41 protein-coding genes (1 of these 41 only partly in view) are annotated in these 44,154 nt (G+C 71.4%); 17 read left to right on the forward strand and 24 right to left on the reverse strand.

Annotated features, from left to right (window positions below):
• Window positions 1-309, forward strand: the final stretch of a protein-coding gene (locus DI005_RS04610; protein ID WP_112272230.1) for an ABC transporter ATP-binding protein. The gene continues 621 nt to the left of window position 1, outside the view; only the last 309 of its 930 coding nucleotides appear in the window; its start codon lies off the left edge, out of view; the stop codon is at window positions 307-309.
• Window positions 302-1,009, forward strand: coding sequence for an ABC transporter ATP-binding protein (locus DI005_RS04615; protein ID WP_323808378.1), 708 nt, complete (start codon window positions 302-304; stop codon window positions 1,007-1,009). Before DI005_RS04610 ends, DI005_RS04615 begins: the two co-directional genes overlap by 8 nt.
• Window positions 1,010-1,154: 145 nt before the next feature.
• Here the strand turns inward: DI005_RS04615 and DI005_RS04620 are convergent, their stop codons facing one another.
• Window positions 1,155-2,792 carry a hypothetical protein gene (locus DI005_RS04620; RefSeq protein ID WP_113641356.1) on the reverse strand — a complete coding sequence of 546 codons (1,638 nt, stop codon included), beginning with the start codon at window positions 2,790-2,792 and terminating at the stop codon, window positions 1,155-1,157.
• A 152-nt stretch (window positions 2,793-2,944) separates the two neighbouring features.
• Here DI005_RS04620 and DI005_RS04625 point away from each other — a divergent pair, with 152 nt between their 5' ends.
• Window positions 2,945-3,745: a S9 family peptidase gene (locus DI005_RS04625; RefSeq protein ID WP_113641357.1), complete on the forward strand. Its 801-nt coding sequence runs from the start codon at window positions 2,945-2,947 to the stop codon at window positions 3,743-3,745.
• On the opposite strand, the gene DI005_RS04630 is transcribed toward DI005_RS04625, so the two are convergent.
• Entirely contained in the window at window positions 3,740-4,699 is a 960-nt protein-coding gene (locus DI005_RS04630) for a LysR family transcriptional regulator (RefSeq protein ID WP_113641358.1), read from the reverse strand. The genes DI005_RS04625 and DI005_RS04630 overlap by 6 nt on opposite strands.
• A 156-nt stretch (window positions 4,700-4,855) precedes the next feature.
• On the opposite strand from DI005_RS04630, the gene DI005_RS04635 reads away from it, so the two are divergent.
• A complete protein-coding gene (locus tag DI005_RS04635; protein WP_112272220.1) occupies window positions 4,856-5,488 on the forward strand; it encodes a dihydrofolate reductase family protein in 633 nt (210 codons plus the stop codon).
• Window positions 5,489-5,519: 31 nt separating this feature from the next.
• Here DI005_RS04635 and DI005_RS04640 read toward each other — a convergent pair whose 3' ends face one another.
• Window positions 5,520-5,963: a PaaI family thioesterase gene (locus DI005_RS04640; RefSeq protein ID WP_113641359.1), complete on the reverse strand. Its 444-nt coding sequence runs from the start codon at window positions 5,961-5,963 to the stop codon at window positions 5,520-5,522.
• 60 nt (window positions 5,964-6,023) lie between these two features.
• Between DI005_RS04640 and polA the strand changes: the two genes are divergently transcribed.
• Window positions 6,024-8,744 (forward strand): DNA polymerase I, encoded by a 2,721-nt coding sequence (gene polA / locus DI005_RS04645; protein ID WP_112272216.1) that lies wholly within the window; start codon window positions 6,024-6,026, stop codon window positions 8,742-8,744.
• 101 nt (window positions 8,745-8,845) lie between these two features.
• A complete protein-coding gene (locus DI005_RS04650) occupies window positions 8,846-9,451 on the forward strand; it encodes a hypothetical protein (RefSeq protein ID WP_228714153.1) in 606 nt (201 codons plus the stop codon).
• Here the strand turns inward: DI005_RS04650 and DI005_RS04655 are convergent.
• From DI005_RS04655 to DI005_RS04680, 6 genes are all read right to left on the reverse strand, one after another.
• A complete protein-coding gene (locus DI005_RS04655; RefSeq protein WP_113641360.1) occupies window positions 9,445-10,023 on the reverse strand; it encodes a TetR/AcrR family transcriptional regulator in 579 nt (192 codons plus the stop codon). The two genes, DI005_RS04650 and DI005_RS04655, sit on opposite strands and share 7 nt — an antisense overlap.
• Entirely contained in the window at window positions 10,020-11,915 is a 1,896-nt protein-coding gene (locus DI005_RS04660) for a YhgE/Pip family protein (protein ID WP_113641361.1), read from the reverse strand. Before DI005_RS04660 ends, DI005_RS04655 begins: the two co-directional genes overlap by 4 nt.
• Window positions 11,912-12,568 (reverse strand): ABC transporter ATP-binding protein, encoded by a 657-nt coding sequence (locus DI005_RS04665; protein WP_113641362.1) that lies wholly within the window; start codon window positions 12,566-12,568, stop codon window positions 11,912-11,914. The genes DI005_RS04660 and DI005_RS04665 overlap by 4 nt, the downstream gene beginning before the upstream one ends.
• Window positions 12,569-12,639: 71 nt before the next feature.
• Window positions 12,640-13,566: a GNAT family N-acetyltransferase gene (locus tag DI005_RS04670; protein WP_113641363.1), complete on the reverse strand. Its 927-nt coding sequence runs from the start codon at window positions 13,564-13,566 to the stop codon at window positions 12,640-12,642.
• Window positions 13,567-13,587: 21 nt separating this feature from the next.
• On the reverse strand, window positions 13,588-14,460 hold the full coding sequence (locus tag DI005_RS04675) for a GNAT family N-acetyltransferase (protein WP_112272207.1): 873 nt from the start codon (window positions 14,458-14,460) through the stop codon (window positions 13,588-13,590).
• Entirely contained in the window at window positions 14,457-15,305 is an 849-nt protein-coding gene (locus DI005_RS04680) for a class I SAM-dependent methyltransferase (protein ID WP_113641364.1), read from the reverse strand. The genes DI005_RS04675 and DI005_RS04680 overlap by 4 nt, the downstream gene beginning before the upstream one ends.
• Window positions 15,306-15,577: 272 nt before the next feature.
• Here DI005_RS04680 and rpsA point away from each other — a divergent pair, with 272 nt between their 5' ends.
• Window positions 15,578-17,080 carry a 30S ribosomal protein S1 gene (gene rpsA / locus DI005_RS04685; protein WP_112272203.1) on the forward strand — a complete coding sequence of 501 codons (1,503 nt, stop codon included), beginning with the start codon at window positions 15,578-15,580 and terminating at the stop codon, window positions 17,078-17,080.
• Between the two features lie 222 nt (window positions 17,081-17,302).
• On the opposite strand, the gene DI005_RS04690 is transcribed toward rpsA, so the two are convergent.
• Window positions 17,303-17,515 (reverse strand): hypothetical protein, encoded by a 213-nt coding sequence (locus tag DI005_RS04690; protein ID WP_110339826.1) that lies wholly within the window; start codon window positions 17,513-17,515, stop codon window positions 17,303-17,305.
• Window positions 17,516-17,671: 156 nt separating this feature from the next.
• Here DI005_RS04690 and coaE point away from each other — a divergent pair, with 156 nt between their 5' ends.
• Window positions 17,672-18,877 (forward strand): dephospho-CoA kinase, encoded by a 1,206-nt coding sequence (coaE, locus tag DI005_RS04695; RefSeq protein WP_113641365.1) that lies wholly within the window; start codon window positions 17,672-17,674, stop codon window positions 18,875-18,877.
• Window positions 18,878-19,065: 188 nt separating this feature from the next.
• Here the strand turns inward: coaE and DI005_RS38140 are convergent, their stop codons facing one another.
• Entirely contained in the window at window positions 19,066-19,422 is a 357-nt protein-coding gene (locus DI005_RS38140; protein ID WP_158303186.1) for a hypothetical protein, read from the reverse strand.
• 99 nt (window positions 19,423-19,521) lie between these two features.
• Between DI005_RS38140 and DI005_RS38145 the strand changes: the two genes are divergently transcribed.
• Window positions 19,522-20,052, forward strand: coding sequence for a helix-turn-helix domain-containing protein (locus DI005_RS38145; protein WP_158559776.1), 531 nt, complete (start codon window positions 19,522-19,524; stop codon window positions 20,050-20,052).
• Between the two features lie 5 nt (window positions 20,053-20,057).
• On the opposite strand, the gene DI005_RS04705 is transcribed toward DI005_RS38145, so the two are convergent.
• The 5 genes from DI005_RS04705 to DI005_RS04725 all read right to left on the reverse strand — a co-directional run bounded on the left by DI005_RS04705 (window position 20,058) and on the right by DI005_RS04725 (window position 24,281).
• Window positions 20,058-20,675 (reverse strand): response regulator transcription factor, encoded by a 618-nt coding sequence (locus DI005_RS04705; protein WP_112273164.1) that lies wholly within the window; start codon window positions 20,673-20,675, stop codon window positions 20,058-20,060.
• Window positions 20,676-20,680: 5 nt separating this feature from the next.
• Window positions 20,681-22,006, reverse strand: coding sequence for a sensor histidine kinase (locus tag DI005_RS04710; protein ID WP_113641367.1), 1,326 nt, complete (start codon window positions 22,004-22,006; stop codon window positions 20,681-20,683).
• 12 nt (window positions 22,007-22,018) lie between these two features.
• A complete protein-coding gene (locus DI005_RS04715) occupies window positions 22,019-22,762 on the reverse strand; it encodes an ABC transporter permease (RefSeq protein WP_228714152.1) in 744 nt (247 codons plus the stop codon).
• 13 nt (window positions 22,763-22,775) lie between these two features.
• Window positions 22,776-23,681 (reverse strand): ABC transporter ATP-binding protein, encoded by a 906-nt coding sequence (locus tag DI005_RS04720; RefSeq protein WP_112272197.1) that lies wholly within the window; start codon window positions 23,679-23,681, stop codon window positions 22,776-22,778.
• A gap of 81 nt (window positions 23,682-23,762) precedes the next feature.
• Window positions 23,763-24,281, reverse strand: coding sequence for a DUF402 domain-containing protein (locus DI005_RS04725; RefSeq protein WP_113641368.1), 519 nt, complete (start codon window positions 24,279-24,281; stop codon window positions 23,763-23,765).
• A 57-nt stretch (window positions 24,282-24,338) separates the two neighbouring features.
• On the opposite strand from DI005_RS04725, the gene DI005_RS04730 reads away from it, so the two are divergent.
• The 3 genes from DI005_RS04730 (at window position 24,339) to uvrB (ending at window position 28,339) form a co-directional block, all read left to right on the forward strand.
• Window positions 24,339-25,598, forward strand: coding sequence for a CdaR family transcriptional regulator (locus DI005_RS04730; RefSeq protein WP_112272195.1), 1,260 nt, complete (start codon window positions 24,339-24,341; stop codon window positions 25,596-25,598).
• Window positions 25,599-25,890: 292 nt separating this feature from the next.
• Complete coding sequence (locus tag DI005_RS04735; RefSeq protein ID WP_228714157.1) at window positions 25,891-26,124, forward strand: hypothetical protein; 234 nt, start codon at window positions 25,891-25,893, stop codon at window positions 26,122-26,124.
• Window positions 26,125-26,179: 55 nt separating this feature from the next.
• On the forward strand, window positions 26,180-28,339 hold the full coding sequence (gene uvrB / locus DI005_RS04740; RefSeq protein ID WP_112272193.1) for an excinuclease ABC subunit UvrB: 2,160 nt from the start codon (window positions 26,180-26,182) through the stop codon (window positions 28,337-28,339).
• Window positions 28,340-28,348: 9 nt separating this feature from the next.
• Here the strand turns inward: uvrB and DI005_RS04745 are convergent, their stop codons facing one another.
• Window positions 28,349-28,729, reverse strand: coding sequence for a VOC family protein (locus tag DI005_RS04745; RefSeq protein WP_112272192.1), 381 nt, complete (start codon window positions 28,727-28,729; stop codon window positions 28,349-28,351).
• Between the two features lie 95 nt (window positions 28,730-28,824).
• Here DI005_RS04745 and DI005_RS04750 point away from each other — a divergent pair, with 95 nt between their 5' ends.
• Window positions 28,825-29,208 (forward strand): VOC family protein, encoded by a 384-nt coding sequence (locus tag DI005_RS04750; RefSeq protein WP_112272191.1) that lies wholly within the window; start codon window positions 28,825-28,827, stop codon window positions 29,206-29,208.
• 199 nt (window positions 29,209-29,407) lie between these two features.
• On the opposite strand, the gene DI005_RS04755 is transcribed toward DI005_RS04750, so the two are convergent.
• Genes DI005_RS04755 through DI005_RS04765 form a run of 3 tightly spaced genes read right to left on the reverse strand, consistent with a single transcriptional unit; the run spans window position 29,408 to window position 34,071 of the window.
• Window positions 29,408-30,166 (reverse strand): enoyl-CoA hydratase/isomerase family protein, encoded by a 759-nt coding sequence (locus DI005_RS04755; RefSeq protein ID WP_112272190.1) that lies wholly within the window; start codon window positions 30,164-30,166, stop codon window positions 29,408-29,410.
• Window positions 30,167-30,175: 9 nt separating this feature from the next.
• Window positions 30,176-31,138 (reverse strand): ABC transporter permease, encoded by a 963-nt coding sequence (locus DI005_RS04760; protein WP_113641369.1) that lies wholly within the window; start codon window positions 31,136-31,138, stop codon window positions 30,176-30,178.
• Entirely contained in the window at window positions 31,135-34,071 is a 2,937-nt protein-coding gene (locus DI005_RS04765; RefSeq protein ID WP_199542507.1) for an alpha/beta fold hydrolase, read from the reverse strand. The genes DI005_RS04760 and DI005_RS04765 overlap by 4 nt, the downstream gene beginning before the upstream one ends.
• Window positions 34,072-34,322: 251 nt before the next feature.
• Between DI005_RS04765 and DI005_RS04770 the strand changes: the two genes are divergently transcribed.
• Both DI005_RS04770 and DI005_RS04775 read left to right on the forward strand, forming a co-directional pair.
• Window positions 34,323-35,390 (forward strand): TerC family protein, encoded by a 1,068-nt coding sequence (locus DI005_RS04770; protein ID WP_112272186.1) that lies wholly within the window; start codon window positions 34,323-34,325, stop codon window positions 35,388-35,390.
• Window positions 35,391-35,427: 37 nt separating this feature from the next.
• A complete protein-coding gene (locus DI005_RS04775) occupies window positions 35,428-37,365 on the forward strand; it encodes a S9 family peptidase (protein ID WP_113641370.1) in 1,938 nt (645 codons plus the stop codon).
• Here DI005_RS04775 and DI005_RS04780 read toward each other — a convergent pair.
• The 4 genes from DI005_RS04780 to DI005_RS04795 form a co-directional block, all read right to left on the reverse strand.
• Window positions 37,358-38,011 carry an RES family NAD+ phosphorylase gene (locus DI005_RS04780; RefSeq protein WP_112272182.1) on the reverse strand — a complete coding sequence of 218 codons (654 nt, stop codon included), beginning with the start codon at window positions 38,009-38,011 and terminating at the stop codon, window positions 37,358-37,360. The two genes, DI005_RS04775 and DI005_RS04780, sit on opposite strands and share 8 nt — an antisense overlap.
• Before the next feature lie 40 nt (window positions 38,012-38,051).
• On the reverse strand, window positions 38,052-38,636 hold the full coding sequence (locus tag DI005_RS04785; RefSeq protein WP_112273160.1) for a DNA-binding protein: 585 nt from the start codon (window positions 38,634-38,636) through the stop codon (window positions 38,052-38,054).
• A gap of 159 nt (window positions 38,637-38,795) precedes the next feature.
• Complete coding sequence (locus DI005_RS04790) at window positions 38,796-39,692, reverse strand: hypothetical protein (RefSeq protein ID WP_113641371.1); 897 nt, start codon at window positions 39,690-39,692, stop codon at window positions 38,796-38,798.
• Between the two features lie 47 nt (window positions 39,693-39,739).
• Window positions 39,740-40,435, reverse strand: a complete 696-nt coding sequence (locus DI005_RS04795) for a helix-turn-helix domain-containing protein (protein WP_113641372.1) — start codon at window positions 40,433-40,435, stop codon at window positions 39,740-39,742.
• 164 nt (window positions 40,436-40,599) lie between these two features.
• Between DI005_RS04795 and DI005_RS04800 the strand changes: the two genes are divergently transcribed.
• Both DI005_RS04800 and DI005_RS04805 read left to right on the forward strand, forming a co-directional pair.
• A complete protein-coding gene (locus DI005_RS04800; protein ID WP_113641373.1) occupies window positions 40,600-42,777 on the forward strand; it encodes a thiamine pyrophosphate-dependent enzyme in 2,178 nt (725 codons plus the stop codon).
• A gap of 36 nt (window positions 42,778-42,813) precedes the next feature.
• Entirely contained in the window at window positions 42,814-44,070 is a 1,257-nt protein-coding gene (locus DI005_RS04805) for a dihydrolipoamide acetyltransferase family protein (protein WP_113641374.1), read from the forward strand.
• Window positions 44,071-44,154 lie beyond the last annotated feature (84 nt).

Raw genomic sequence — 44,154 nt, forward strand, 5'->3', positions numbered from 1 at the left:
TACCAGCGGCGGCTGGAGATCGCCCGCGCGCTCGCGACCGAGCCCAAGCTGCTGTGCCTCGACGAGCCCGCCGCCGGGTTCAACCCCATCGAGAAGGAAGAGCTGATGGGGCTGATCCGCAAGATCCGCGACGACGGGTACACGGTGCTGCTCATCGAGCACGACATGAAGCTCGTGATGGGCGTGACCGACCGGATCGTGGTGCTGGAGTTCGGCAAGAAGATCGCCGAGGGCGTGCCAGCCGAGATCAGGGAGAACCCCGCCGTGATCGCCGCCTACCTGGGAGTTCCCGACGATGACATTGCTTGAGCTTTCCGGCGTGTCCGTCCACTACGGACGGATCAAGGCGGTTTCGGAACTGACGATCACCGTCAACGAGGGCGAGATCGTCACCCTCATCGGGGCCAACGGGGCCGGCAAGTCCACCACGATGCGCGCGATCTCCGGGATCCGGCCCGTCTCCGCGGGCACGATCACGTTCGCGGGTGAGGACATCACGCGGCTGCGAGCCGACCTGCGGGTGGTGCGAGGGATCTCGCAGGCACCCGAGGGCCGGGGCATCTTCCCCGGGATGACGGTTCACGAGAACCTCGACATGGGCGCCTACGCGCGCAAGGACCGCAAGAATCTGGCCGCGGAGATGGACCACGTCTTCGAGCTGTTCCCCCGGCTCGCGGAGCGGCGCACGCAGGCGGGCGGCACGCTCTCGGGCGGTGAGCAGCAGATGCTCGCCATCGGGCGCGCGCTGATGTCGAAGCCGAAGCTGCTGCTGCTCGACGAGCCCTCGATGGGGCTGGCGCCGCAGTTCATCCAGCAGATCTTCCGGATCATCACGGAGATCAACAAGGAAGGCACCACGGTGCTGCTCGTGGAGCAGAACGCGCAGCAGGCGCTGTCGCGGGCCCACCGCGCCTACGTGCTGGAGACCGGCTCGATCGTCAAGTCGGGCACGGGCAGGGAGCTGCTCGCCGACGAGTCGATCAAGGAGGCCTACCTCGGCGTCGCCTGAGCCGAGCGCCCTACTGCAGTGAAGGCCACCTTCACTGCGTTGATCAAACACAGCGGCGCGTCAGCGTCTCCGTTTGGGCGGTGGTGGGAGACGGGTGGGCGCAGGCATGGTGGCCTTCACTGCAGTAGGTGCAGTAGGGGCAAGGTCAGGAGCGGGCTCGGTCGGCTGCCTTGTAGGCGGCCCTCCGGGCCTGTTTCGCGACGGCCTTGTCCGGGTGGTGCTCGCCGAGCAGCGTGAGCACCCGGTGCGTGTCGGGATGGTCGAGCCGCCACATCGTGTCGAACAGCGCCGCGTACTCGGCCGGCACCGTCGCGCCGAGCAGGACGGGCAGGTCCTCGTCGGCGATGCCGTGCGCGCTGCCTGCGATCTCGTCGACGAGCAGCCACGCGCCGTCCTCCTCGGTGGCCGCGAAGTCAGGGTGCGGGCCGAGCAGCAGCTCCAGCGACGCCTTGGCGTGCCGCCGGAGCATGGGCACGTCGAGTGCCTTGCGCAGCTGCGCCTGCGCCTCGGCGCCGATCCACTCCCGGATGAGCCCTGCCGCGATCGTCCGCTCGGGCGCCCCGCCCTCGGCGGCGGCCGCGAGCAGCTCCGCGGCCGCAGCGTCGCCGGAGCGCCGCCCGAGCCACGCCTCCATCTCGGCCTCCAGCTCACCGTCCATTCCAGACAGAGCGAGCTCGAGCAGGTCGGCCGCCGACAGCTCCTCGGCCGGCGGCAGCAGGGGCACCTCGACGCCGGACTCGATCAGCTCGTCGCGCATGGCCCACACCGCGAGCGGCGTGGCGCGCGCGACGCCGTCGGAGATCTCCACGGCGCCGAGCTCGGTGAGGCGGCGGAGCAGGACCTCCGCCGGCTCGCCGTGCTCGGCGACCCAGGCCTCCCAGCGGGCGCGGGCGTCGTCGGCGACCAGCTCCGTGGTGGCGAGCTCGAAGATCATCTCGCTGATCGCGGCCACCGGCAGACCGCGGTAGCGGGAGAGGAAGAGCGGCATGAACCACGCGCCCGCGCCCTCGAAGTCCAGCCCGTCCTCACCGGCGCGGTCGGCGTCGGTGAGCAGGCTCCACGCGAGCACGGCCGCCAGCGCCCGGTCCCAGGTGTCCAGCACGTCCTCGTCACTGCCCTCCGGCCAGGCGTCGACGGCCTCGCCGACCTGTGTGCCCTCGGGGCCGGGGATGATGAAGTCGACGTCCTCGGCCAGCAGGTACAGCTGGATGATGTCCTCTTCGGACTCCCCGAGCTCGCTCGCGGCGGCGGCGCGGTCCTCGGCGCCGAGGCCGACGGACTCGAAGGTCGCGCGGCCCTCGCCGCACCACAGCGCGAGCCGCTTGGCGCGGTCGAGCACCCTTGTCCGCCGCGCGGCCTCGGCGAGCTCCGGTTCGGTGGGCAGTCGCAGGGGGCCGATGCGGTCGGGAAGGCCGTACGCCTCCCTGAGGTCCACGTCCGCGACGGCGCCCAGTTCCGGTTCGATGTAGTCCAGTTCCTCCCGCAGCGCGGTCACGTCCTCGGCGGTGAGCCGCCCGGTGTCGCCCGCGAACGTGAGCAGGTGGTGGAGCGCAACGACGGCGTCCGCCTCGTGCCCGGGTTCGACGGCCTCCTGGTACACGCCGAGCAGCAGCTCGGCCAGGTGTCCTGGCCGCAGCTGTGCGAGGTCGTGAACGCCCAGCTCCTCGGAGAGCAGCCGCAACGCCAGCTCCGCGTGGCCGGTGTCGACGGGAGGCTCCCGCAGCGCCTTGTCCGCCCATTGCACCAGTTCGTCGAGTGTCGCTCCGACGTTGTCCTGCTCCATCTGGCCAGGCTATCGGTGACCGGTGCGGCCGCGGGCGGGCGGCCGGTCCCGATCACAACCGCAGGTTGTCACGGGCACCGCGAAAGCTGTTGGACGGCGCGTTGAGCAGGCGGTTTGCTTGTTCTCACACGGGAAAGACAACAGGAGGAACCATGGATACCTCGGCCATGATCAAGGGTGTCGCCGCCGGAGTGCCGTACGTGGCGCTGCGCCCCGAGGGCACCGGTGGCCCGGCCCCGGCCGTCGTGACGTGGCACCTGATGGACGCGCCGCGCAGCGAGCGGGCCATGGCCTCGGCGCTGCCGATGTCGGGGGTGCCGGCGTGGCGCGTCTACTTCGGACTGCCGATGTCCGGGGAACGGCCGCTCCCCGGCGGGCCCGACGAGTTCTTCCGGCTGGCGGGCGAGGACTACGTGCTCAACATCGCGGAGCCGGTGACCGACCAGGCCGCGGCCGAGCTGCCGGCCGCGCTGGAGGCGCTGCGCGAGCAGTTGCCGATCACGGAGGCGCCGATCGGTGTCGCGGGCGGTTCGGCGGGGTCGGCCGTCGCGCTGGAGGTGCTCGCGAGGGCAGAGGTTCCCGTCGCGGCGGCGGCGCTGGTCAGCCCGGTGATCCAGCTGGCGCCGGTGGTCGCGGCGAACGCGCGGCGGTTCGGCGTGACCTACCACTGGAGCGAGCGCTCGCGGGCGGTGGCCGAGCGGTTCGACTTCGTCCGCAGGGCGGGGGAGCTCGGCACGGACGTGCTGCTGGTGGTCGGCGAGCAGGACGACGTCGCCTTCCGCGAGCCCGCCGAGGCGCTGTACCGCGAGCTGGGCGAGCGCGGCAGGCTCGTCGTGGTGCCCGGCATGGAGCACGCGCTCGCCGAGGAGCCGGGGCTGGAGCCCGCGCCGCAGACGCCGCACGCGGCGGTGGCCGACGCCGAGTTCACCGAGTGGTTCCAGCGGCGGCTATGACGACCGCCTCGCCGAGGCGGGGGCGTCGGGGAGCCACGTTCGCGCCGGGTCGTGGTCGCACCAGCCCTCGGCCCGGCTCGTGTGACCCGCGAGGGCGAGCAGCTTGCTGACGGCGGGGCGCTGCCTGCCCTTGCGCCACACGACCGACCAGGGGAACAGCGGTGAGGGCTCGAACGGCAGCACCCGCAGGTTCAGGTCTGGAGCCAGCTCCATGTCGGCACCGGCCAGCGTCACGCGCGGCGGGCCGTAGCGGGTCTGCTCCAGCGTGTGCCGCAGGTCGAAGCTGACCCCGGAGTCGTCGAGCGGCACGCCGAGGCTCTCGCTCATCCGGCGCAGGAACGCCAGCCACTCGACGGGCCCGGCGAGCGAAGGCAGCCAGATGCCCTCGGACCGGAGATCGGCCATGCGGACCACGTCGCCGTCCGCGAGCGGGTGCTCCGGCGGCAGCAGCGCGACGAGCGGTTCCAGCCGGACCAGCCGGTGGTCCAGCTCGGCTGGCAGCTCGCGGCCGAGGTCGTGGACGCGGCCGAACGCCACGTCGACCTCGCCGCGCAGCAGGGGATCGAGCGTGTTCGCCAGCCCTCGCCGCCAGCTGCGCTCCACCCGCAGCCCTGGGTCCCGAGCGGCGAGGCGGCGCAGCATGAACATCGGCGAGAGCCGGTTGTCGAGCAGGTCGAGGCGCACGGGCGCGTCGGCGGTGCCGAGCACGGCGACGGCGGCGTCGGCGGCGCGCAGCAGGTCCTGGGCGCGGGGCAGGAACCGCTGGGCGTCGGCGGTGAGCTCAACCGAGCGGTTGGTCCGGACGAACAGCCGGACGCCGAGCGTGTCCTCGAGCCTGCCGATGCGCTTGGAAAGGGCCTGCTGCGACAGGAACAACCGCTCGGCCGCCCTGCTGAAGTTCAGCAGTTCGGCGGTGAGGACGAAGGCGCGGACCTGCGCCAGGTCGAGGTCCATGGGGTGCGGTGCCTGCCTGCCCTGTCGGTATGGGTGCCGAGCTAGACGTTACCCGCAGGTCAGGGCGATCGAGACGGCAACCGATGAGTTTCCGGCTCGCCGGTGGTCCATCCAGGCGAGCGGAAACCAGCACCTCCGGCCACAGAAGGAGCAGCCATGTCACTCGCCCGCGTCCACAACTTCGCCATCTCCCTCGACGGCTTCGGCACCGGTGAGGGGCAGAGTCACGACGCACACTTCGGTCACGCCGGGGACCGGCTGCACCAATGGATGTTCACCACCCGGTGGTGGCAGCCCGGCGGTAGCCGCGGCGTCGACAACGCCTTCGTCGAACAGCACGATCCGGGAATCGGCGCGGAGATCATGGGCGCAGGCAAGTGGGGCCACCCCGGCTGGCACGAGGACCCGGACTGGAAGGGCGCGTGGGGCCCCAACCCGCCCTTCCACACACCGGTCTTCGTCCTCACCCATCACCCTCGCCCCTCGATCGAGATGGAGGGCGGCACGACGTTCCACTTCCTCGACGCGTCGCCGGTCAAGGCGCTCGAAACGGCCCGCGAGGCCGCGGGCGGCAAGGACGTGCGCATCGGTGGTGGTCCAACCGTGGTTCGCGACTTCCTCGCTGCCGGGCTCATCGACCACCTGCACATCGTGGTGGTCCCGATCGTGCTCGGCCGAGGCGTGCGCCTCTGGGACGGGCTGGAGGCCGTCGAGAAGGACTACCAGGTCGAGGCCACGTCCTCGCCGAGTGGAGTCACGCATGTGACGTTCACGCGTGCCGGTGCCTGAACCCGTCTCGACGCCAGGCCCGCCGGTTCTCTCAGGAGGCCGGCGGCCGGTCCCGGACGATGCACGTCAGCCGGGCGGTGCAGGTGCGGCGGCCCGACTCGTCGGTGATGGTGATCTCCGATGTGATGGTGCTGCGGCCGACGTGTAGGGGCACCGCCACACCGGTCACCAGTCCCTTGATCGCCGCCCGGTGGTGCGTGCAGGACAGCTCCAGCCCCATCGCGGCCCGCCCGGCCCCGGCGTTGAGGGCCGCGAGCGTGGAGCCCAACGCCTCGGCGAGCACGGCGTTGGCGCCGCCGTGGAGCAGACCGTAGGGCTGGAGGTTGCCCGCGACGGGCATCGTGCCGACGACCCGCTCTGGGCTCAGCTCCGTGAAGGTGAGACCGACCTTGTCGTTGAGTTGCTGCTCCGCGATCTCCGGGCTGATGCCCGCGAGCTGCTCGCGGATCTCCTCTTCTGACACGTGCTCGGTCACTCAAAGCTCCTAGTTCGACACAAGGCGGGGCTGTCAGAGGCTCACCCTAGACTCACGGTCGTGAGCCCGAAGCAAAACACCTCAGTAGCGAACGACACACCCCGGCTGTTGCTAATCGACGGTCACTCGATGGCGTACCGGGCGTTCTTCGCCGTGCCCGCGGACCGGTTCCGAACGTCGACCGGTCAGGTCACCAACGCGGTGTTCGGGTTCACCTCGATGCTCATCAACCTGTTGCGGGACGAGACGCCGACGCACCTGGCGGTGGCGTTCGACGTCTCGCGCCAGACGTTCCGGTCGGAGACCTTCGCCGACTACAAGGCCAACCGGCAGACCACACCCGACGACTTCAAGGGCCAGGTCGAGCTGATCAAGGAGATCCTCGCCGCGCTCGCCATCCCGGTGCTGGAGAAGCAGGGCTACGAGGCCGACGACATCATCGCCACGCTCACCACCCAGGCGGCGGCCGACGACTACGAGGTCCTCATCTGTACGGGTGACCGCGACGCGCTGCAGCTCGTCACCGACTCCGTGACCGTGCTGTACCCGCGCAAGGGCGTCTCCGACCTCGTGCGCTACGACCCCGGGGCCGTGGAGGAGAAGTACGGGCTCACGCCGGCGCAGTACCCCGACTTCGCCGCCCTGCGCGGCGACCCGTCGGACAACCTGCCCGGCATCCCCGGCGTGGGGGAGAAGACCGCGGCCAAGTGGGTCAAGCAGTTCGGCACGCTCGGCGACCTCGTCGACCGCATCGACGAGGTGAAGGGCAAGGTGGGCGACGCGCTGCGCTCGCACGTCGATTCCGTGCTGCTCAACCGGCAGCTCACCGAGCTGGTCCGGGACGTGCCGCTCGAGACGGTGCCCGAGGGCCTGCGGGTGCAGCAGTGGGACCGCGACGCGGTGCACCGGCTGTTCGACGAGCTGGAGTTCCGGGTGCTGCGCGACCGGCTGTTCGCGTCGCTGTCGGCGGCGGAGCCGGAGGCCGACGAGGGTTTCGAGATCCGCGGCGGGGCGCTGCAGCCCGGTGCGCTGGCCGACTGGCTCTCCCGGCACGCCGGCGACACGGGCCCCACGGGACTGGCCTTCCGCACCACCGGCGCGTCGGTGTCGGCGGACCTGCGCTCGATCGCGCTGTCCGCGCCCGACGGCGAGGGCGTCTACCTCGACGTGACGAAGCTGGACGAGGCCGACGAGAAGACGCTCACCGCGTGGCTGGCCGACCCGGCCGCCCGCAAGGTGGGGCACGCTCTGAAGGTGCCGCTGCACGCGCTGCTCGCGAGGGGCTGGCGCGTCGAGGGGCTGACGATGGACACCGAGCTCGCGGCCTACCTGGTGCGGCCGGGCCAGCGCTCGTTCGAGCTGGACGACCTCGTGCTGCGTTACCTGCACCGCGAGCTGCGCTCGGAGGGCTCCGCCGACGACGGGCAGCTGTCGCTGCTCGACACGGCGGAGGACCCGGACGGCGAGACCAAGATCGTGCACGGTGAGCTGGTCCGTGCCCGCGCGGTGGCCGAGCTGGCCGGCGCGCTCACCGACGAGCTCACCGCCATCGGCGGCGCGCCCCTGCTCGCGGAGATCGAGCTGCCGCTGCTCGGGGTGATCACGAACCTGGAGGCTGCGGGCATCGCCGTCGATCTCGAGCAGCTCACCACCCTGGAGGCGCACTACGCCAACCGCGTCCGGCAGGCCACGGAGGAGGCCTACGCCGTCATCGGCAAGCAGATCAACCTCGGCTCGCCCAAGCAGCTGCAGGTGGTGCTCTTCGACGAGCTGGGCATGCCGAAGACCAAGCGCACCAAGACCGGCTACACCACCGATGCGGATGCGTTGCAGACGCTGTTCGAGAAGACCGAGCACCCGTTCCTGCAGCACCTGCTCGAGCACCGGGACGCGACGCGGCTGCGGACCACGGTCGAGGGCCTGATCAAGTCGGTCGCCGACGACGGCCGCATCCACACCACGCTGCACCAGACCATCGCCGCAACCGGCAGGCTGTCCTCAGTGGATCCGAACCTGCAGAACATTCCGATCAGGACGGACGAGGGCCGCCGCATCCGCGAGGCGTTCGTCGTGGGGCCCGGCTACACCCAGCTCATGACGGCCGACTACAGCCAGATCGAGATGCGCATCATGGCGCACCTTTCCGGCGACGCGGAGCTGATCGAGGCGTTCCAGTCCGGGTTCGACTTCCACGCCGCCACGGCCGCGCGTGTGTTCTCGGTGGAGCCCACCGAGGTCACCGGCGCGCAGCGCGCCAAGATCAAGGCGATGAACTACGGCCTCGCCTACGGCCTTTCCGCCTACGGGCTCTCCCAGCAGCTGCGCATCTCCACCGAGGAGGCGCGCGGGCTGATGGACGACTACTTCGCCCGGTTCGGCGGCGTGCGGGACTACCTGCACAGCGTGGTCGACAAGGCGGCCAAGGTCGGGTACACGGAGACGATCTTCGGCCGCCGCCGCTACCTGCCCGACCTCACGAGCGACAACCGGCAGCGCCGTGAGATGGCCGAGCGGATGGCGCTCAACGCGCCGATCCAGGGCAGCGCGGCCGACATCATCAAGGTCGCCATGCTGGGCGTCCACCGCGCGCTCGCCGAGTCGGACCTCCGCAGCCGGATGCTGCTGCAGGTGCACGACGAGCTCGTGCTGGAGGTCGCCGACAGTGAGCACGAGGGCGTGGAAGCCTTGGTGCGCAAGGAGATGGGTGCCGCCTACGAGCTGGCGGTCCCGCTGGAGGTGTCGGTGGGCTTCGGCCAGTCCTGGAACGACGCGGCGCACTGACGCGGTTTCTCGTTTGCAGGGGGCCAAGAACTGGGAATTGCACGCCTTTTCCGGTGATCGGCACCGGTTGAAATCCGTGGAAAAGGGGTAGGTTTGCGGGTATGACAGCCCGCAACGCGCTGGTCCTCGCCGGCAGCGGCATGCTCAGCGTCGTGGTGCAGGAGCTCGCTCTCGACGGCTGGCGAGTGGTCTCACCAAGCAGGCGCTACGTCCCGCTGCCTGCCACCGACGACGCCGCGGACGGGGCGGCCCGCCCGCCGAGGTGGTCCCGCGGCCTGAGGAAGGACCGCGTCGGCGCGGGCAAGGCGATCTGGGTCGAGGCCCACTGGGACCGCCCGCGCGAGCTCGCCCACAAGGCGGAGAAGGCGTTGACGGCGCCTGCCGAGCTGCTGGTGGTGTGGGTACACGAGTCGTACCGGCGCTCGGTACTCGGCGCGGTCGAACCACTGCTGACCGCCACGGCGCCCTTCGTCGAGGTGCGCTCGCTCGCGGACCTCGCCGTGGTGCCCGACGATCCGGAGCCGGTGCTGTTCGGCCATCCGACGCAGCAGGTGCTGCTCGGCTCTGTCTCCGAGCTCGCCGCCCCCCGGCCGCTCGGTCACGACGAGATCGGGCGTGGCGTGCTCTACGCCGTCGAGCGCGCGCTGGAGGGCCGGCCATCCTCGCTGCACCAGCTCGGCGAGCGCAGGCCCGTGCACGGTCACTGAGCGCGGGCCGCGAGCAGCGCCAGCACGGCGTCGCGCACCTCCTCGCGGCTGCGCCCCGGCTCGAACACGAGCCAGTCGAGGGCCACCACCAGCAGCGTGCCGAACAGCGCCGCGGCCGCCGTCCGGAGCGGCACCCCCTGAGGGAACCGTCCGGCCCCCGCCACCCGCCGCAGCTGGTCCTCGAGAACCAAGACGATGTTCTCCCGCAGGGGCAGCAGGGTGGCCTGCCACCGCCCCGGCGCTCGCCACAGCTCGCTCACCAGGATCTGCGAGAAGCCCGGATACTCGCTCATGAACACCAGCGCGGCGTCGACCATCGCCGCGAGCCCGGCCATCGGGTCCGGGTCGGACGCCGGGGCGCGCAACCGCTCGGCCAGCAGGTCCACCCCGTACCGCAGCAGCGCCTCGACGAGACCGTCCTTGCTGCCGAAGTTGTAGTACACGGTGCCCTTGGCGACCCCGGCCTCGGCGGCGATCTCGTCCACCGTCACCGCCGCGAGGCCACGGCTGCGCGCGAGCCGCATCGTGGCCTCGAACAGCCTGCGCCGAGTGGCCTCCGCGCGCGGGCTCACAGCGCGAGCTCCGGTCTCAGCTGCCGGACCGTCCACACGCGACGCTTTTGCGCGGCGAACACCGACACCGCCAGCGCACCCGCCAGCCACGCGAGCAGCACGGCGATGTCGGGCCAGAGCCGTGTCGCGGCGCCGGTGTAGAGCAGGTGCCGCAGCCCGTCGATCACGTAGCCCATGGGAAGCACGACGTGCAGCGGGTGCAGCGCGTCGGGGATGGTCTGCCACGGGAACGTGCCCCCGGCGGTGACCAGCTGGAGCACCAGCAGCACGAGCCCGAGGAACTTGCCCACCGCGCCGAAGAGCGCGTTGAGCGCGTGCAGGATCGCCGTGAACGTCAGCGACCCCAGCAGCAGGAAGCCGATGGCCGCGACCGGCTTCGCGACGTCGATGCCGACGAGCCACGTCACCGCGGCGAACAGCACGAGCACCTGCGCCATGCCGAGCACCGCCGCCGGCAGCCACCCGCCGAGCGCCACCCTCAGTGGCGAGGCGCCCGCCGTGAGCGCGCGCGTGGACAACGGCCGCAGTAGCAGGAACAGTACGAACGCGCCGATCCACGTGGCGAGCGCGAGGAAGAACGGGGCGAGTCCGGCGCCGTAGGTGGCCGCCGAGGCGAGGCCGACCGAGTTGATCGTGACCGGGTCGGAGATCGTGGCCGCGGTGGCCCGCTGGGTGTCCTTGTCGGCGTTCGGGATCTGCTCGAGGCCCTCGATGAGCCCGTCGCGCAGCTGCCCGGCGCCGTCGGCCAGCTCTCGCGTGCCGGCGAGCGCGGTCGATTCGCCGTCGGTGAGGCTCGCCGCCCCGCCCGCGAGCTGGTTCGCGCCGTCGGACGCGCTCGCGATGCCCGTGGCCAGCTGGGGCGCGGCGGCGGCGAGCTGCTCGGCGCCCGTGGCGACCTGCCGCGAGCCGTCGGCGAGCGTGTTCAGCTGGCCCGCGGCCTGCTGGATCTGGGTGTTGGCGTTGTCGAGCGGGGTGCGCAGCTCGCCGACGACGCCGAGCACGTGCCGCACCTCGGGCTCCGACAGCCCGCCGTCCCGCAGCCGCTGCGCCAGCCGGCCGGTGGCGCCGTCGAGGTCGCTGCGCAGGTTCGCCGAGGTGGTCGCGAGCGCGGAGCCGAGCGCGGCGATCTGAGCGTTGCCCGTCGCGACCTGGGTGGCTCCGTCCGCGAGCCGGCGGGTCTGCTGCGGCAGCTGCTCGGTGCTGCCGCGCAACGTGGTGAGGCCCGTCGCGAGCTGGGTGCTGCCCGTGGCGAGTCGCTGAGCCCCGTTCGCCAGCTCCTGCTGGCCGTCGAGCAACCGGTTCGCGCCGTCGGCCAGCCGGGACGCGCCGCCCGCGGCCTCCTGCGTCCGGCCGTGGATGGTGGAGAAGCCGACCAGGAACCGGTTCGCGGCCTCCTCTCCGACCTGCTTCGCGATCGTGTCGCGGATCTGCTCGGCCACCTGGTCGGCGATCGTGCGCGAGAGGTAGTTGTTGGCGTCGTTGGTGGTCAGCGTGATCGCGGCCCGGCGGGGGTCGAGCTCGCCGCTGGAGAGCAGCGCCGAGGAGAAGCCTTCCGGGATCGTGATCGCGAACGCGTAGTCGTCGTCGCGCACGCCGTCGCGGGCGTCCCTCGCGGAGACCTGGTGCCACTGGAAACTGCCCGAGGAGACCAGCTCGTCGGTGACCTGCTTGCCGAGGTCACGCTGTTGCCCGTCGGCGTCCTTGGCGCCGGTGTCGGCGTTGACGACGGCCGCGGTCAGCTTGTCGAGCCTGCCGTAGGGGTCGTAGTTCGCGTAGAGGTAGAGCGAGGCGTAGAGCAGGGGGACCAGCACGAGCGCGGCGACCGCCAGCTTGGGCAGTGTCCCGCGGGTCAGCCTGCGCAGCTCTCCCGACGCGATGCGCAGTGGGTTCACGGGACCGGCTCCTCCTGGCAGCGTTGCGGGGCGGGCTGGTCGAGCCTGCCGATGCGGGCGGGTGTGGTGAGCAGTGCGGAGACGGGCAGGGTCGCGGTGAGCACCACGACGGCGCGGCCGCGCTCGGCGTGCTCGTGGGCGAGCATCCACCAGGAGTCCACGTCGCTCGTGTGCCGGTCGGGGCGGTCGAGCACGAGCATGCCGACGTTCGGCCTGCTCGCGGCCAGGTCGGTCAGCAGGCGGGTGCGCGGCTCGGCCGACAGGTTCTCGAAGCGGGTGCGGGCGTAGGCGGCGAGGTCGCGCCCGGCCAGCCAGTCCGTGACGGCGGCCGGGCTGGCGGGCTTGCCCGCCAGCGCCAGTTCCTCGGCCACCACAACGCGCAGTGGCAGCATCTCATCCGGCTCGCTGACGCCGGGGGAGTCCACCACGGCGACCAGCTCACGCAGGCGGCCGGGATCGGCAGCGCCGTCCACGGTGACCGTGCCGGTCGTCGGGTGGAGCCTGCCAGCCAGCGCCAGGCCGAACGCCGTGATCCCGGTGCCGGGGTCGCCGTGGACCACCGCGAACTCACCGCTCGACACCGTGAGCGACGTTTCCGGCAAGAGCGTGCCGTGCGGGCCGTCGAGTGAGACCCGATCGGCGACCACCTGCATGAGGCCTCCTTTTGAACTGACTCGTCAGTGCAAAATTAGGCCATTCAGCCCAATGCGACCACGCCGGGTGCTCAGCGCAACAGCGAGGCCGGACGAACCTCCCAGACCGTCCACAGCGGGCGGTAGCCCTGCCGGTGCCAGAACACCGACGACAGCGGGTTCAGCGGGTTGTAGTAGAGGTACGTGCCGCGCACCCCGGCCTCGCCCAGCCGGGCGTGCGCCGCGGCCATGAGCGTCCGGCCGACGCCGAGCCCCCGCGCCCGCGGCCCCACGCCAAGGCTGCGCACGAACGCCCACCGCCCCTCGGGCAGCACCGTGCCGAGCCACGTGCCGCGCTCGACGTCGGCCCAGCCGCCGTCGACCGCGCCCACCGGCTCGCCGTCCAGCTCGGCCAGCCAGACCGGTGCCCCCTCGGCCAGCTGTTCGGCCAGCGCGGCACGCCGTCGTTCGGCCGTGCCCTGCCGCACACGCAGGTTGCCGACGCGGCTCGAGTAGTCCACCGCCGAGCACTCGAGCCGCACGATCGCCTCGACGTCGCCCGGTTCCGCCGTGCGCACGGCGACGTCCGGGTTCCCCGCGGCGGGCGGCTGCTCCCCGGTCCGCACGGCGAGCGCCGACAGCGGCACGAGCCCGTGGTCGAGCAGCGCCCGCGTCGCCTCCGCGTCCCGGCTCGGCCAGGCCACCAGGCACGACGAGTCCTCGCCAGGCGACTCCTTGTCCAGCCGCGCCCTGCACGCGCGCAGCACGGCGTCCATCCCCTCGACGCCGCGCGTGCCGATCAGCGGTGTCAGCTCCCACGCCTCCAGCGCCGACCACACCGCCTCCGGCGCACCCGGCTTCGTGAACGTCACGCGCAGGACGCCGGTGACGCGGCCGCCGTCGGGCAGCGTGGCGACGAGCGTCTCGCCATCGGGTGGCTCGGTGATCACCGGCAGCAGTGGATCGATCGCGGCGAATCTCGCGGCCTGGTCGGCGACCAGGTCCGTTCCCTCCCTCATCTGCTCCCCCTCTTTCGTTCGCTAGCTCAACGCCGAAGCCGGTCTGACCTCCCATATCGTCCACAGTGGACGGTATCCCTGCCGGTGCCAGAAGACCGACGACAACGCGTTGTGCGGACTGTAGAACAGGTAGGTGCCGTGTGCGCCCCGCGCGAGCAGCTCGCGGTGCGCGGTCGCCATGAGCGTGCGGCCGACGCCGGTGCCGCGGGCCTCCGGCGCGACCGACACCGTGCCGACGCGGGCCCACAGGCCGTTCGCGATCCGGTCCGGCGCCGGGGCAGGCCAAGCGCACACGGCGAGCCCGACGGGCACGCCCTCGGCCTCGGCGAGCCACACCGGCTCGCCCCGCGCGAGCGTCCTGCGCAGCTCGGCCAGCAGCCGTCGGGCCGCGTCGGGTCGCTCCACGGCGGGGCCCACGAGCGCGGCGTAGCGCAGCTCGTCGAGCCACAGCCCGGCGAGGTCCTCCGCGTCGGCCCCGGTCGCGGCCCGCACGTCGACGCCGCCCGCCCGCACCTCGGGGACGGGTGCCCGCTCGCGGACCGCGAGTACCGCGCTCGGCGTGAGCCCGTGCCGCAGCAGCGCGGGCACCACACCGGTGTCGAGGCTCGGCCAGGTCACCGTGCACGCCGAGTCCGGGCCCGGCGACTCCCTGGCCAGGCGCTGGCGCAGCGCGCCGAGCAGCGCCGACATCGCCTCGCCGCCGAGCCCGGCGTCCAGCGGCGCCAGCTCCCACGTCCGCCTGCTGTGCCACAGGCTCGCCCAGCCCTCGTAGCGGGCCCGGTAGAGCACGCCTTCGACCTCGCGGCCGTCCGGCAGCGACGCCGTGAGCCGCTCGCCCGCGCCGGGATCGACGGTCTCGGGCAGCAGCGGGTCGAGCGCCGCGAAGCCGGTCATGGATCGAGCACCGCGCTGAAGATCGCCGTGCCGGGGAAGAGCTTGCCGCGCAGCGGGCTCCACTGCCCCCACGTGCGTGTGTGCCCGGCTGGCCACTCCGGCTCCACGAGGTCCACCAGCCGGAATCCGGCTGCCGCGAGCGCGCGCACGAAGTCGCCGACCGTGCGGTGGTACTCGACGTAGGTCGCCGCGCCGTCCTCGTCCACCTCGACGTACGGCGTGCGGTCGAAGTACGGCTGCGTGGCGGTGAGCCCGTTCGGTCCGGGGTCGTCGGGGAAGATCCAGCGCAACGGGTGGGTCACCGCGAACACCCAGCGGCCACCGGGCCGCAGCACGCGCGCGACCTCCGCGAACACGGCGTCGACGGAAGCGACGAACGGCACGGCGCCGAACGCGGAGCACGCGAGGTCGAAGCTGTCGTCCCGCAGCGGCAGCTGCTCGGCGCCCGCCCGCAGCAGGGCCGGATACAGCCCGGTGCGCGTGTTGCCCTCGCGGGCGTGCCGGAGCATGCCCGCCGAGAGGTCGAGCGCCACGGTGCGGGCACCCTGCGCCGTCAGCCAGCGCGCGCACGGCGCCGAGCCGCAGCCGACCTCGAGCACGTCGGCGCCCGCGACGTCGCCGAGCAGGCGCGCGTCGGCCTCGCGCAGCCCCTCGGGGCACCACACGAAGTCGGCCTCGCCGAGGAACTCGCCGTGGGTGGCGTGGTAGGCGTCGGCGTCCGCGTCCCACCAGGCCGAATTGGCCGTGACGGCCTCGGCGGAGCCGACGGGGCGGTAGGCGACACCGGCGGTGCCGAGGGCCTGCTCGGCGCGCTCGTGGCGGTCGGCGGGAGAGGGTGTGGACACGGGTTCATCCTCCCTGCCGGACGGGACGGTGATCGTCGGTGGACCCTGATTGTGCCCTGCGCCGCGCGCCGCGTACGATGTTCTCTAGCGCAGTGGGTTCGCGCTGCCTTCGGCTCAGTGGCAAACGCTGGGCGGTCAGGGTCGCGCACCTCGAGGTGATGCTCGCGGCCGTTCGTGGGTGAACGATTGCATCGTAGTCGCCTTGGTTCCCATCGATGCGCTACGCAACCGCAGATCTCCTAACACAATCCGCTACCGGAGCAACCCACCTAATGACCATCGACACCACCACCGCCCCGAGTGCCCCCGCGCAGGCGCAGCAGGTCGCCGTCAACGACATCGGGACGGAGGAAGACTTCCTCGCTGCAATCGACAAGACGATCAAATACTTCAACGATGGCGACATCGTCGAAGGCACGATCGTCAAGGTCGATCGCGACGAAGTGCTGCTCGACATCGGGTACAAGACCGAGGGCGTCATCCCGTCCCGTGAGCTGTCCATCAAGCACGATGTCGACCCGGCAGAGGTTGTCGCCGTCGGTGACGCGGTGGAGGCCCTCGTCCTGCAGAAGGAGGACAAGGAAGGTCGCCTGATCCTGTCCAAGAAGCGCGCCCAGTACGAGCGCGCCTGGGGCACGATCGAGGAGCTCAAGGAGAAGGACGAGCCGGTCAAGGGCACCGTCATCGAGGTCGTCAAGGGCGGCCTCATCCTGGACATCGGCCTGCGCGGCTTCCTGCCCGCCTCGCTGGTGGAGATGCGCCGCGTGCGCGACCTGCAGCCCTACGTGGGCCGCGAGCTCGAGGCCAAGATCATCGAGCTGGACAAGAACCGCAACAACGTGGTCCTGTCCCGCCGGGCCTACCTGGAGCAGACCCAGTCCGAGGTGCGCAGCGAGTTCCTCAACGCGCTCGCCAAGGGCCAGGTCCGCAAGGGTGTCGTCTCGTCGATCGTCAACTTCGGTGCCTTCGTGGACCTCGGTGGTGTCGACGGCCTGGTGCACGTCTCCGAGCTGTCCTGGAAGCACATCGACCACCCGAGCGAGGTCGTCGAGGTCGGCCAGGAGGTCACCGTCGAGGTGCTCGACGTCGACATGGACCGCGAGCGCGTTTCCCTGTCGCTGAAGGCCACCCAGGAAGACCCGTGGCGCCAGTTCGCCCGCACCCACGCGATCGGCCAGATCGTGCCGGGCAAGGTCACCAAGCTCGTCCCGTTCGGCGCGTTCGTCCGCGTCGAGGAGGGCATCGAGGGCCTGGTGCACATCTCCGAGCTGGCCGAGCGCCACGTGGAGATCCCGGAGCAGGTCGTGCAGGTCGGCGGCGAGGTCATGGTCAAGGTCATCGACATCGACCTCGAGCGTCGCCGGATCTCGCTGTCGCTGAAGCAGGCGAACGAGGGCTTCACGCCGGACTCGGAGTTCGACCCGACCCAGTACGGCATGGCGGCCGAGTACGACGAGCAGGGGAACTACATCTACCCCGAGGGCTTCGACCCCGACACGCAGGAGTGGCAGGAAGGCTACGAGAAGCAGCGTGAGGAGTGGGAGAAGCAGTACGCCGACGCCCACGCTCGCTACGAGCAGCACATGCGCCAGGTCGCCGAGGCGGCCCAGGCCAACGCCGCGGCGGTCGCCGAGGGCGCGACCGGCGTCGAGGGTGGCGACCAGAGCTACACCTCGGGCGGCCAGTCCGACCAGAGCTCGAAGAGCAGCGGCGGCACGCTGGCCAGCGACGAGCAGCTCGCGGCTCTGCGCGAGAAGCTCTCGGGCGGTGCGTGAGCCGCAGCCCGGCAGCTAGCTGAGTAAGGGCGGTGGCCCCGGTCCGCACGGACCGGGGCCACCGCCTTTTCCGTGCCCCCACTCTGACGTAGCCCATCTGCAGTGAAGGCCACCTTGCCTGCGTTCAACGCAGGCAAGGTGGCCTTCACTGCAGTCCGCCGGGGCTGACAAAAGCAGCGGCCCGCATCCCTGTCGGGATACGGGCCGCTGAGGGGTTGGTCCTTACGTGGTCGCCGGGGCCCAGGCGCGCTCGTGGGCGGCGGCGCGGGCGCGACGGCGCAGGCCGGCGAGGCTGTGCTTGGCGGGAACCAGCAGCGCCGTCAGCCAGCTTCTGCGGTACTCGTCGAGCGCGACCGCCACGGGACGATGCATGACGCAGTGCACCAGCCCGGGCGTACCGAGCCGGTGTCTCCCCACGTACTTGCTGGCTGGCATCGTTCCTCCGGGTGGGCGACCGCCTATGCCCGGCACCGTACGCAACCGATGAGCGGAATCGTCGTAAGCACGCGGCGTGTCACCCTAACTAATTGCGTCACGATCGGGTTGCTGGCTGAGAGTCAGCATGCGCGCGCGGCCTGATTGAATGCAGGCATGCTGCGAGTGGGTCTCACCGGGGGAATCGGGGCGGGCAAGTCGACCGTGGCGGCGCGGCTCGCCGAGCACGGGGCCGTGCTGATCGACGCCGACCGCATCGCGAGGGAGGTCGTCGAGCCGGGAACCCAGGGCCTCGCGGAGCTCGTCGCCGCTTTCGGCGAGGAGATCCTGGGACCCGAAGGGGCTCTCGACCGGGCCGCGCTCGCCGCGAAGGCGTTCACCGGCGAGGAGTCGCGGCTGCGGCTCAACGCGATCGTCCACCCGCGCATCCGCGACCGCACGGTGGAACTGATGGCGCAGGTCGCGCCGGACGCGATCGTGGTCCACGACGTCCCCCTCCTCGTGGAGGGCGGCATGGCGCCGAACTACCACCTCGTGCTCGTGGTCGACGCCGAGGAGGACGTGCGGATCCGGCGGCTCGTCGAGTCGCGGGGCATGGCCGAGGAGGACGCCCGCGCGCGCATCGCCGCGCAGGCGAGCCGGGAGCAGCGGCTTGCGGCCGCCGACGTGTGGCTCGACAACAGCGGTACCCGCGACATCGTGCTGGCGCAGGTCGACGCGCTGTGGGCCGACCGCCTCGTTCCCTTCGAGGCCAACGTGCGGCTGCGCAAGCCGCGCCCGCCGCGCTCGCCGCGGCTGGTGGAACACGACGAGACGTGGCCGGCGCAGGCCGAGCGGGCGCTCGCGCGCATCCGGCTCGTCGCGGGGGAAAGGCTGGTGCGGGCCGACCACATCGGGTCGACGGCCGTGCCGGGGCTCATGGCCAAGGACGTGCTCGACCTGCAGCTGACGGTGTCCACACTGGACGATGCCGACGCGATCAGTGACGCGCTGTCCGAGGCCGGTTTCGTCCGTGCGGAAGGTGCCTGGTTCGACTTCCCGCAGGACGGCGGGGCTGCGCCGGAACACTTGTGGCACAAGCGGTTCCACCACAACGCCGATCCGGCACGCATGGTCAACCTGCACGTGCGCTCGGTGCGGGGACCGGCGTGGCGGCTCGCGCTGCTCTTCCGCGACTGGCTGCGGGCCAACCCCGACGAGGTCGCCGCCTACACGGAGGAGAAGCGCAGGCTCGCGCGGGCGCACTCCGAGGACGGCACCACCGAGGGCTACGCACTGGAGAAGCAGGCGTGGGTGGACGCCGGGTTCAAGCGGGCCGAGGAGTGGGCCGCGCGCACCGGGTGGAGCGCCGACGGCCCCTAGGCGTGCGCCGAGCAACCGCTGCCCTACTGCGCGACGCCCAGACGGCCCTCGCCGCGTTGCCGGAAAGCCCGAGTACGACCCGGTGCGAGGGCTTCCCTCCGCCTTGCAGGACTCGGGTGGCGGGTGTCCCGCAGGGACACCGCCGTCTGGATCGCCGCTCGCTACGGGCGGGGCTGTTCAGCACGCCCCTAGGTACGGGTGGCCCGGAACTCGGCCTGCGTCTCACGGGCGTGACTGGAGCCGATGAGCAACTCGTCGAAACCGCCACCGGATCGTCCTCTGTCGAGCACGACCCGCAGGGTCGGCAGGCCCCGCTTCATGCACACGAGCCGCACGGCGCCAGGGGACCTCCAGGTGCCGACCTTGAGCAGCCCGGTGACGATCAGGCCCGCGCGCGCTCCGATCACCGGCGACCAGCGGTCGCGGACCTCGATCTCCGTCACAGCGGCCAGCGGCGTCTCGTACGTGGCTCGCCGCACCAGGAGCCGTTCCCACCACGAGAACCGGATGACGAGGCGGCTGTCCCTGATTGCTGTCGTGGCCATGGCGAGGCCTCCGTTTCGGCTGACGCGTACGCTCCGGATGGGAACAACAGTAATATTTCCACCTGTGGGAACAATACTACCATTGGGACCGGTGACACTGTGGGCAACTCCGGCACTCCGACGGCCGACCTCCTGCTCCACCCCGTCCGCTGGCGCATCGTCCAGCACGTCATGGGACGGGAAGTGACCACGACCGACCTGAAGCGCGAGCTTCCCGAGGTTCCGTCCACGACCCTCTACCGGCACGTGGCCGCGCTCATCGACGCCGGATACCTGACGGTGGTCCGGGAACGGCGCGTGCGGGGCGCGACCGAACGGACCGTGACCTTCCACCAGACCACTCCCGGTGTGGGGGAGGACGAGGCGCAGGCCATGACCGTCGAGCAGCACCGGGAGGCCATGCTCACGATGCTGGCTCAGGTGGCGGGCAGCTTCGACCGGCTCGTCGAACGTGGCGAGCTCTACACCCGCAACGACCAGCTGAACTACCGGCAGGTCGCGATCTACGTCGACCAGGACGACGCCGCCGCGATCGGCGAACGGCTCCTCGAGGTGCTCGAGCCGTACTTCGAGCACGCCCCGGGAAAGGACCGCGTCATGCTCTCCTTGATCAGCGTCCCCGAGGCGTAGCCCGGTCAGAGCAGACCGCGCTGGTAGCCGACGGCTACGGCCGCCGCCCTGTCCTTCACGCCGAGCTTCGCGTACAGGTGCAGCAGGTGTGTCTTCACGGTCGCCTCGCTGATGAACAGCCGCTTCGCCGCCTCCTTGTTGGTGCATCCGCGCGCGACCAGCTCCAGCACCTCGATCTCGCGCTGGCTCAGCGGCTCCTCGGCGGGGGCGCGCACTCGCCCCAGCAGGCGGCTCGCGACGGCGGGGGAGAGCACCGACTCGCCACGGGCGGCCGCCCGCACCGCGCGGAACAGCTCGTCGCGTGGCGAGTCCTTCAGCAGGTAGCCGGTCGCGCCGGCCTCGATCGCGGGCACGACGTCGGAGTCGGTGTCGTAGGTGGTCAGCACGAGCACTCGCGCCGGGTTGCCGCGCCTGGCGAGCTCGGCGATGGCCGCGACCCCGCCCGTGCCCGGCATGCGCAGGTCCATGAGCACCACGTCGGGGCGCAGCCGCTCGGCCAGCGTGACGGCCTGGTCGCCGTCACCCGCCTCGCCGAGCACCTCGAAGCCGGCCTCCCGCGTGAACATGCCGTGCAGGCCGTCGCGCACGATCGGATGGTCGTCGACGATGAGCAGGCTGATCAACGCGGTCACCGGGACTCCTGGAAGGGGATGGCGGGCACGGTGGCCGAGATGGCGGTGCCGCCGCCCGGCTCGGACTCGACCACGAGCGATCCGGCGAGCCGCTGCACTCGCTGGCGCATGCCGCTGAGCCCGAAGCCCCGGTACCCGTTTCCGTTGCGGCGCAGGCGGTCCTGGTCGAAACCGACCCCGTCGTCGCGCACGTCGAGTGTCAACTGATCCTCCATGTAGGACAGGGTGAGCCCGACCCGGCCGGCCTTCGCGTGCTCCGCGACGTTGCCGAGGGCCTCCTGCGTGATCCGCAGCAGCGTCGCCTCGATCTCCGGGTGCATCGGGCCGGGGGTGCCGGTGGTGGTGAACTCCGCGGGCACGCCAAAGCGTTGCGACCACCGGCGCACCACGCCGCCGAGCGCCTCGGGCAGCCCGGCGCCCCCGTCGAGCGCTTCCGGGCCCAGCGCGTGCACCGCACGCCGTGCCTCCTGCAGGTTCTCGCGGGCCAGAGCCGACGCGGCGTCGAGGTGCCGCTGCCGCTCGGCCGGATCGCCGTGGGCCTCCTCGGCGGCCTGCAGCTGCGTGATGATCCCGGTGAAGCCCTGCGCGAGGGTGTCGTGGATCTCCTGGCTGAGGCGCTGGCGTTCGTCGAGCACGCCCGCCTCCCTCGCCTGCGCGAGGAGCTGGCGGTGCAGTCCCGCGTTCTCCTCCAGCGCCGCCTCCAGCGCGGCCACGGCCTTGCGCCGCTGCTCGTTCTGCCGCACCAGCTGACGCGACACCTCCAGTCCGCCGCCGATGGCGAGCGTCTGGATGAGCACGATCGCCAGGTACGGGACGGGCCACTCGCGCAGCGCCTGCAGTGGTCCGCCCGAGCCGAGGCTGTTGATCAGCGCTGACGTCGCCGTCAGCCCGAGCAGCACCAGCGGCATCGGGTCCAGCACGATCGCACGGAAGAAGCACGTGATGAGGAAGATCAGGAACAGCAGGTCCCTGGCCATCAGCACGCTCGCGATCGTGAGCAGCCCCGCGAAGGCGACCACGAGCACCGGGGTCGACTCGCGCCAGCGCCGGGGCAGGAACGTGTCGGTCGCGAGTACCCAGCACAGCGCCACGCCCACCAGCGCGAGGGTGCCCCACCGCCGCTCCCACGGCTGGCCCTGCAGGAGGCTCAAGAAGGTCGCCAGACCGAGGAGGACGAGGGGCATGACGCGTTCGAGCCGGTGCACCCACGGCCGCCACGGCGAGTCCGTGGCGGTCGTCAGGAAGGCCGATCGCGGCTCGTCGCAGTCGTGCACCGGCTGATTATCGCCGGTGACGCTCTTCAGGAGCCACGAGCCGCTCATGGCCGTCCCCCGTCACTGCCAGCGGAACAACCGCGCCGCGAGCACGAGGCACACCACGGTGAACACCACCAGGGAGCCGAGCTGCAGCAGCTGCGGGTCGCCGCCTGCCCACGTCTCCCGCAACGCGTTGTACGTGGCGCCCATCGGCAACACGTCCGCCACACCCTGGAAGAACGACGGCAGGTGCTCCTTGGGCACCCACACGCCGCCCAGCGCGAGCATCGGGAAGAACGCCGCCGAGCCGATCGCGCCGGCCGCGCGGCCGGTCGGCGCCACGGCGGCGATCAGCAGGCCCATCGCGAACAGCGCCGCTGTGCCGAGCACGATCGAGACCGTCAGGCCCAGCGGGTTGGCCGGTGCCTCCATGCCGATGACGGCGGTGCCGATCACCACGACCAGCAGCACCACCACGAGCGCGGCGACGAGGTTGACGATCAGCTGGGCCATCAGCAGCGTGCTCGGTGAGACGGGGCTGGCCGAGAGCCTGCGCAGGACGCCCTTCTCCCGGTAGGTCGCCATGAAGGCCGGGAAGATCGTCAGTGCGAGCATCCCCAGCAGGATCGCGACGGCCAGCGGGGCGATCAGGTTGGCCATCACGGAGTTGCCGCCGAACTCGGCGTTCGGCTCGCTGGCGCCGGGGATGAGGCTGAAGACGAGCAGCAGCGCCACGGGGATCCCGACCACGGTGATCGGGGCCCCGGGATCGCGCAGGAACAGTCTGGTCTCGCTGGCGGTCATCTTGCCCAGTGCGGACATGTCCTTCTTCCCCTCAGTCCAGTTTCCGGCCGGTGAGCGCGACGAACGCGTCGTCGAGATTGGCCTGGTCCACCCGCAGCTCACCGGCGATGATCTGCCTGCGCGCCAGCACGGACGTGACCGCGTGCAGCACGTTGCCGGTGCCGGTGATCACGAGCTGCGCTCCGCGGCGCTCGACGCTGCGGACCTCCGGCAGCTCGGCGAACACCGAGTCCTCGATCGGCCGCGAAGGCCGGAACCGGATCCGCTGCTCGTCGTTGACGCCCGCGACGAGCCCTGCCGGGGTGTCGATCGCGGCGACCTTGCCCGAGTCGATGAGCGCGAGCCGGTCGCAGAGGCGCTCGGCCTCCTCCATGAAGTGGGTGACGAGCACGATCGTCACGCCGCCCGCGCGCACGTGCTCGATCAGGTCCCACACCTCGCGCCGTGCCTGCGGGTCGAGCCCCGTCGTGAGCTCGTCGAGCACGGCGACCTCGGGGTTGCCGATGAGCGAAAGGGCGATCGAGAGCCGCTGCTTCTGGCCGCCGGAGAGCTTCTTGTACGCGGAGTCGCGCTTGGCGGTGAGGCCGAGGATGTCCAGCAGCTCGTCCGGGTTCGCGGGGTTGCGGTAGAAGGAGGCGTAGAGGTCGAGCGCCTCCCGCACCTTCATCCGCTCCGGCAGCTCGCTCTCCTGCAGCTGGACGCCGAGCCGCTGGCGCAGCTCGGCGGTGTCGCGCCGCGGGTCGAGCCCCAGCACGGAGACGGTGCCTCCGTCGGGCTTGCGCAGGCCCTCGATGCATTCGACGGTCGTGGTCTTACCGGCTCCGTTCGGCCCCAGGATCCCGAAGATCTCCCCGCGCTCGACCGTGAACGAAACGTCCTCGACGGCGACCTTGTCGCCGTAGCGCTTGTGCAGGTTCTGCACGTCGATGATGGGCATGGGCCAAGCATCGCTTGGTAAGGGCGCTGTCCGGATCGTCCCGGCGGCCATACCCCGGTCCACCCACAGGCGCAGCCGGCATCAACCGTTCGGTGGATGCCGCCGCCAGGTCAGCGAGATGTCCATAGTGGACAACCAGCGCGCGAGGTCGTAGCCGTGGCTGGCGAGCGCGTCGACGGTCGCGTAGGTGGTTTCCAGCGCGCGGCACGCCTGCCCCCGCGGCACGATGCCGCCCGCGACCGCCGCGAGCAGCTCGTCGGTGTCGAGCACCTCGACCCCCTTGCCGTTGCGCAGCACCAGGTCGAGGTAGAGGTCGGTGACCAGCCACGTGTCGCCCTCGGTCTCGATGCTCACCACGTCGAGGTAGAAGTCCTGGTCGCGTTCGTGCCCCGGACTGAACCAGAAGTCGGTCACGCGCAGGCCGAGCGCGGGCAGCAGCCACGACTCGAGGTAGTGGAACTGCTCGCGGCCGGGCGTGGGGCGGGCCAGGTAGAGGCCGAACGGCGTCCGGCGGTACTCCTCCACCTCCCGGACGATCCCCTTCGGATCGGTGTTGGTGCGTGCGGCGACGTCGAACCTCTCACGCTTCGGCGGATGCATGCTGCCATCTTGCGGGGTTCGCTCCCACAGGGCGAGCGAACACCCTAGAGTGATCACGTGGAGGACGCGGCCGGCCACTCGGAGAGGCTCTCGCGGATCGCCGCGGCGCTCAACGAGCGTGCCGCGGAGGTCACGGCCGAGCTGGTGAGCCTCTACGAACGGGAGCTGCCGCACCTCGTGCACGACGACGAGGGCATGGTGAGCCTGCTCTCCGCGAGCGTCTACCAGAATATCGACACCGCGGTGCGCATCTTCATGCACGGCATCGACCCGGCCCGCGTCGAGGCACCCGCCGCCGCGCTCGAGTACGCTCGCCGCCTCGCGCAGCGCGGCACCCCGGTGGTGGACCTGATCCGCGCCTACTACCTCGGGCAGATGGAGGTGCTGGAGCAGGCGATCGACGAGGGCATCCGGCAGATCCGCGAGGTGGACGTGCTCGGCGTCGCCATGCGCGACGCGCTGTCCGGCGCGTTCACGTTCATCGACCGCGTCACCCAGCAGGTCGTCACCGCCTACGAGGAGGAGCGCGACAACTGGCTGCTCAACCGCAGCGCGGTGCGGGCGGCACGGGTGCGCGCCCTGCTGGACGAGGACGGCCTTGACATCGGCGCCAGCGAGGCCGCGCTCGGCTACCGGCTGCGCGGCAACCACGTCGGCCTCGTGGTCTGGTACCCCGACAACGCGCACCCGATCGACCCGCTGGGCGGGCTGGAGGCGCTGGCAGGCCGGTTCGCCGAGCAGCTCGCGCGCGACGCGCGGCCGCTGTTCGTGCCCAACGACGAGCTGTGCGCGTGGGTGTGGCTGCCGGTCAGGGAGCCGGAGGTGCCCACCGCGGAGGCGCTGGAGCGGGCGATCGCGGGTGACGCCGACGTGCGTCTCGCGGTGGGCGACCCTGGCCGCGACCTCGACGGGTTCCGGCGGACCCACCGGCAGGCCGCGCGCGTGCACGCGCTCGCGGTGGCCGCGGGCAAGGGCTGTGAACGGGTACTAGCGTTCCGTGACGTCGGCGCGTTCGCGCTGATGGCGTCGGACCTTTCGGCGGCGCGGATGTGGGTCGAGGACACCCTGAGGGGGCTCGCGGTTGACGACGACCAGCACGAACGACTGCGGGAGACGCTGCGGGTCTTCCTCGCCACGGGCAGCAGCTACACCGCCGCCGCGGCGCGGCTGCTGATGCACAAGAACTCGGTGCAGTACCGCGTGCGCAAGGCCGTGGAGCTGCTCGGCAGGCCCGTCACGGACAACCGGCTCGACGTCGAGCTCGCCCTCAACCTGTGCCACCGGCTCGGCGCCGCCGTCCTGCCCCGCCGCTCATGATCCTCCTCGCCCCGGCATCGCCCGCAGTGAAGGCCACCTTCACTGCGTGGAATCGAACACAGCGGCGCGCAGCGTCTCCGTTTGGGTGGTGGGGGGAGACGGGTGGGCGCAGGCATGGTGGCCTTCACTGCAGATGCGGGCAGGAAGGGGCAGGCCCGTAGTGAGACACTTCTTCGGTCTGCCGGACCAGTCGTGTCGGCGATCATTGGTCGGGTGGCACGAAGCGTCAGCCCTGGCGAGCCCCTACTCTTCTGATATGGGGTCCGTAGTGCAAGAACCAGGTGAAGCGGTGATGGTCGTCCGCCTGCGGCGCGGTGTCGTCGGCGAGACCAGACGCGTGTGTCACCTGGTGCCCGCACCGGACCCGGCCCTCGGCACACCGCCCCGCGAGCTGGCCGCCCTCTGCGGCGAGGAGATCCTGCCCGGCCAGGCCGAGCTGCTTTCCGGCTTCACCGGCATGCCGTGCGAGACGTGCCTCGCGGTGTCGGCGCGCAACCTGCCGCCCAGGCTGGTCCGCGCCTCCTAGCGGGTTCTCCGCCGCCGGGCGGGAATTGTCGGTGGCTGCGCTTACCCTGGGGAACGTGGCTTTCGCAACCGAACACCCCGTGCTGGCGCATTCCGAGTTCCGGCCCGTCTCCGAGATCCCGCGGTCGGACGGCCGGTTCGAGGTGGTCAGCGACTACCGGCCCGCGGGCGACCAGCCCGCGGCCATCGACGAGCTCGAACGCAGGCTGAAGGCAGGCGAGAAGGACGTCGTGCTGCTTGGCGCCACGGGTACCGGCAAGTCGGCCACCACGGCGTGGCTGATCGAGCGGGTGCAGCGGCCGACACTGGTGATGGCGCCGAACAAGACGCTCGCGGCGCAGCTGGCCAACGAGCTGAGGGAGCTGTTCCCGAACAACGCGGTCGAGTACTTCGTCAGCTACTACGACTACTACCAGCCGGAAGCCTACGTTCCGCAGACCGACACCTACATCGAGAAGGACTCGTCGATCAACGACGACGTGGAGCGGTTGCGGCACTCCGCGACGATGAACCTGCTGTCGCGGCGCGACGTCATCGTGGTGGCCAGCGTGTCGTGCATCTACGGTCTCGGCACCCCGCAGTCGTACCTCGACCGCTCGGCGAAGCTGGAGGTCGGGCAGGAGGTGGAGCGCGACACGTTCCTGCGGGCGCTGGTCGACGTGCAGTACACGCGCAACGACCTCGCGTTCGCGCGCGGCACGTTCCGGGTGCGCGGCGACACCGTCGAGATCATCCCGGCGTACGAGGAGCTCGCGATCCGCGTGGAGTTCTTCGGCGACGAGATCGACAAGCTGTACTACCTGCACCCCCTCACGGGCGACATCGTCAGCGAGGTCGGCGAGGTACGGATCTTCCCGGCCACCCACTACGTCGCGGGCCCCGAACGGATGGAGAAGGCCATCCAGGGCATCGAGGCGGAGCTCGAGGAGCAGCTCGCGAAGCTGGAGAAGCAGGGCAGGCTGCTGGAGGCGCAGCGCCTGCGCATGCGCACGAGCTACGACATCGAGATGATGCGTCAGGTCGGGTTCTGCTCCGGCATCGAGAACTACTCGCGGCACGTCGACGGCCGCCCGGCCGGTTCGGCTCCGGCCACGCTGCTCGACTACTTCCCCGACGACTTCCTGCTCGTCATCGACGAATCGCACCAGACGGTGCCGCAGATCGGTGGCATGTACGAGGGCGACGCCTCCCGCAAGCGCACGCTCGTCGAGCACGGGTTCCGGCTGCCCAGCGCGCTGGACAACCGGCCGCTGACCTGGGAGGAGTTCTCCGACCGCATCGGGCAGACGGTGTACCTCTCGGCTACGCCGGGACCGTACGAGATGGGCCAGGCCGGCGGCGAGTTCGTCGAGCAGGTCATCCGTCCGACCGGGCTGGTCGACCCCGAGGTGGTCGTCAAGCCGACCGAGGGCCAGATCGACGACCTGGTCCACGAGATCCGTACCCGGGCCGAGAAGGACGAGCGCGTGCTCGTCACCACGCTGACCAAGAAGATGGCCGAGGACCTCACCGACTACCTGCTGGAGCTCGGCATCCGGGTCCGGTACCTGCACTCCGAGGTCGACACCCTGCGCCGGGTGGAGCTGCTGCGGCAGCTGCGCTCCGGCGACTTCGACGTGCTCGTCGGCATCAACCTCCTGCGGGAGGGGCTCGACCTGCCCGAGGTGTCGCTCGTGGCGATCCTCGACGCGGACAAGGAGGGCTTCCTGCGCAGCGGGACGTCGCTGATCCAGACGATCGGCCGCGCCGCGCGGAACGTGTCGGGCCAGGTGCACATGTACGCCGACTCGATCACCGACTCGATGCGGTACGCGATCGACGAGACCAACCGCAGGCGCGAGAAGCAGATCGCGTACAACAAGGAGCGGGGCCTCGACCCGCAGCCGCTGCGCAAGAAGATCGCCGACATCCTCGACCGGGTCTACACCGAGGCCGAGGACTCCGAGGAGGGCATCGCGGTCGGTGGCTCGGGGCGCAACGCGTCGCGCGGCAAGAAGCCGGAGCAGGGCGACCGCGTGCGCAGCTCGGGTGTGCTCACCGATCGCGACGTCAGCACGATGCCGCGCGCGGAGCTGGCCGACCTCATCCAGCAGATGACCGACCAGATGATGCAGGCCGCACGCGACCTGCAGTTCGAGCTGGCCGCCCGGCTGCGTGACGAGATCGCCGAGCTGAAGAAGGAGATGCGCGGCATGGACGCCGCGGGCGTCAAGTAGGGGGCAGGGTCACTCCGCGCTCGGGTCGTTCTCCATGAGCCCGAACAGGTTGCCCTCGGTGTCCCGGCAGTAGGCGACCCAGCCGACGCCGGGGATGGCGCGCCGGGGCTCGGCGATGGTGCCGCCCGCCTGCTCCACGTTCCGGAGCGCGGCGTCGAGGTGCTCGACGTCCATGGTGAGCGGGCACGCGTTCAGCGGGGCGTCCTTCGCCGGCTCCGGTCCGTCCCGCTGCGTGAGCCCGCCGTCGATGCCGGGCCCCTCGCCCGTGGACACGAGCCAGTACGGGTTGGTGCCCCATCTCTCGAACGACCACTCGAAGACCGTCGCGTAGAACGTGATCGCGCGTTCCGGGTCGCTCGCGTAGATCTCGAAGTGGACTGGGCGGGACATATGGCGGCCTCCTTGCCGGGGTGGGCCGTGTGCGAGCTGTTGATCGGCGAAGTTTACGCCGGAATCGTCCGTGCCCCCGGGGCACACTTGTCCACATGGCACTCGGCGTGCAGGTGACTTTCGAAGCGGCCAACCCGCGCAGGCTCGCGCAGTTCTGGGCGCTCGCGCTCGACTACGAGGTCGAACCGGAGGGGCCGGGGGAGGAGGGCCTGCTGGCCGCCGTCGTGGATCCGGCCGGCAAGGGGCCGCGGCTGCTGTTCCAGCGCGTGCCGGACGGCAGGACGGTGAAGAACCGCGTGCGCATCGACGTCAACGCCAGCGCACCGCGCCCCGGCACGGAGCAGGGCTGGGAGCAGGTGCGGGCGCGCGCAGCGGTGCTCACCCAGGGCGGGGCGACGGTGCTGCGCGAGGTGCACGACGCCACGGGACGGTGTCTGGTCCTGCAGGACCCGGAGGGCAACGAGTTCCGCGTGCGGTGACCCGGCTCGAGGATCCGCCCCTTCGCCGGAAGACCGGCGCAACGTAACGGCACTACGGCCGGCGCCATGTTGACGAAGAAGGAAGCCGCCCGGCGGCCGTCGCCGCGAAGACGAGGCTCTGGCTGACGGGGTCGTGGCCCTCGACGGGAAGCTCCTCGAGTACCGGTGGGGCTGACCGTTGCCGAGCCGCAGCGATGGCCTAGCCGAGCACCGAGCGCACGTAGTCGCCGATCGATGCGAGGGTCTCCGGTGCCGACCAGAGCTGCTCGACCCTCGCGTCGTCGGCGGCGCGCTGCTCGCCGATGCGCTCGTTGTACGGCCGGTGGATCTGGTTCTTCGTGTGCGCGAACGCGGCCGGGGACACGGCGCCCAGCGCGCGGGCCGCCTCCAGCGCTCTCGGCAGCACCCGGCCGGCCTCGGCGAGCTCGTCGACCAGGCCGAGCGCCAGCGCCTCCTCCCCGGAGGGGGTGCCCGCGGTGAACGTGAGCCCCGGCAGGCGCGCCGAGCCGTAGGCGCAGCGCAGGATCTCCATCGCCACGAGCGGGAACGGCACGCCGACCAGCAGCTCGGTCCAGCCGACGCGCCCGTGCCCCGCGTCGAGCACGCGGTGGTCGCACGCGGCGGCGAGCACGCCACCGCCCGCGATCGCGTGCCCGTTCACCGCCGCGACCACGGGGAGCGGGAAGTCGAACACGCTCAGGAACGCGTCCGAAAGGGCGGGCAGGAACTCCGCCACGTACCGGGCGCCGCCCTCGACGATCTGCTTCAGGTCCACCCCGGCGGAGAACACGCCGCCGGTGCCCGTCAGCACCACGGCCCGGAAGCCGCCCGCCTCGGCAACCTCCTCGAACCGTGTGCTCAGCTCGCGGCAGAGCGCGATGTCGAGCGCGTTCGCCCTGCCGTGCTCCATGCGCAGCACGGCGATGTCACCCTCGGGTTCGAGGTGGATCGACGGCATCCGGACCCCCTAGCTCGTGATGTCCTTGGTCGCGAACCGGCGTGCGGCCAGCAGACCGAAGATCGTCGCATACAGTGCCGCCGAGAGCGCGCCGCTGGCCATTTCCGTCCAGTCGATGTCGGTGGCGATCAGGTCCATCCACGCGAACGAGAAATGCGTGGGCAGGAAGTCCCTCAGGTCACCGAGCGCGGTGATCTGGTCGAGGATCTGGGAAAGGATCGACACCAGCACCGCGCCGCCGACCGCGCCGAGCGGAGCCTCGGTCGACACGCTCAGCAGCAGCCCGAGACCGGCGACCCACGCCAGCTGGATCATGATGTAGACGGTGCCGAGCAGGATGGCCACCACGCTCTGCCCGAACGAGATCGAGTCTCCCGTCGGGCTGATCGCGTCTCCCGCTCCGTACCAGAGCACGCCGACGAGCAGCGACACCACCGGAAGCACCGCGAGCGTCAGCGCCGACAGCAGCGCCGAGGTGATCGCCTTCTGCCGCAGCAGCCGATGGCGCGGCACCGGGATCGCGAGCAGGTACTTCAGGCTCGACCACGACGACTCGCTCGCGATGGTGTCCCCGAAGTAGAGCGCCACGATCATCGGCAGCAGGAACGAACCCGACACGAACATCGCGAGCACCACGAAGTTCGGCGCGCTCGCCGTGGCCAGGTCGATGAAGCCGCCCGAGCGGTTGTTCGGGTTCGCGTCGCCGATCTCGAACGCCACGACGAGGATGAACGGCAGCAGCGCCACGAACCCGAGCACGAGCTGGGTGCGCCGCCTGCGCAGCTGCCTGCGCAGCTCGACGCCGAGCCGCAGGGTGCGGCTCGCCCTGTACCCCGCGACGGCACCGTCGGCGCCGACCTCGGTCGTCTCGCTGCTGGCCGCGTCGGTCAGCTCGTCCAGCGCCGCCGGGTCGGTGTGCACGCCGTGGTCGAGGCGCGCGTTCTCCTCGGCGGGCTTGCTCGCCTTGCTCATGAGCTGCCCTCACCACCTTCCCCGACCAGTTGCAGGAACGCGTCTTCCAGGCGCCGCCTCGGCCCCGCCTGCTCCACGGACACCCCGGCCCGCACGAGCGCCGCGACGGCCTCGGAGCGGGCGAGCCCGTCGAGGTCGGCGTGCACGAGCGTGCCCTCGATGTCCACACCGGACACTCCGCCGACGGCGCGCAGCGCCTCGGCCGCCGCCTCCGGGTTGTCCACCCGGAACGTCGCCTCGCCGCCCGCGGCGACGATCTCGTGCACCTCGCCCGAGGCCACGAGCCGCCCGCGGTGCATGACGACCACGTGCGTGCAGGTCTGCTCCACCTCGGCGAGCAGGTGGCTGGACACGACGACCGTGCGCCCGGTCGCCGCGTAGCGCCGCAGCACCTCCCGCATCTGGTGGATCTGCGGCGGGTCGAGCCCGTTGGTGGGCTCATCGAGTACGAGCAGCTCTGGCAGGCCGAGCATCGCCTGCGCGATCGCGAGCCGCTGCCGCATGCCCTGGCTGTAGGTGCGCACCCGGCGGTGGACGGCGTCACCGAGGCCTGCGATCTCCAGCGCCTCGCTGAAGTGGGCCTTCTCCTCGGGCCGCCCGGTGGCCTGCCAGTACAGCCGCAGGTTGGCCTCGCCGGACAGGTGCGGCAGGAAGCCGGAGCCCTCGACGAACGAGCCGATGCGGGAGAGCACCGGAGCGCCGGGCGTGACGCGGTAGCCGAACACCCTAATCTCGCCCTTCGTGGGCGTGATCAGGCCCATCAGCATGCGCAGCGTCGTGGTCTTGCCGGCGCCGTTGGGGCCGAGCAGGCCGAGCACCTGACCCGGTTCGACGCGGAAGGAGAGGTCGTCAACGGCGGTGAGCCCGCCGGGGTAGGACTTCGTGAGCCCCTCGATCACCATCGGTGTCTCGGCGAGCTCCGGGTCCACCCTGTGCGAGCGCTTGCGGCGCAGCGCGGCCACGACGGCCACCAGCGCGGCGGCGAGGAGCGTGCCCGCGATGCCGAGCAGCTGCCCGACCGGCCAGCCGGACGTCACCGTGTTGCCCGGCACCACCGGTACCGACAGCGGCGAGCCCTCGACCAGTGAGATGTTGAACGCGGCGGGCTCGGTGGGGGTGGCGTAGGCCTGGTCGGTGGTGCCGACCACGAGCTGCAGCGAGTGGCCCGCCTCGATGGGCCGCACCACGCCGGGCAGGGTCACCGTGATCTCGGCCGGTGACCCGTCGGCGGGCAGGTCCGGGATGCGGATCGGGGCGATCGCGCTGCCCGGCAACGTCCGGCTGCCGTCGGGGCTGACGTCGTAGAGCTTGGCGAAGAGCACCGCTCCGCCGTCGGGCACCGGGCCGTCGGCCGACACGCGCAGCCGCACGGTCGAGGCGCCGGCGAGCAGCAGCTGCGAGCCTGCGGGCCGCGACGCGAACACCGCCGACTGGCCGGGCGGGTCCACCGAGAACAGGCCGGACAACCGCGAGGAGCCCGCCACCACCCGGTTGAGGCCGGGGATGCCGCTGACCGCGGCGGGCGTACCGCCCGGTGGGCGTACGACCGTCTGCTCATCTCCGGCGAGCTCGATGGCGCGGCGCTCGGTGGTGCCCGAGGTCAGCCCCGGGTACGCGGCCGCCTGCACGCTGCGCACGGACGGCGCGCCGTTGGCCCGCAGCGCGCCCTGCACGTCGTAGGTGAACGGCGTTCCGGGATCCTCGCCCTCGCCGGTGAGGTGGAAGCTGAGAAAGTCGGCGATCTTGCCGCGCAGCTGCGGTCCCGGCCCGCCGCCGTCGTGGCCGCCCGTGTACCAGATCGTGGAGACCGTGCCCCCGGCCTCGGTGATCTGCCGGGCGTTGGCGTCGGCCTGGTCGAGCCCGAACAGCGTGTCGTTCTCGCCCTGCACCAGCAGCGTCGGCACGGTGATGTCGCCGGTGACCGAGGCGGGGGAGAGGCGGCGCAGCAGCTCGACCGTGCGGTCGGAGGCGCGCCCGTCGGTGGCCACGTCGGTGTAGGCGGCGCACACGGCCTGGGTGAACCGGCCGCACGTGCCCGACTGCGGCGCGGCGACCGGGGGCTGCCGCGTGCCGCCCGAGGCGGCCGGGGCCGATGCCCCCGCCGAGGCCGGACCGGTGCCGACGTCGTCGTTGTCCACCTCGTCACCGGGCTCGACGGCGTCGGGACCGGTGCCACCGGAGGTGGAGGGGACGCCGAGGCCCGCGGCGAAGAGCGTGCCCGCCCACGCCCGCTTGAGGACACCGTCGTCGCCGAACGCGCCCGGTGACGGCGTGCCCGCCTGGACGTCGTCCCTGGTCGCGGCGTTGGGCAGCAGTGCCTGCGCGAGGTCGTTGTAGGTGATCACCGGCGCGATCGCGTCGATCCGCCGGTCCGTGCCCGCCAGCATCAGCGCGAGCGCGCCACCGTAGGAGGCGCCGGTGACGGCGACGCGCGGGTCGCCGTCGGAGTCCATGAGCACCTCGGGCAGGCTCGCCAGGTGGTCGACCAGGCGGGCGGCGTCGGCCACCTCGTAGTCGGGGTCGTTCAGCGAGATCTGCCCTGTGCTGTGCCCGAAGCCGCGGGCCGAGTAGGTCAGCACCACGAAGCCGCGCTCGGCGAGCTCGCCCGCGTCGCGGCTCACGCTCGTCTTGTCTCCGCCGAAGCCGTGCGGCAGCAGCACGGCTGGTGCCGGCGTCCGCTCGGGCAGGTACAGCGTCACGTCGAGCTGGACTCGTTCGGGTGAGCCGGGCGCCGCGGCGACGTCGATGGTCGCGTCCTGGGTGTGGAACCGGGCGGGCTCGTCGCCGCTGGTCAGCCAGACCGCGCCGCCCGTGGCCAGCACCGCGGCCACGAGGAAGATCGTCAGCAGGCGGCCGCGACGGCCGCGTAGCTCGAGTGTTCGGGGCACGGCGTTCACATTATGGTGCGTTTGCTGAGAACGTCCGCGGGGCATCCCGCGCTAGGTTCACAGGGTTGCCCGATGTGACCGAAGTTACGCATGCAAGCAAGGTGACGTGCGTGATCGTGGCTGGCTTTCCGGACTGCGACCCGCGATGATGGAGGCGTTGTGGAGGGGAGTATTCCTTCGCGACGGCGTCGTCAACACGGCTGTCCCTTGGGGCACCCGGCGCCGTCGGCCGGTGCGTCCGGTGGGAGAGACTTCCGGGTAGTGGCCACTATTCCGCTAACCGGAGGATTCTTTAGATGACGGTGCCCTTTTGGCTGTGGCTCGCCACCATTGGCGGGCTGCTCGTCCTGATCGCGATCGACCTCGTGATCGTCGACCGCAAGCCGCACGAGGTCACGACAGGCGAGGCCGCCCGCTGGGTGACTTTCTACGTCTCGTGCGCCGTGCTCTTCGGCATCGGGGTGTGGGTGTTCGGTGGGCACGATCCTGGGGTCGAGTTCTTCACCGGGTACATCACCGAGTACTCGCTGTCGGTCGACAACCTGTTCATCTTCATGGTGATCATGTCGTCGTTCAAGGTCCCGGCGATCCACCAGCACCGGGTCCTGCTGATCGGTATTCTCATCGCGCTGGTGATGCGCGGTGCGTTCATCGCGGTCGGTGCCGCGCTGATCGCGCAGTTCGTGTGGATCTTCTTCCTCTTCGGCGCCATTCTCGTGTGGACGGCCGTCAGCATGGTCCGCGACAGCGGCGCGCACGAGGAGTACCACGAGAACGCCGTCACGCGCTGGGTTCGCAAGATCTTCCCGGTGACCGACGACTACGTGGGTCACCACTCGTTCGTCAAGAAGGACGGCAAGCGCTACATCACGCCGATGTTCGTGGTGATCATCGCGATCGGCAGCGCCGACCTGCTGTTCGCCGTCGACTCGATCCCCGCGATCTTCGGTATCACGCAGGACGCCTACCTGGTGTTCGCCGCCAACGCCTTCGCGCTGATGGGGCTGCGGCAGCTGTACTTCCTGCTCGGCGGTCTGGTCAACAAGCTCGTCTACCTGTCCTACGGTCTGGCGATCATCCTCGGGTTCATCGGACTCAAGCTCGTGCTGCACGCGCTGCACGAGTACCACGTGACCCCGGCCTGGCTGGAGATCAACAACTGGATGTCGCTCGGCTTCATCGTGGCGGTCCTGACCGCCACCACGCTGCTCAGCCTGCGCAAGGCCAAGCGTGACCCCGAGGCCGCGAGCGCCGGGGGCATGAACCTGAAGGCCGAGGCGCCCGAGCAGCGGGCGAAGCGCGAGGACGAGCTCGAGGGCCAGGACCACACGGAGCAGGAAGCCGGTTCGCGGACCGAGAAATAACCGTTAGTTCTGCTAAGGATCGGGTAGTGTCGGGGCCGTGCGTCCCGTTGACCTCGAACTGCTCGCCGTTCCCGGCAGGCCGGCACTCGCCGGCGACCTGATCCTGATCGCGCTGTCCCGGCCCGATCTGGCAGGCAACTCCTACCGGAGTTCGCTGCGCCGGATCGGGCCGGACGGCGCCGACACCCCCTGGACCCACGGAGAGCGCGACAGCGCACCCGCCGTCTCGCCGGACGGTCAGTGGGTCGCCTTCCTTCGCGGCACCGGCAGGTCCGGGCCGCTCTCCCGCCCTCAGCTGCACGTCATGCCCGTCTCGGGCGGCGAGGCGCGCAGGCTCACCGAGCTTCCCCTCGGCGTGGACGCACCGGTGTGGGCACCCGACTCGCGGCGCATCGCGTTCACCGCGCGCGTGCCGGAGCCCGGCCGCTACGGCACCCCGCTGCCCGGCGAGGACGACGCCCCCGAGCCTGCCGAGGAGGCTCCGCGCCGCATCACGCGGTTCGACTACCGCATCGACGACATCGGATTTGTCCGCGACCGGCCGAAGCGCCTGTTCGTGGTGGACGCGTCCGCGCCCGAGCCGGAGTCCTCACCGCTGACCGCGGGCGAGGCCGACGTCTCCGATCCGGCGTGGACACCCGACGGCGAGTCGGTGCTCGTCGTCGCCCCGCGCGACTGGGACCGCACCGAGACGCTGCACACCGACCTGTACGCGGTCCCGGCCGAGGGCGGCGACCCGGTGCTCGCGGTGCGCACCAGGGGCACCGCCGCGCACCCCTCCGTCGCCGCCGACGGCACGATCTTCTACTACGGCTTCGAGTTCGAGGGGCTTTCCGAGGTCGCCCGCAACACCGGCCTGTGGGCCGCCGCCTCCGGCGAGGAGCCGAGGAGGCTGACCGACACGGAGACCGTCGACTGCGCCCCGGTGGGCGAGCCCGCTCCGTACGAGGACGGTGTGCTCGTGGTGGTGCGCAACCGCGGCGCGGCGGAGCTGCGCTCGGTGCCGCGCGACGGTGACCGCGTGGAGCTGTCCGGGCTCAAGCTGCTCGCCGGTGAGCGTGCCGCCGTGCGTGGCTTCGCCGTCGACGGGGACACGATCGTCCTCGTGCAGGCCGGGCCTGCCGACGCGGGCGAGGTCGTGCTGCTGACCGGCGGCGAGGCGCGTCCGCTGACCGACTTCTCCGCGCCGCTGCGCGACAGCGGCATCCGGCCCGCCGAGGAGATCACCGCCACCGCGCCCGACGGATACCCCGTGCACGGCTGGCTCGTGTTGCCCGATGGTGAGGGCCCGCACCCCGTGCTGCTCGTCATACACGGCGGACCGTTCGCGCCCTACGAGTGGAGTCTCTTCGACGAGGCGCAGGTGTACGCCTCGGCCGGCTACGCCGTGGTGCTCGCCAACCCGCGGGGGTCGGCGAGCTACGGCGAGAGCCACGGGCGCGCCGTCATCGGGGCGCTCGGCACTGTCGACGCCGACGACCTGCTGGCCCTGCTCGACGCGGCGCTGGAACGCTCCGATGTGGACTCCGGGCGGGTCGGCGTCATGGGCGGATCCTACGGCGGGTTCATGACCGGCTGGCTCGCGTCGCACCACGGCGAGCGGTTCCGCGCCGCGTGGAGCGAGCGGGCCGTCAACGCGTGGGACTCCTTCTCCGGCAGCTCCGACATCGGCTGGTTCTTCACCGAGAACTACGTGGGCGCCGATCCGGAGGAACAGCGCAGGCGCAGCCCGCTCACCTACGCCGCCGACATCCGGATCCCGTTCGCCGTTGTGCATTCCGAGCAGGACTGGCGCTGCCCCCTCGAACAGGCACAGCGGATGTTCGTGGCGCTCAGGAAGAACGGCACGGAGACCGAGTTCCTGCTGTTCCCCGGCGAAGGCCACGAGCTGACCCGCTCCGGCAAGCCCAGGCACCGCCTGCAGCGTTTCGAGGCAGTGCTCGACTGGTGGAGCCGGCACCTGCCGGTCAGTTGAGCATCAGGTAGTTCAGCTCCTGGCAGACACGGCTGAGCGGCACGTCGAGACCCGGGTGGTCAAGCGGCAGCAGCACGTCGGGCGACGACGGCAGCGCGCCACCCGAGGGCGGGTCCCACAGGCAGATGGCCGGTGCGCCGGAGTCCATCGACGAGCGGTACCAGAGGCCGTCGAGGTCGCCGAACGCCGCACGCACGGCCCTCGCCCAGGCCTGGGTGATCTTCTTCGGGCCGCTGGAGATCTCCTGCGATGCGCCGACCCGCGTGGGCCACAGGCCGGAGAGGTCGAGCAGGCGAAGGGTCCGCGACGGCCGGACGACCACCAGGTGCGGGCCACGCGTCTTGCGATCCACAGTGGACGTGGTCTGGTACACCTCCGCGATGCTCGTGCGCACGGAGAGTCCGAAGTAGAGGACGCCGTTGTGCGGGTCGTGCACGGGCTCGCCGTGCCGCGGCTGCTGCGGGTCGAAGCGGCCGTGCGGCAGCGGGCCGGTGTAGCGGAAGGTGTCCCAGCGCTGCGGGTGGTTGCCGCGTGCGGTGAAGATCCGGACCAGGCGGGTGGCCGGGTGCACCGCGACGATGTCCTCGTTCCTGCGCAGCTCGTTGAGCAGCACCGCGCGCGCGGGTGGTAGTGGCAGCCTTGCCATGGAGCGTGACTAACCGTCTCCTCGTGCTCTCGCTGTGTGTTCAGGCCGGGGTGCCGAGCGTGGTCGCGAGCTGCGCGACGGGCTCCGGATCGCCCGCGGCGAGCAGCCATTGCCGAGGCGTGGCGGGCTTGCCGTTGATCACCAGGTCGGACTGCGGGGTGCTCATGAACGCCGCGACGACGAGCGCGGGCGCGTCCTCGGGCACGGCACGCAGCACGGTCTCGATGCCTGGCAGGACGCTCGTGGCGGTGAACTGCCACGCGGGCAGGCGCCAGCCGCCCTGGTCCTTCCAGCCGGTGAGCCTGCGTTCCTTGAGACGGTGCCTGATCCTGCTGTCGTCGACGCCGAGCCTGCGGGCCGCCTCGAGCACCGTGAGGGCCGAGTCGGCGAGCACGGCGTGCTCGGCCACGCTGCGGGCGCGGTAGTCGGTCTCGCCCTGGCGGTGCGAGGCGAGGTCCAGCCCCACGTCGCTGAGCGCCTCCTGCTGCTCGGCGGAGAAGTAGTGCGCCGGCTCCGGGTTCGGCGGGGAAAGTCGTCGTGCCGCCTCCTCCACCAGTGCCAGGAACTGCGACGAGCTGACCCGGAGGCCGGCCTTGGCGAGGACGTTCTCTAGCGCGACAGACATGCGCATAGACTAGCCCGCCTGTGCGGGTTCGTGCGCTCCTCGGTCCTATTTGTGCGAGATCTCACCGTCATTAATACCGAACGCACATGGTCAAACACCTGCGGTAGGCGATCGTCTCAGTCTGCCCCTCGCCTCCGGAGACGTCCAGGGTCCGCTTCGTCAGGGGTTCGCGGCCAGCACGCGCGCGGCCTTGAGCGTCACGACGCCGCGCCACTCCAGCAGCGACGCCGGTCCCGGCGGCTCCCACGAGACCGGCCAGCCGCCGTCGGGCTGCTGGGCCCCCGCGAGCGCCGTGAGGTGGGCGGCGATGGCGTCGGCGGGGACCAGCTCACGCAGCGGGTCCTCCGGCAGCGGGGCCAGATCGAGCGGGGTGAGCCCGTAGCCCTCGCCCGGGTGGAGATGGAAATGGGGCAGGTCGCCGAGGCGGCCGCCGATCTCCGCGCGGTGGCCTGCGGCCCAGTCCTGGTCGGGGGCGTGGGCGAGGAAGTGGAGCACGTTCAGCGCGCTGTGCCCGTCGAGGTCGGTGAGCTGGTCGATCTCGGCGCGGCAGAAGTCGTCGGCGGCGTCGAGCCACGCTCCTTTCGCTCCCGCGCGGCGCAGGCGCGTGACGATGCCCGCCGTCGGGTTGAGCCCGGGCAGGAACCGCCCGTCACCCCAGTGCGAGGCCCTGGGGTACGCGGCGATCGAGGGCAGCACGATCGGCAGCCCGCCGGAGGGTGCGGCCACCGACTCCAGGTAGGGCACGAGGCTCGCGGCGAACTCCGCGACCCTCGCGCGGACCGCCGGGTCGGCGCCGGTGGGCGAGTCCAGCACCTGCTCGACGGCCTCGAGTGCGAAGTCGACGGCGAGCGGTTGGCTCTCCGGCCCGCGCGCGTCTGGTTCGAGGGCGTGCCCGAGCCCGCCGTCGGGGTTGCGGTAGGCCGCGAGCGCGTCGAGCACCGCGTACGCCGTCGCCGGGGTCGGCGTGCCGAGCCACAGCTCGGCGAGGCGGCGTTCCAGCAGTCTGGCGTGGGTCAGCAGGAAGGCGCGGGCGCGCTCGAGTGGCGGTGTGCTCATGTCGTGAGCATGGCAGGAGGGCGCGCCCGGGGTCTTGAACGGAACGGTCACGCCGCCCGCGCGCCGGTGAGCCGGAAGTAGGCACGCGGGGTGGAGCCGGTGAGGTCGCGGCAGTCACGGGAGAGGTGCGCCTGGTCGGCGTATCCGGCCGTGGCCGCGAGCGAGGCGAGGTCGGCGGCCGCGTGGCTGCCCGCGATGGCACGCTGCAAGCGGGCGACGCGCAGGTAGGTGGCGGGCCCGTAGCCGACGGCGAGGGTGAACCGGCGGCGCAGCTGGCGTTCGCCGACGCCGAGCCCGTCGAGCGCCTCCGACACCCGTGCGACGCCGCCGTCGAGGCGGGCGAGCAGCGTCTCCAGCAGCGGGTCGCGCTCGGCGGACAGCCGGCCCGCGACGACGTCGCCGAGCGCGGTGGGCCGGTGCAGCAGCAGGTCGGTGACGGCGGCTCCACGCGTGCCCCACAGGTCCGCGAGCGTCACCCGCTGGTCGGTCAGCTCCGCGGCCGCCACGCCGAGCGCGCGCGGAGCTTGCCCCGGCCGGAAACGGATGCCGTGCACGAGGGTGCCGCCGGGCAGCTCCGTGTCCCAGTGCCGGGTGTCCGGCCCGGCGACGAACACCCGCTCGCCCGCCACCATCAGGTCGACGCAGCCGTCCGGCACGATCCGCTTGCCCGGCGTCACCCTGCTGCGCCAAAGGCAGCGCACGGCGTCGCGCAGGTGCGCGGGCGCGGGGCTCTCGCGGTACATGCCTTCATGATGCCTGCGGGGTCCGACGGTCACGGGATGGGAAGTGCCGTCCGGGCGGTCCCTTGCGGGACGTACAGGGCGTCGCTACTGTAATTTGAAACTATAGATTCGTGTAGCGAAACGTCGCGCTGAGACGCTGTGACGCTGTTCGGTGGAGGAGAGCGATGCCCGAGTACACGGAGCTGCACGCGGCCTCCGGCTGGCACGAGCTGAGGGCGACCGACGATGACTGGCGGCAAGCCGATCCGGCCCTGCTCAAAACCCTGTTCGTCCACGTCGCCCTCATCCGGGTCTTCGAGGAGTACGTCCTCGACCTCGCCAGGAAGGGCCTGGTGCACGGACCCGCGCACTCCAGCATCGGGCAGGAGGGCGGCGCCGCTGGCGCCGTGCTCGCGCTGCGGCCCGCCGACACGATCAACGGCTCACACCGGGGACATCACCAGTTCCTGTCCAAGGCGCTCGGCTACCTCGCCCCGGACGGCGTCGACCCCGAGGAGACGTTGCGGCCGGACCTGAAGGCGATGCTGCGCCGCACCCTCGCCGAGATCTGCGGCCTGGCGGAGGGCTACTGCCGTGGCCGGGGTGGCTCCATGCACCTGCGCTGGCGCGAGGCCGGGGCGATGGGCACCAACGCGATCGTGGGCGGTGCGGTGCCGCAGGCCGCCGGGTTCGCCTGGGCGAGCAGGCAGGCCGGGGACGACGCCGTCTCGGTCACGTTTCTCGGCGACGGCGCGGTCAACATCGGCGCCGCACTCGAGACGTTCAACCTCGCGGCGGCGTGGCGGCTGCCGGTGTGCTTCTTCATCGAGAACAACCAGTACGCCGTGGCGACGACGGTCGAGGAGGCGACAGGGGAGAGCCGGCTTTCGGCGAGGGGGCCAGGCTTCGGCATCCGCAGCTGGCGCGTCGACGGCATGGACCCGCTCGCCGTCCACCTCGCGATGGTGCAGGCCGTGGAGCACATGCGCGCGGGCCACGGGCCGACCCTGATCGAGGCCGACGTCTACCGGTACTTCCACCAGAACGGGCCCTTCCCCGGCAGTGCCTTCGGCTACCGGACGAAGGACGAGGAGGCCGAGTGGAAGGCACGCGACCCGCTCGATGCGATGATCCGGCGGCTCGCCGAGCGCGAGCTGCTGACCGAGGCGGGTTGCGAGAAGTTCCTCGGCCAGGCGAAGGACGCGCTCAAGGAGATCGGTGCCGCGCTGCTGGAGCCCCTGCCCGGCGGGAAGCGAGGGGAGCAGCGCATCAGGCCCGCGCTGTGGCCCGACCCGGAGTTCGTCGACGTGGGGATCCGCAGCGACCTCAAGGAGTTCGAGGGTGCGCGGGTCGTCGACGACGAGGCGTTCGACGGCGAGGTCGTCCAGCGCAGGTTCATGGAGGTCATCCCCGAGGTGATGCATCGGCGGATGCTCACCGACGACCGGATCGTGGTGCTCGGTGAGGACGTCCACAAGCTCGGCGGCGGCACCAACGGCGCCACCAAGGGGCTCGCGGCGGCGTTCCCCGGCCGGGTGCTGGGGACGCCGATCTGCGAGAACGCGTTCGCGGGGCTCGCGGGTGGGATCGCGGTCGACAACCGGTTCCGGCCGGTCGTCGAGCTCATGTACGCGGACTTCGTCTGGGTGGCGGCCGACCAGGTCTTCAACCAGATCGGCAAAGTGCGGCACATGTTCGGCGGCGACATCGAAGTGCCGCTCGTGCTGCGGACGAAGATCGCCATGGGCGCGGGGTACGGCTCGCAGCACTCCATGGACCCCGCCGGCATCTTCGCCACCGCCGTGGGCTGGCGCATCGTCGCGCCGTCGACGCCCTTCGACTACGTGGGCCTGATGAACAGCGCGCTCACCTGCGACGACCCGGTGCTGGTGATCGAGCACGTCGACCTGTACAAGGCCGTCGGCCCCGGTCCAGCCGACGATCTCGACTACTGCCTGCCCGTCGGCAGGGCGAGCGTCAAGCGCCCCGGCACCGACCTCACGGTGCTCACCTACTCGGCCATGACGAACGTCGTGCTGGAGGCCGCGGGACAGCTCGACGGCATCGACGTCGAGGTGGTGGACCTGCGGTGGCTCGACCGAGCGAGCCTCGACTGGGACACGATCGACGAGAGCGTGCGCAAGACGAACAACGTCGTGATCGTCGAGCAGGGCGCAGCCGGGACGTCCTACGGAGCCTGGCTCGCCGACGAGATCCAGCGCCGGCTCTTCGACTGGCTCGACCAGCCGGTGCAGCGCGTGCACGGCGGTGAGGCGGCACCGAGCATCAGCAAGGTGCTCGAGCAGGCGGCCATCGCGCGCGCCCCGGACGTGGTCGAGACGCTGACCAAGATCGCGCAGTAACGCCGTCCCGTAACCGATTTACTCGAGGGAAGCGACGTGGCCGAACTCCTCAACATGCCGGCGGTTGCCGCGGCGTCCGCCGACGCAGTCGTGTCGAACTGGTGCATCGACGAAGGGGCGACCTTCCGGGAAGGCGACCCGCTCGTCGTGATCGAGACGGAGAAGGCGCAGGTCGAGATCACCGCCGAGGCCGAAGGCAGGCTGCTGCGGATTCTCGCCGGGGCGTCGGTGCGGGCGGAGGTCGGCAACCCGATCGCGGTGGTCGCCGGTGTCGACGAGAAGGTGTCCGATGTGGACGCCGAGCTCGCGCGGCTCGGGGTCGGGACCGAGCCGGCGCCCGTCGAGGAGGCGCCCGCGCGGGAGGTACCGCGGCAGCGGTCGGCGGCGACGACGGAGCGGATCTTCGCCAGCCCCCTCGCGCGCAAGATGGCGAAGGAGGCGGGGCTGCGGCTGCGGGACCTGCACGGCACCGGGCCCGGCGGCCGGATCGTGCGCAAGGACGTGGTGGCCGCGATGAAGGCCGCTGAAACCGCCGAGAGCGCGGCTGCTCCCGTGGCCGTGACGACGGACCCGGCGCCGGTCGTGGATCCCGCGGTGAACGGCGCGCCGCCGGTGCGTGCCGAGTTCGACGAGGTGCCGCACACGCGGATGCGCAGGGCCATCGCGGCGAGGCTGACGGAGAGCAAGCGGACCGCCCCGCACTTCTACGTGCGCGCCCGCTGCTTCGTCGACCGGCTCACCGAGCTGAGGGCGGAGCTCGACGGCTCCTCGAAGGTCTCGGTCAACGACCTCGTCGTGAAAGCGGTGGCCAAGGCCCACGAGCTCGTCCCCGACATGAACGTGGTGTGGACGCCGGAGTCGGTGCACCGGCTCGCGGGCGTGGACGTCGCCGTCGCGGTGGCCACGGACGGCGGGCTGGTCACGCCGGTGATCCGCGACTGCGCTCACAAGTCGGTGTCGGCGATCGGGGCCGAGATCCGGGAGCAGGCCCGCAAGGCCAAGGACGGCGCGCTAACGCAACGGGACCTTGAGGGTGGTTCGATCACCGTTTCGAACCTCGGCATGTTCGACGTCGAGGAGTTCGCGGCGATCATCAACCCGCCACACTCGGCCATCCTCGCGGTCGGCGCCGTGCGGGACGACGTCGTCGCCGTCGAGGGTGAGGTGGCGATCCGCAAGACGATGACCGTAACGCTGTCGGTGGACCACCGGCCCGTCGACGGCGTCGTCGCCGCCCGGTGGCTCGCCGAGTTCCGCGCCCTCCTGGAGAACCCGATCCGCATCCTCGCGTGAGGAACCACGGAGACGGTTGAAATGCGAGCTAGTGCCCTCCGCCGGGAGTCTGTTGCTTGAGTCGGTGGATCCAGGTTTCCGCTG

Origin of the sequence: Prauserella sp. PE36 (assembly GCF_003311655.1) — a bacterium.
In the GTDB taxonomy this organism is placed as follows: Bacteria; Actinomycetota; Actinomycetes; order Mycobacteriales; family Pseudonocardiaceae; genus Prauserella_A; species Prauserella_A endophytica.

Bases quoted from the DNA above. Each gene is read 5' to 3' on its own strand.
- DI005_RS04620 (WP_113641356.1), bottom strand. From the start codon at position 2,792: ATGGAGCAGGACAACGTCGGAGCGACACTCGACGAACTGGTGCAATGG.
- DI005_RS04625 (WP_113641357.1), top strand. From the start codon at position 2,945: ATGGATACCTCGGCCATGATCAAGGGTGTCGCCGCCGGAGTGCCGTAC.
- DI005_RS04630 (WP_113641358.1), bottom strand. From the start codon at position 4,699: ATGGACCTCGACCTGGCGCAGGTCCGCGCCTTCGTCCTCACCGCCGAA.
- DI005_RS04635 (WP_112272220.1), top strand. From the start codon at position 4,856: ATGTCACTCGCCCGCGTCCACAACTTCGCCATCTCCCTCGACGGCTTC.
- DI005_RS04650 (WP_228714153.1), top strand. From the start codon at position 8,846: ATGACAGCCCGCAACGCGCTGGTCCTCGCCGGCAGCGGCATGCTCAGC.
- DI005_RS04665 (WP_113641362.1), bottom strand. From the start codon at position 12,568: ATGCAGGTGGTCGCCGATCGGGTCTCACTCGACGGCCCGCACGGCACG.
- DI005_RS04670 (WP_113641363.1), bottom strand. From the start codon at position 13,566: ATGAGGGAGGGAACGGACCTGGTCGCCGACCAGGCCGCGAGATTCGCC.
- DI005_RS04675 (WP_112272207.1), bottom strand. From the start codon at position 14,460: ATGACCGGCTTCGCGGCGCTCGACCCGCTGCTGCCCGAGACCGTCGAT.
- rpsA (WP_112272203.1), top strand. From the start codon at position 15,578: ATGACCATCGACACCACCACCGCCCCGAGTGCCCCCGCGCAGGCGCAG.
- DI005_RS04690 (WP_110339826.1), bottom strand. From the start codon at position 17,515: ATGCCAGCCAGCAAGTACGTGGGGAGACACCGGCTCGGTACGCCCGGG.
- coaE (WP_113641365.1), top strand. From the start codon at position 17,672: ATGCTGCGAGTGGGTCTCACCGGGGGAATCGGGGCGGGCAAGTCGACC.
- DI005_RS38140 (WP_158303186.1), bottom strand. From the start codon at position 19,422: ATGGCCACGACAGCAATCAGGGACAGCCGCCTCGTCATCCGGTTCTCG.
- DI005_RS04710 (WP_113641367.1), bottom strand. From the start codon at position 22,006: ATGAGCGGCTCGTGGCTCCTGAAGAGCGTCACCGGCGATAATCAGCCG.
- DI005_RS04715 (WP_228714152.1), bottom strand. From the start codon at position 22,762: ATGTCCGCACTGGGCAAGATGACCGCCAGCGAGACCAGACTGTTCCTG.
- DI005_RS04720 (WP_112272197.1), bottom strand. From the start codon at position 23,681: ATGCCCATCATCGACGTGCAGAACCTGCACAAGCGCTACGGCGACAAG.
- DI005_RS04725 (WP_113641368.1), bottom strand. From the start codon at position 24,281: ATGCATCCGCCGAAGCGTGAGAGGTTCGACGTCGCCGCACGCACCAAC.
- DI005_RS04735 (WP_228714157.1), top strand. From the start codon at position 25,891: ATGGTCGTCCGCCTGCGGCGCGGTGTCGTCGGCGAGACCAGACGCGTG.
- DI005_RS04745 (WP_112272192.1), bottom strand. From the start codon at position 28,729: ATGTCCCGCCCAGTCCACTTCGAGATCTACGCGAGCGACCCGGAACGC.
- DI005_RS04750 (WP_112272191.1), top strand. From the start codon at position 28,825: ATGGCACTCGGCGTGCAGGTGACTTTCGAAGCGGCCAACCCGCGCAGG.
- DI005_RS04755 (WP_112272190.1), bottom strand. From the start codon at position 30,166: ATGCCGTCGATCCACCTCGAACCCGAGGGTGACATCGCCGTGCTGCGC.
- DI005_RS04760 (WP_113641369.1), bottom strand. From the start codon at position 31,138: ATGAGCAAGGCGAGCAAGCCCGCCGAGGAGAACGCGCGCCTCGACCAC.
- DI005_RS04765 (WP_199542507.1), bottom strand. From the start codon at position 34,071: ATGCCCCGCGGACGTTCTCAGCAAACGCACCATAATGTGAACGCCGTG.
- DI005_RS04770 (WP_112272186.1), top strand. From the start codon at position 34,323: ATGACGGTGCCCTTTTGGCTGTGGCTCGCCACCATTGGCGGGCTGCTC.
- DI005_RS04780 (WP_112272182.1), bottom strand. From the start codon at position 38,011: ATGGCAAGGCTGCCACTACCACCCGCGCGCGCGGTGCTGCTCAACGAG.
- DI005_RS04785 (WP_112273160.1), bottom strand. From the start codon at position 38,636: ATGTCTGTCGCGCTAGAGAACGTCCTCGCCAAGGCCGGCCTCCGGGTC.
- DI005_RS04790 (WP_113641371.1), bottom strand. From the start codon at position 39,692: ATGAGCACACCGCCACTCGAGCGCGCCCGCGCCTTCCTGCTGACCCAC.
- DI005_RS04795 (WP_113641372.1), bottom strand. From the start codon at position 40,435: ATGTACCGCGAGAGCCCCGCGCCCGCGCACCTGCGCGACGCCGTGCGC.
- DI005_RS04800 (WP_113641373.1), top strand. From the start codon at position 40,600: ATGCCCGAGTACACGGAGCTGCACGCGGCCTCCGGCTGGCACGAGCTG.